The organism is Candidatus Zixiibacteriota bacterium, from assembly GCA_035574315.1.
Taxonomy (GTDB): domain Bacteria; phylum Desulfobacterota; class Binatia; order UBA9968; family UBA9968; genus DATLYW01.
Map to the genome: position 1 here is coordinate 1 of DATLYW010000023.1, position 56318 is coordinate 56318.

A 56318-nucleotide genomic window follows, 5' to 3' on the forward strand; every position below is an offset into this window, starting at 1 on the left:
AGCCGCTCGAGCGCCAATGGCTCGAGCGGCTGGCCGAAGCGCGGAGCAACCTGCCCGACCTCGACGGGCGCGGCGTCTACGACCGCCACGTGCGCCCGGCGCGGGTGGACTGGTGGCGTCTCGGCGCGCACTACGCGGTGACCTCGCTCTTCGAAAGCTACCCCGAACGCGTTCGCATCTACTGTTTCACGGCGGAGCGCGAAGATTACCGCGTGACCGAGGCGGGACGCGCCCGGCTCGCCGTGGGGCGCGTGAGGCTCACGTCGGAGGTGTCCCTGGAATCGGCCGCGCTGAGCTTCGGCGTGCTCCATTTCGGCGACCACAATGTGACCGGCGGAGCCCATCCGTTCACGGATCCGGAGCGTTACGAAGCCTTCGGGCGCGAAGTCGTCGAGCCGTTTCGGCGCGCGGACTTCGCCGAGGTCGTGCGGCTGATGGATTATCACTTCGGCGACTCCCGCTATTCGATCCGGTCGCTCTTCCGCGACGAGCAGCGAAAGATCCTCGACACGATTCTGGCGACGGCCCTCGAGGAAGCCGAGGCGCTGTACCGCCAGATTTACGAGCCCCGCGCCGCCACCATGCGTTTCCTGGCGGGGCTCGGCATTCCGCCCCCGAAGATGTTCTATGCGGCCGCCGAGCTTGTGCTCAATGGCCGCTTACGCCGCGCCCTGGAGCGGGATCCGATCGACACGGAGCGGGTGGCCGCGCTCCTGGAGAACGCCCGCGTCGAGAACGTCAGCCTCGACACGGCGACCCTGGAGTTCGCCTGCCGCCGGACCCTCGAGCGGCTGGCCGACCGTTTCGCCGCCGATCCTTCGGCCGCCGCGCTCGACGAGCTGGACCGGTCGACGGCTCTCCTCGATCTGCTGCCGTTTCGCGTGGATCTCTGGAAAATTCAAAACGCCTACTACCGGGTGCTGGAGACCGTTTACCCGGAGCGGCGGCGCGCCGCCGATGCCGGCGACCCGGCGGCACGCGCCTGGGCCGAGCGCTTTGTGGCGCTCGGGGGGAAGCTCGCGGTGAACGTGAGCTAGCCGGGAACGGCGCCGGCTTTTCGACCTGCGAGCCATGCGCATTCCCGCGGCGCCCTGTCGCGTCCGACCGCACGGGCAACCCGGCTCCGCGCGGCTCGAGGGACGCCCGGCGGCCCTCGCGATGCGCCGGAGATTAGTCCTGCCGCTTTCGGACGCCTGCGATTGGCTTACGGTGGCGCTGCCGCTCGCGGATCGGGGCTGATCTCGCCGCCGCTCGTCGGCCTCAGCCGACGAGCAACAGCTGGACGTCCATGACGTTGGTACGCGTCGGACCGGTCACGATCAGATCCCCGAGCGAGCGGAAGACGGAATAGGAATCGTTGCGTTCCAGCGCGCCCCGCGGATCGATGCCCGCCGCGGCCGCGCGCTGCGCCGTCTGGCCGTCGGCCACGGCTCCCGCGGCGTCGGTGGGGCCGTCGATGCCGTCGGTGCCGGCGCTCAGGAGCACCGTGCCTTCGAGACCGTCGATCTCCAGGGCGAAAGCCAGTGCGAACTCCTGGTTGCGCCCTCCTCGACCCGGACCGCGAACCGTCACCGTGGTCTCACCGCCGGAAATTATGCACGCCGGCGGCTGAAGCGGCATCGAGCCGGCGCGAACCGCCCTGGCGGTTCGCGCGTGGCGCGCGCCGGCTTCTCTCGCCTCGCCGGTCACCGGATCGGTGAGGATCCACGTATGGTAGCCGAGCGCTTCCGCGGCCTCCTTTGCCGCCGCCAGCGCCGTGGCGTTGTCGGCGATGACGACGTTGTGCACGCGCTCGAAGATCGCCTCTCCGGGCTTGGGGGTCTCCTCGATCTCGCCTCGAGCCCCGCTTTCGAGCCTGGAAAGGACCGCTTGCGGCGCTCGAGCCAGGAGCCCGTGTCGTTCCAGGATCGCGAGGCAATCGGCGAAGGTCGAGGGATCGGGTGCGGTGGGCCCCGAGGCGACGCCTCCGATCGGATCACCGATCACGTCCGCCAGGATCACCGCGGCCACGGTCGCGGGTTGTGCGAGCCGCGCCAGCTGCCCTCCCTTGATCCGGGAGAGATGCTTGCGCAGCGCGTTGATCTCCTCGATCGGCACGCCGTTGCGCAGAAGCAAATCGACGAGCCGCTGCTTGTCCTCCAGCGTGACGCCCGGGGCGGGGTCGACGAGCAACGCCGATCCGCCGCCCGACCAGAGGCAAAAGACGAGGTCGCGTTCTCCCGCTTGCCGCGCGACTTCGGCGACGGCACGCGCGGCTCGCACACCCTCCGGGTCGGGAATCGGATGGGCCGCTTCGCGCACCTCGATGCGCTCGAGCGGAACCGAATGGCCGTACTTGACGACGACCGTGCCGCAGACGATCCTGTCGCCGAGCAAGGCTTCGACAGCCTCAGCCATCCGGGCCGACGCCTTGCCGGCCCCGATCACGCAGACGCGCCGGTAGTTCGAAAACCGGTATTCACGCCCGCCGATCTCGAGAGCTCCGCGGTCGGTCCGAACCGAGCGCCGCAGTGCAATCGCGGGGTCCGCTCCCCGAACGGCCGCTTCGAAGATAGTTCGCGCATCCTTTCGGAGTCGGGAGACGGAAAGCATGAACGCTCCGCGGCCCAGGGCAGGGCCGAGGCGGGCGGAAACCGGAAGGGGAAGAAAGCCGTTACGGCCGGGAGACGCCGTCCTCGGCGCCGAAGAGCTTGAAACCGCCGAAGCCGTACTCCCCGATGGGCTGGCCGGTCGCGGCATCGAAGAGATCGATCAGCATGAACTTCTCCGGATGGCCGGCGAGGTAGTGGGAGAATATTTCTACGAATTGCTCTTTCTCGGCGTAGTCGGCGCGCGTGAATCCCTCGCCGACGTAGAGCCGATGCGGCCGCTTGCTGCTGTCGAGCCGAACCCAGAAACGGGCGCCGTTCGAACCGACCTGATCCAGCCACTTCCGGTACTCGCGCACCCGGGCCTCGATTTCTTTGAAGCTGACCGATTGCGCGGCGGCGGGAGCGGCAAAAAACAATGCGGATGCCAACAAAACAACCGCAGTCTTGCTCGGCATCCGCATCGTTTCCAGCCGGCTGACGAAAGCTAGTTGACTTTTATCTCCACCCGGCGGTTCTTCGCCCGACCCTCTTTGGTCCGGTTGTCGGCGATCGGCTTGCTCTCGCCGAATCCCTGGCCGGTAATGCGATCCCGCTCGATCCCGTGCTTCACGAGGTAGTCGCGCACCGAGTTCACGCGCCGCTCCGAGAGCTTCTGGTTGTAAGCCTCGGTCCCGATGCTGTCGGTGTGGCCGGAAAGCGACACGCGCTTGTCCTTGTTTTCCTTCATGAAAGCAACCAGCCGGTCGAGAATCTTCGCGGCCTCAGGCTTGATGTTGCTCTTGTCGAAGTCGAACAACACGTCGTCCAGGATGATGGTCCGCTCCACCTTGGGCGCCGGCTTCGGTTTCGGCGGCGGTGGCGGCGGTGGCGGAGGAGGCGGCGGAGGTGCCGGCTTCGGTTTCGGCGGCGGTGGCGGCGGTGGCGGAGGAGGCGGCGGCGCCGGCTTGGGCTCTTCCGCCAGCAGGTAAGCGAGACCTCCACAAAGCAACGCGCCGGTCACGGCGCCGATGGGAATGGCTTGTCCCTCGCTGAGTTTGTGTCCGGTATTGTGTGTAATGATTCCGCCTGCGGCGGCTCCAGCGGCCCCGCATATTGCCGCGCCTGTCAGTGCAGCTTTCTGTTTGTTGGTCATTCCGGCGCAACCGCTAACAGTGAAAAAAGCAAGAGCAGTAAGCGCCAGACATTTGTTTCGCTCCATCACTGCCTCCCGACAAACGGCAAATTTGTGGGTAAGGTAATACAACCTCCGTCTTATTGTCAAGCCGAACGGCATATTTTTTTTACACCTCGCATGATCGCCGAATTCACACACAATCTCCAGGAATTCGGACACTTATGCATTCGGTCCTGAGGTCGGCCTAAACGAGCGTTTTGCACCTTCGGCCCGAGGGCCGTCTAACTGAATGTCGGCGTATGATAAACTGATCGAGGAGGAATTATGAAAGGCCGCACCATGATCACGTTGTTGCTCGCAATTGCGCTCTCCCGGCTTTTTTTCCCGGAGACCGTTGCAGCGGATGAGGCCCTTTACGTCACGACGGCCAACGTGCGTGTGCGCAAGGGGCCGGGTACCCACCACCCGATCGTCGCGACGATCCCGAAGGATGTTCGAGTCCACGTGGTCGGCCGGGAAAGGGACTGGCTCAAGGTCGAATCGCGCCACGGCAACAGGCCCGGTTACATCCACTCCCGGTATGCGCGCCCGATCGCTCTTGCCCCGGCGAAGTCGGCGCGAAGCGAATCGCGGGTCGCCGGCCTGTACCGAACCGTCGTCGACGTCGACCTGCGCGAAGGACCGGGGGCTCAGCACAGGATCATCTACAAGATCCCCGCCGGCACGAGAATCAACGTGGTGCGCGCCGAAGGCGGATGGTTGCGAGTCGAATCGAAGCGCGGCAACCGCCCCGGCTATCTCGAAAAGGGATCCGTCGAACGGGTCGGTCCGTGAAGATCGCGGCGACGCCGCGAGATCACGACTCCCGTCCCAGCTCTTCGGAACGGCGGGTGGCGTGGACGACCGCGTCCATCACCGTTCCCCGAAATCCCTTGCGCTCGAGCGCGTAAAGGCCCGCGATCGTGGTTCCGCCCGGGGAAGTGACCTCGTCCTTGAGCTGACCCACGTGCCTGCCGCTTTCCAGCGCGAGCTTCGCCGCTCCATAAACCGTCTGCAGCGCGAGCTTCAGCGCCGCGTCGCGAGCCAGCCCGGCCTGCACTCCGCCGTCGGCGAGGGCTTCGATGAAAAGAAAGACGTAAGCCGGCCCGCTGCCGCTCAACCCGGTAACGGCGTCGAGGTAGCGTTCCGGGACGTTGAGCGCAATGCCGACGCTGGAAAGAATCGTCCCGACTTTTCGAAGATCCTCCGGCGTCGCCCGGCTCCCGGCGGCGTAGCAGGAAGCCGCGGCTCCGACGACGCACGGAGTGTTGGTCATCACGCGGACGACTCGCGCCGGCTTGCCCAGCCGGGCCTCGATCCTGCGGCAGGGCACTCCCGCGGCCACGGATACCACCAGCTTGGCCTCCGTGACGTGGCCGGAAATCTCGTCCAGAACCGCGTCCGCCACCTGCGGCTTGACCGCAAGAAAGACGACGTCCGCGAAGTCGCAAACCTCGCGGTTCTCCGCGGTGAGCGCGATACCGAGCTCGGCCGCCAGGGCGCGCCGCCGCTCCTCGCTCGGCGCGCTTGCGATGAGCCTTTTGGGTTCGACAAGGCGGGCGTTCAGGACGCCCCTGAGAATCGCCGAGCCGATCTTTCCCGCGCCGATGACGCCGATTTTTTCTTGCAGCATGGCCGGTTCCTCCGAAGGACCTCGGGACTTCCTAAGAATAGAGCCTCGCCCCGGCTTCTGCCAAGCGCCAAAAAGCGCGCCGCCTGGCTCGAGACCCTCGAGCCTTACGCGCCGGATCCGAACGCTGCCGCGTTGTCAGTATCTCCTGCCCAGCTCGTGGAGCCCCTTCCAGGCCTCGGTGTCGTCGGGGCTGAAAGCGAGCACCTCGCGGTACTTTTGTTCCGCCTGGTCGATTTTCCCGAGCTGGGCGTAGGCGCGGCCCAGGTTGATGCGCCAATCGTTACGCCGGCGCCGCATCCGTAGCGCCTCCGCGTAGGACTCCGCCGCCCTGTCCCACATCTGCAGCCTGAAGTAGACCTCGCCCAGCTCCGAGTGAAGCGTCGGCGACTCCTCCCCTTTGGCCTTCGAGCGTTCGAGCAGCTCCCGGGCCTCCTGGAGCATCGCCTTCATCCGCGCCGCGTCCTCCAGACGCGCCGCCCGGGCGGCGACCAGTCGTCCCCACGCCAGCAGCACCGCCGGATGCTCGGCGTCGATGGCGCGCGCCCGCGTGAACCACTTTTCCGCCTCCGCCAGCTCCCCCGAGTGGAGCGCGATGTTGCCCAGCCCCAGGTACGGCAGGATTTCCCGGGTGCCCATCTGGATGATTCTCGAGTAGACCGTCTTGGCCTCGGGCAAATAGAACTCGTCGCTCATCGCCAGAACCTCGGGGATCGTGCCCGGATCGCGCTCGAGCGCGGCCAGAGCCGCCTTGGCGGCCTCCGCGCTCTTGTCCTGCTCGAGCAGGATCTTCATCTGCAGGAGGTAAAACTTCGGATTCTTGGGGTCGCGCTGGATCGCCTGCCCGATCTCCGTCAGCGCGCGGGCGTGGTTGGAGCTCGCGGTGAAGGCCTGCGCCATGTAGAAATGATGCATCGCCTCGGGAACGGGCAGCGGCCGCGACTTGAGCCACGGAGCGTCGATGACGAACGGCGCCATCAGGCGCCGGTTGAGCTCGGTGGTGGCTCGGCGCAGGTTCTTCGGCGCCGAGAACTCGAGCTCGGCGCCGTCGTCGGTGTTGATGTCCGCCCCTTTGGCGAAAGCGACGAAGCCGTCTCGGTTCAACCGGTAGAAGCCCTGGACGGCGTAGATGTCCGACAGCCCCAGATACTCGAGATCGGAGCGCAGCTTCTCGTTGCGCTCGTAAATCTCTTTCAGCTTCCGGTAGTCGAACACCTGCTCGCGCTTGCTGCCGATCAGCAGAAAGTCGCTTTCTTTCATGCTCCACAGCGAGACGTGGGGGAAGACCTCCGAGAACGTGCGAAACACCATGCGGAAGTCATCGGGGGACATCGAATAGTTGTGGAACCACTGGCCGAAGATGCCGTCGTCCTTGATCTTGGACTTGATGACCTCGTAAAACTCCCGCGTGTAGAGGTTGGCGATGCCGGCGATCCAGGGATTGGAGGGCTCGGCGGTGATCACGTCGTAGTACTTCGGCGTCGCCAGGATGTAGTTGCGGCCGTCGGTGGGAATCACCCGCACCCGCTTGTCCTCCAGCACCCCGTCGTGGCGGGACTGACGCGCGCTGCGGAACAGCCGATCGATGGCGCCACGGAAGTCCCGATCCTCGGAGAGCTTCATCAGCCGGGAGCGCTCCTCCTCCTTCATCACACCCTTGTAGTACAGACGCTTCCCGGCCGCGTCGTACCAGATCCGGCTGTTGCTGCCGTTCGACGGAAGGCTCACGCCCTCCGGCAGCCGCTCGAACGGCACCGACACCCTGTCGAAGAACCTGCTTGCTTCGATCATCGCCGGCTCGATCTCGATGACCTCGATTTCCTTGAGCGTCGGGAAGGTCGCCAGGGCTTTCGCCGACATGCCGCTTCCCAGGCCGATGGTGAGCGCCACCTCGGCGTCGGGATGGAGCATCATCGGAATGTAGCTGGTCATCAGCTGGCTCAGGGCGTCGCCGTACGATCCGTCGATCTTGCCGTTGGACTTGAAGTAAATGTAATCGCTCCCCGGGATACGGTGCACGCTGACCGTCGTGGTCAACCCTTCGCGGTAGTAAAGGATCTCGTCGCGCCTCATCTCCTCCAGCCTGAGCGAGTTCGTCGGCAGGCTCTCGTAGCGATCGTGGTAGATGGTCACTCCGCTGGTGAGAATATGGCGGTCCCAGCGCGGCAGGCGCTCCGGCACCAGAACCGCGAGCGCGAGAACCGACCCGCCGAACGCCAGCCTCGTCGGCTTGCCCATCCGGGGATCGATGAACACCAGCGCGCAGCCGATGAGCAGATTCATCATGACCGCGAACAGAATGGTGTTCTGCACCCCGATGTTCGGGATCAGAATGAAGCCGCCCGCGAACGCGCCCGCCACCGCCCCGACCGTGTTGGCCGCGTAGGAGCTGCCCACGCCGCTCCCGACCCGGTAGAGGCTCTGCGTGAACAGGCGCGCGACCATCGGGAAGGTCATCCCCAGCAGCAGCGTGGGAACGAACATCACCAGCGAGGAGAGAAAGATCTGGAGATACAGGAAGACCGTGAAGGTGTCCCCGAATCCCTCCAGCAGGCGGACGAAGATCAGCGGCAACCGCTCGAACATCGGGATCGTCGCCAGCGCCGCCAGGCCGACCCAGACCTCCAGCAGCCCAAAGCCGCTCAAGCGCGCTTCGCGCTCGCCCATCGAGCGGGCATAGATGAAGCCGCCGAGGGCGAGACCGATCAGAAAGGTGACCAGCATGGTCGTGAAGGAATAGATCGAGCTGCCGATCACGAGCGTCAGCGCGCGCGTCCAGGCGTTCTCGTACACCAGCGATGCGAACCCCGAGAGCCCGAAAGCAACCAGCACCGCCCACCGCAACCAGGAATGGCCCGCCTCGCTCCCCGCAGGCTCCTCCGCCGCCGACGCGGCTGCGACGGCCTCGCCGGGGTCCTTGTCGCGTATCCGATCGACGGCGAGGATCAGCAGCGCGATCGCCAGGTTCACTCCCGCCGCCGTATAAACGGTGGCGCGCATGCCCATCGTCGGAATCAACAGGAAGCCGCCCGCCGCGCAGCCGATCACGGCGCCGAGCGTGTTGGTCGCGTAGAGATCGCCGACCCGGCGGCCGAAGTCCGCGAAGCTGCGGACATAGAAACGGCTGAGCACCGGGAGCGTCGCTCCCATGAGCAACGTGGGGAAGACCAGGAGCACGAACGAGAGGAAAAAAAGCACCAGATTGAAGAGGAAGGGATAGGACTCGTTCAAACCGAAAATCGGTCCGTACGCTTTTTGAGCGAGCCCGAAGAGGTATGGGACGGCGAAACCATAGATGCCGACCCCGGCTTCGAGGATGCCGTAGAGGAGGAAATCGTTCTTCCCGCGATCCGCGATCTGCCCGAAGACGTAGCTTCCGATCGCCAGCCCCGCCATGAACGCCGAGAGCACGGTGGCGATCGCGTAGGTGGTGTTGCCGAAAATCTGGGTCAACATCCGGGTCCATACCACCTGATAGATGAGCCCGGCCGCGCCCGAGAAAAAGAAGCAAAAGAGCCCGACCACGAAAAGCCAGTTCTGCCGGCCACGCACCGAAAAACCGGTCATATCCAACTCCCGCAAAGCCTACCGGAGATAATTCCAGCACAGATATCAAGCGCCGCCATGCCTGTAAAGGGTTCGCTTTTGCGGAAGCTCGGCCCCCCGGCAGGCGAGAGAGCCCGGCCGCGCCCTTCGTTGACTTTTCCCGGTTTGTCATATAAGGGTAAATCCTATTCGGGCATTTCGAATCTGAAAGCTTTCTCCCGCATCCGAAGCCTCTTGAGGCGCGACAATTTCGAGACTTCTCGACGAGTTGAATCGTTTTCTTGAGTCCAGGCAGACGCAATCACGGAAACCGGAGGAACTGAAACATGGCTAAAGCGGCTAGGGTGGAGCGCGCGGCTCCCGAAGAGATCAGGGATCTACGCAGTGCCATCGAGTGGTTGAAAAAGGAGGGAGACCTCATCGTCACCGACAAGGAGGTCGATCCCAACCTCGAAATCACGGGGATCCAAAAACAGCTCGACGGGGGCTGCCCGATCCTGTTCAACAATGTCAAGGGCAAGCCCTACCACCGCTGCATCACCAACCTGTTCGGCGACATGAACGTCATCAACAAGATGTTCGGCTGGAAGGACCACACGGACCGCACGCGCAAGCTGGCCTACGCGCTGACCCATCCGATCCCGCCGGTCGTGGTCGACTCGAAGGACGCGCCGGTGCACGAGGAAATCTACGAAAAGCCGGCCGAGGTCAACGAGTTCGTCGTCCCGATCCGCCACACCGACATCGAGCCCGAGCTGACCGTCGGTTCGGGCAACCGGCTGGTCAGCGGCGAGTACTTCAATGGCGGCACGGATCTCGGCTACAACCGAATGAATTTCCGCTGGGGCAACGTCGGCACCTTCCAGATCTCGCCCGGGTCGCACATGTGGCAGGTGGTCAGCAAGTACTACAAAGACAACAAGCTCGTCCCGATCACCATGAATTTCGGGGTGCCTCCGGCGGCCACGCTGCTTGCCGGAGCCGGCTTCGACTACGTGATCCTGCCGCAGGGCTGCGACGAGGTGGGCATCGCCGGCGCCGTGCAGGGGAGCCCCCTGCGGCTCGTCAAGGCGCGCACCGTCGACGCCTACGCGCTCGCCGACGCCGAGGTGGTGCTCGAAGGCTACGTCAACCCGCGGGACCGGCGCTTCGAGACCGCCGAGGCGGAGAAGGCCGGCATCCAGGGCCGCTTCCACTTCCACCCCGAATGGGCCGGCTACATGGGCAAGGCCTACAAGGCGCCGACCTTCCACGTGACCGCAGTGACGACGCGCCGGCGCGACTCCAAGCCGATCATTTTCCCGCTCGGAGTCCACACGCTCGACGACCACAACATCGACACCACGGTCCGCGAGGCGGCGATCTTCGAGCTGTGCGAGCGGATGCAGCCCGGCATCATCATGGACGTCAACATCCCCTACTGCATGACCGACTGGGGAGGGGCGATCATCCAGGTGAGAAAGCGCAACCGGATCGAGGAAGGGTGGCAGCGCAACTTCATGGCCGCCATCCTCGCCACCTCCCAGGGGTCCCGGCTCGTCATCGCCGTCAGCGAGGACACCGACCCCTACGACATGGACGACATCATGTGGTGCCTCACCACACGCGTCAACCCCAAGACCGACATCATCAATCCGCTGCCGGGCGGTCGCGGCCAGACCTTCATGCCGGCCGAGCGCATGACCGCCGGGGAAAAAGAATGGACCGCCTCGAACACGAGCTTCGAGGGCGGCATGGGCATCGATGCAACGGTCCCGTTCGGCTACGAGAACGACTTCATGCGGCCGGTCTACCCGGTGACGCGGGTCGATCTGAAGAAGTTCTTCAGCGAGAAGGACATCCAGAACGCGAAGTCCCGGATGCGCGGCTGGGTCCATTCGCTGGCTCGAACGGGCCGCTGAAGCGCAGCTCTTCTTCTCCCTTGCAGCTTACGCAAGCGGGCCGGGATCCCGGCCCGCTTGCGTCCGTCCAGGGGAAATTTCCGGCCTTTATCGGTCTCCTGCGGCCGCGCTCGGCGGTTTCCGCGAAAATTCCGCCTTCGCGCGTTGACATCCGCGCTCTCATTTGATTCCATGGCGGCAACAACTTCTGCGCGGGTGACCGATACATCGGACTCGAGCGCCGCAACCATGGAAGCCAACCGCCCATCGCCAGCCGAGCCTTTGCTCTCGTGGAGCGTCCTCGCCGCCCGCCTGACGCTGCTCGGGCTGCTGTTCGTTCCCGCGTTTCTCGCGCAGCGCTATCTGCCCGAGCCGCCGGAGGATCCGGAGCCGGTCGCCGAGGCGGAGCACCCCAAGGAGCTGGTGCGGATCTACTCGATCTTGAGAGCGCACCGGCCGGAGGTCGGCGAAACCCAGGCGTGGACGATCTCGGAGGCGATCTTTCACGAAAGCTCCGCTTACGGTTTCGACCCGCTGCTGGTCTCCGCCCTGATCGATGTCGAGAGCGAGTTCCAGCACCAGGCGGTCTCCCCCGCGGGAGCGCGCGGAGTCATGCAACTTTTGCCCCACGTGGCCCGCGCGCTGATGAAAAGGCTGTCCCGCCTGGGCGACGGGAGAGCTCACCGCGAGTTCAGGGCAGAACACCTCGACGACCCGGTGCTCAACATCAAGCTCGGCGTCTACTACCTGCACGATCTGAGGCGGAGCTTTCGCAGCCTCAAGCTCGCGCTCGCCGCCTACAATCTCGGCCCCACGGAAATGCGCTACCGTCTGGAGAACAGCGTCGAGTTCCCGGAGGAGTTTGCCGCTGCGGTGCTTTCACGGTATGAAAAGCTGAAGCGGATCAAGCCGCCGGAGCTCTGACCGGCGTCCGTGCCGCGAGCCGTGCTCTTCGTCACCGATCCCAGGATACTTGTCGCCGGATGCGGCGCCATCGGTTCGGTCTTCGGCTGCCTCCTGCGGGCTGCCGGGCGCCGGGTTGCGCTGCTCGGCCGGCGCCGCCACCTCGACGCGATTCGCTCGATGGGGCTGCGGATGGACGGGCTCTGGGGAGAGCGCCGGGCCGACGGCTTCGAGCTGGCAGAATCGGTGGAGGAGCTGAGCGGCCGTTACGATCTCGCGATCGTGAGCGTGAAGTCGTACGATACCGCTGCGATCGCTGCCGCCCTGCGCCCCCTCGTTGACGACAAGGGCGTGGTGCTTTCCGCCCAGAACGGCCTCGGCAACCTGCAGACGCTCGCCGACGTCTTCGGCGCGGACCGCACGCTGGGAGCGAGCATTCTCGTTGGCGCCGAGCTCCCGGAGCCAGGGCGCGTGACCGTAACCGTCCAGGCCGCGCCGATTGTGATCGGCCCCCTGGAGGTCTCCGACTGCGTCGCAATGGAGCGCGTGCACCGCTGGATTTCCCTGCTGCGGGCCGCCGACGTCCCGTGCGAGCCGACGGCGCGAATTCTCGGTTACGTGTGGGGGAAGGTTCTCTACAACGCGCCGCTCAACGCCCTGGGCGCCCTGCTGGAAGTGCCTTATGGAGCGCTCGCGGAGAATCCCGAGCTCAGGACGATCATGGACGGCGTCATCGACGAGATCTTTGCCGTGGCCCGCGCGCGCGGCGTGGAGTTGCTATGGACGTCGGCGGACGAATACCGGTCGTGGTTTTACGGCCATCTCGTACCGTCCACTTACCACCATCACGGCTCCATGCTGCAGGATTTTCGGCAGCGGCGGCGAACCGAGATCGACGCCATCAACGGGGCCGTGTGGCGCTACGGCCGGGAGACCGGCGTCCCGACTCCCTACAACGAAGCGTTGACGCGTCTGGTGCGCGAGCGCGAGAAACGATTCACGCAAGCGCGGCCCGCCGGCTCGGCGCCGCCCCAGGAGCACGCATGAAACCGACCTTTCGGCTGACCGCGCGCGCGCGCGAGGAAATCGCCCGCCACGCCCGGGAAACCTTCCCCGAAGAATGCTGCGGCGTCGTTTTGAACGACGGTGCCGCGGACCACGTCCGGCGGTTGAAGAATATCCAAAACCAGCTCCATGCCCTCGACCCGCAGACCTATCCCCGCACGGCGGCCATCGCCTACGCGGTGAACCCCCAGGAGCTCGACGCGCTCATCCGCGAGGCCGAGTCGCGCGGCGCCCGCCTGAAGGCCTTTTACCATTCCCACCCCGAGCACGAGGCCTACTTTTCGGCCGAGGACAAGGCTTTCGCCATGCCCTTCGGCGAGCCCACGTTTCCGGAAGCTGCCCAGCTGGTGGTCTCGATCTACGGGGACGAGGTCAAACGCATCGCCGCCTACCGCTGGTCCGACGAGGAGAAAGACTTTATCGAAGTCCCGCTGGAGACGGTCTGAGGGATGTCCGCCCCGCAGTCACGATTCCTCGACGCTCGCGGTCTTCCCATTCACTGTCTGGAGTGGGGCGAGCCCGGCGGCAGGCCTCTCATCCTGGTTCACGGGTGGCGCGATCACGCGCGGAGCTGGAGTTACTTCGTCGACGCGCTGCGCGCGCAATCGGACCGTCCGCTCAGGATCGTCGCGCCGGACTGCCGCGGCCACGGCGACAGCGGCTGGGCGGGGCCGGGCGGGTACTATCACTTTCCCGACTACGTCCACGATCTGGACTGCGTGATCGAGGCTCTCGGTGCGCCCGTCGTGACGCTCGTCGGGCACTCGATGGGCGGGACCATTTCCTTTCTGTATTCCGGCACGTTTCCCGAGCGCGTCGAGCGACTGGTTCTGATCGAAGGAATCGGCCCGATCGGAATGGCTTTCCGCGACGCGCCGCTGCGCATGGCGAAATTCCTCTCCGAGCTGCGGGCGATCCGTCAGCGCACGACCGTGGCGTTCGACAGCTTCGAGTATTCGTCGCTTGAAGAGGCCGCCCGGCGCTTCCAGCACGCGCATCCGCGGCTGAGCCCCGAGCGCGCCCTCGAGCTCACGCGCTGGGGGATGCGCCGAAACGGTAACGGCAAATGGGTGTGGAAATTCGACCCGCTCCACCGTACCACCTCGCCCCAGCCGTTCTACGCCGAGCAGGCGATCGAGTTCTACCGGAGAATCGCTTGCCCGGTCCTCGTCGCGACGGGGGCCGAGAGCAGGCAGGCCCCCCGACCCGATCTCCCCCAGCGGCTCGCGGCGTTTCGCGACTGCCGCTGCATAACGATCGGCCGCGCCGGCCATATGGTGCACCAGGACAATCCGGAGGAGCTGGCGGCGGCGATCCTGGATTTTCTTCGATGATCGCCTCGACCTTCGAGCCGAGCGGCGCATCGATCTTGACTGCCGCCTTCGATTCATGGATGATGGGCCAAGCGGAAAAAATCCATTGTGGTCGGAACGACGCTTCGAGACCTATGGAAAGCATGCCCGCGCGAGCGTTTTTGTGAGCCAGGACAAGACGTCCGGAAAAAGGACACGATCCCGCCCTCGAGCGGCCGTCGCCAAAGCCTCTCGGGAAATTCAAACGCGCACGCTCGCCCGACCGTCTCCCGTAGTCGATCCGGAAAATCGCCACCAACAGCATCGGTCCGATCCGCCGCAGCCCTGGAACGAGCGCAAGCGGCTGTTCCTGCGCGTCGGCGACGAGGTCACGCATCTGCGGTACGAGGAATGGGGCATCGGAGTCGTCATGGAGATCATGACCTCTTCGGTGCCGGGCGGCACGTGCCTGGCCCGCGTCCGTTTCCAGGACGGACAGCTGCGCTGCTTCAACAACGATCTCGACAACGAGAGCTGCTGTTATTATTTCGGCGTTCGCCGTTACTGGAATCCGTTCGAGGACGGAGCCGGCCGGCGCGTTAAGCCTTTCGCGATAAAAGGATGAACAAGCCGACGAAAAGATCGGCGCTGGTCTGCTTGTGGTGCATGGCCTGGCTCCTTCTGGCGCCCGGGCCGGAGGCGCGCGCCGGGGAAAAGCTCGAAAGAGCGGGTGTCGGCCTCGCCGTCACCGCCGGCAACGCTCTCTTCCTGCCGCTCAAGGCGGTCTCGATGGTCATGGGCGTTTCCGCCGCCGCCTTGTCCTATCTCGTCACCGGCGGCGACACCGAGGTTTCCCGCCAGGTCTGGGAGGACAGCACCGCCGAGCCTTACGTGATCACTCCGGCTCTCGCCCGAAAAGCGATCGGAGAACGTCCCGAGCTCCGCGCGGAAAAATAGGCGGCACGAAGCGTCTCGCCCACGTGCCGCCTGCGTTTTCCCCGGTCATCTCTCAGGTGAGGTGTTTCTTGAAAAATCCCGCGGTACGCTCCCAGGCGTCCTTGGCCGCCTCCGGGTGGTAGCGGTCCGCGTTCGTGTTGTTGTTGAAGGCGTGCTTCGCTCCGGGGTAGACCTTGATGTCGAAAACCTTCCCTGCCTTGGTCAGCGCGGCCTTCAGCGGCTCGACGCCGGGCATGATATTCGGGTCGTCCGCCGCGTAGTTCCCCATCAAGGGGCAGGGAATGTCGGCCACCGCGTCGAGCGGATCGGGGTTGCGTCCGTAATAGACGACCGCCGCGCTCAGCTCCTTGCACTTCGTGGCGAAATTGAGCGAGTTCCCCCCACCCCAGCAATAGCCGACCACGCCGAATTTACCGTTCACATAGCTCTGCTTTTTCATGTAGCCGAGCGCCGCAGCGAGGTCCTCGACCACCATGGAGGGCTTGATGTTCTTGATCGCCTCGATCGCCGCCTCCCCGCCCTTGTACTGGTCGCTGCCTCCCAGACGCGACATGCAGTCGACCGCGATCGCCGCAAAGCCTTCCTTGGCGAAGCGGCGGGCGACGTCCTTGATGTGATCCACCAGCCCCCGGTTCTCGTGGATCACGATGACCGTCCCCAGGTTCTTCCCGTCCCGCGGCCGCGAGACGTAGGCCTTGACCTGCCCCGCGTTTCCCGGAAACTCGACCATCTCGGAAATCAAGCTCGCATCGTTCGGAGCGACAAAGTAATCGACCGTCTGAGCCATCGATGCTCATCCTCCTTCCAGAAAACTCTCCCAACCTATAGCGAAATCCGTCCGACAATGCCACAGGTTCGAGGCCGCTTCGCGCGGAATCCCCAGCGCTCCCGCGCTCCGGTCGGTTTCCTCCTCTTTCGGTGCCGACTCCAGACCCTCGGTTGACAGCCGCCGCCCGTTTCGATATGCGGGAACGAGCCATGGCCGCCGAGGCGCCGCGCTCGAATCCCCGCGGCGCGGTCCCCGCCGGAAGGAGCCGCCGATGTTCGGATACCGCGCCCGCATCGGGTACATCTCGCCGTCGGTCGTCGAGCTCAACGCCTACGACTTCTACCGCATCGTTCCGGAGGGCGTCGGCCTGGTCGCCGTGAACGCTTGCGCGATCGATCCTGGCCGTACAGGCACGTTCAAGGAGGGCTGACCATGGGAATCGAGATCGTTGATTTGCTCGAGCTTGCTTACCGGGAGAAGCGCCGAAAAGTGGTGTTCAATACGCCGCGTTTCCACGCCTGGGTGCACTACTACCCCAACCCCGGCGACAAGGACGACATGCACTGCCACAATGCCGACCAGACCTTTTACGTGATCGAGGGCGAGTGCACCATGCGCTTTCCCGACGGGGGAAAGGCGGTCATGAAGCCGGGCATGGCCGCGACCATTACCGGAGGCTCGTTCTACCAGCTGGAGAACACCGGCAGCGGTCCCATGATCATGATGGGAAATCGCTCGGGACCGTCGGAAGCGATCCAGCACATCAACTACGAGCTCCGCAAGGACATCAAGAAGCTCAGCAAAGAAGAGCTGGAGCGCGCCAGGATTCCGCACGCTGCAATGCAAACGCGCAGCTGATTTCCGGCCGTGCTCGGACGGGCCGGAGAGAGGTGAGGTCGCTCTTACCGCCCTGCCCGCACCCCATGGGCTGAAGGAAGCTTTTCGGAAGTCCTGGAGGGACCCGGAGTTTCTGGCAAACTGGAAGAAGATGACCCGGGCCGACGCCTCCCCCCTCATGCCGGAAGAGCTCGAGCAGCTGGTCAGGACGATTCCCCGAGAATCGAAGGACGTAAGGCTCTACAACGCCCTCGCCGGACCGGACCACTTACCTGAGCGGTAACTGGCGCCGACCCGGGGCCGTGCCGGAGCGGCCGTGGGTGAGTCGATCAGCTGGAGCTGGCGGAGGAAGAGGAGCTTTCGCTCTTGCCGGAAGCGCTATCGGTTTTCGAACCGTCCTTTGTGGATTTGTCGCGCCCTTTCGAATCCGACTTCTCTCCGTTGGCGCCCTTGCGGGCGTAGTCGGTGATGTACCATCCCGTTCCTTTGAGCTGGAACGAGGTGTTGGAGATCAGGCGTTTTACCTTCCCCTTGCAGGTAGGACACTTGCTCAGGGCGCGTTCCGTAATTCGCTGGGTCACCTCGAAGGTGCCGCAGGCATCGCACTGGTACTCGTAGATCGGCATGAAATTCCTCAGCTGGCAAAATTTTTAGCCAAATTAATCACCGCCCTGCCGCTTGTCAATCAACCGTGGCCCCGCCTCAGCGCACGGCGTTGCGGTCGGTTCCGTCGGCCTTGATGTGCGGCCCGCCGAAAGCCTCGGCCCGGTTTCCAAAGAGGACCAGGGGTTCGGTGCCGGTGTTGGTGATCTGGTAATAGTCCTTTGCGGCCAGGAACACCACCTCGTTCTTTCGAATCGGACGCTCCCGCCCGTCGATCCCCTTGACTATACCACTGCCCTCCAGGACGAGGAAGGTTTCGGGATTGGCATGATAGTGCATATCGGTCCCGTCACCGGGGACGAAGTAAAGCATCCAGGAGCGAAAATTGCCCGCCCCGAACAGGTCGATCTTGCGCTTTTTCTGCGCCTGGGCCTCCGACCGCTTCTCGTCGAGATTGACAAAATCCATCGAAGCCCCTCCCCCTCTGCCGCTAGTTGCAGTTATCCTATTCCATTGGCCGCCTTCAAACAAGCACCCGCCCGGCGGGTTGCCTCCATGGCCGCAAGGTGATATCTCCGCCCTGCAGCGTCAGCTCGCTACGGAGGTCGTCATGGACAAGGTCCAGTTTCCTTACCGCTCGAGCAGCCACCTTGCGTTCCTCCACGTCGCGGCCCACTCCGGCTCCTGGGAAAAACACGGCTTGGAGGTCGAGTACGACCGGTGGATCAGTTCGGAAGATGCCCACAGGAACGTCGCCGACGGAAGCGTCGAGTTCGTCAGCGGAAACCATCTCTCTCCCTATATCCGGCGTTGCCACGGAGACCGGTGGGTCTATCTGGCCCAGACGGTCAGCCTGCTCCGTCACCGCCTCGCGGTCCGTCCCGACTCCGGCATTTCGCGGGTCGGCGATCTGCGCGGGAAGACGATCGCGATCAAGGGGAAGCACCCCGGCTTGAACGCCTGGCTGTTCGTCAAGCGGAACGGCTTGCTGGGGGAATGCACGCTCGAGCGCGTCCGTGGCGAGACGCCTCCCTGGACGGCGGTTGAGAAAGGGGCTGCGGATGCCGCCTTTGTAACCGCCCCGGCCGATCTGCAGGCCCGGCGGGCCGGATTGAAGATCGTCGATCTCGAAGCTCTGCCGATGGTCTGGTACACCACGGTCTCCACGGCGCTTCCATTCGTGGAGAAACACCCGGAAATCGTCGACCGCTTTCTCCGCGGCCTCTGCGAGGCGATCGCGTATTTCAAGACCCACAGAACCCAGTCGATCAAGATCCTCAAGGAGCGCTACACCGCGGAAGGGCCTCTCGACGACGAGGCGGCAGCGCATCTCTACGACGACCTGAAGCTGATCCTGCAGGCCAGGCCGTACGCCAGCCTTCCGGCCATCCGGAACGTTTACGAGGCGGCTTTGGAGCAGAGCCAGGAGGCCGAAAAGACCGACCCGATGGCGCTCTGGGATTTCCACTTCCTGCGTCGCATCGACGACAGCGGCTTCATCGACAGCCTCTACCGGAGCTGAGCGGATCGCTTATCGGTTGCAAACCAGCTCCAGGACCTCGGTCAGGTCGGTGATCACCGGCCCGCGCCATTCCCGCGACTCGCGGCGCCAGCTCTTGTCGGCCGCTTGCTGCGGCGGTCGGAACAGCACCGGCTGGAGGCCCGCGCGGGAAGCCGCCGCCAGCTCGTAGTTCTCGCCGTCCGCCACGTAAAGACAGAGCTCGGGGCTGACGCCCAGCCCTTCGCACGCGAGGCCGAAGATGCGAACGTCGGGCTTCTTCATGCCGACGCGGCTCGAGAAAACGGGCGCGTCGATCAACCCCGCGAACGAAGTTTCCGGCCAGAGCAGAGGGATCTCGATCGAGGCATTGCTGACCAGCCCGGTTCGATAGCCCTGCGCTTTCAGCCGCCCCAGGGTCTCCACGGCACCGTCCCTCGGCTGCAACGCCCGCCGGATCCGGCTCATTCGAATCTCGACTGCGGCGGCGATTTGCGCCCGCCCAGGGCGAGCCTCCAGGGACGCACAGACGTGCTCGAAATTTTCTTCCAGTGTCCGGAAGCGGCCGAGGATACGGGCCTCAAGGGTCTCGTTCCATACCCGGGCAAAAGGCTCGCACGGCACGCCCAGCGCCGAGGCGATCTCGATGTGCATCGGCCCGGCCGAGGACCCGAAATCGTCGACGAGCGTCCCGAACAGGTCGAAGACGACGGCCCGGCACCTCAATCCTGGTCTCCGGCGAGCTCTCGCCAATGATCGAAACGCGTGATGCGGGGATGGTACCCGGCGGCGCGGTTCCACGGGCGACTGAGAAGCTTGACCGGAACCCGCATGGTATCGGCCAGGAATCGTGCCATCGGCTCGGAGTCCTCGACCGCCCAGCAGAACTCGTGAGCGGCCAGCTCCGGCAGGCTGATCGCGGCGGTGTTTTCGGTCGCAAAGCGACCGTACTTGTCGACCATCAGGAATCGGTCGTGGGGCACGCGGTGCCGCTCCAGCCACTCGAGCGACGCCTCTTCGGTGCTCGGCGGACGGCCCGTGACGATGGCGATCCGGTATCCGTCGGCAGCCCAGCGGCGCAGAACCGCAATGGCGTCGCCGATCGGCTCGAGCTTGAGCAGCTCCTCGCTCCGGTGCATGATCCGGAAAAGCTCGGCGGCTTCCTCGGGCCCCAGGCCGCAGGATCGGCCGAGATCGAAACTGGTGACCCGGTCGAAGGGAATCCGCTTGCCGAACTCGCGCTCGACCACGGCCAGGCAGCCGCGCGCGGTCTCGCACAGCACGTCGTCCATGTCCACGTAAACGGTGTTCGACGGTTCTTTCACTGTCATTACTATACAGCAGAACGCGCTGTTTCCGAAACCCGCGCTCGCGCCCGGCCGGCTCGCCTCAGAAGCCGAGCGCGCAACCGCCCTTGCGGGGATCGGCCGCGCCGATCAGCGCTCCGGAATCGGGGTCGATCGCGATGGCGTGGGCGCCGCCGAAGCTCGCCGAGGAGCCGCGGATCAGGCGGTGCCCTTTTTCCGCGAGCTCGCGAGCCGCAGCGGGCGGGATCTCCGGCTCGAGCGCCACGTCGGCTCCCTCGACATGGTTGAACCTCGCGGCCGAAACAGCCTCCTGCAGGCCCATTCCGAAATCGATGAGATTGACGATGAGCTGCACCTGCACCTGCGGCTGGACGTGGCCGCCCTTGAGGCCGAGGGCCAGGCAAGGCTTTCCCTCTTTCAGCACGAGCCCCGGCATGAGCGTGTGGGCGCAGCGCTTGTGTGGCCCGATGCGATTCGGGTGGTGCTCCTCGAGAGAAAAAAGATGGCCCCGGTTCTGCAGGACGATTGCGGTTTCGGGTTCGACGACCCCTGAGCCGAAGCCCATGAAATTGCTCTGGATGAAGGAGACCAGGTTGCCCTGGGCGTCGGCGGCCGCGACGTATTCCGTGTCCGCCCCGTTGCAGGCCCCGCTCCACTGGCGCGCGGCGGCGTCCATGCGGATCCGCCCACGGAGCTCCTGGGCCCGGCCGGCGGCGATCAGGTCCCCGACCGGCACCTCCATGAAGTCGCGGTCCGCGAGGTGCCGGTCGCGGTCGGCGAAGGCGAGCTTCTTCGCTTCGATCATCAGGTGCAGCGCGCTCGGGCTGCCGTATCCCAGCGATGCGAGATCGAAGCCTTCCAGAATCTTCAGCATCTCGAGCGCCACGAACCCCTGCGTCGCAGGCGGCAGCTGGACCACGTCGTACCCGCGGTAGCGCACCGACAGCGGCTCCACCCATTCGGAGCGGTGCTCCGTGAAGTCACGGCGTGTGAAAATCCCGCCGAGCCTTTGCGAGCAGCGCACGATGCGCTCCGCGATCTCGCCCCGGTAGAAAACCTCCGCCCCGCCGTCGGCAATGCAGCGCAGCGTCTTCCCCATGCGAGGATTCCTGAAAATCTCACCGGCGCGCGGAGCCCTGCCGCCGACGAGGTAGTTCAGCGCCGCCCCTTCGTCCGCCCGCAGGAGCGCCTCGGACTCGCGCCAGGACTCCGCGGTCGGCTCGGCTACCGGGAAGCCGTTCTCCGCGTAAAAAACAGCGGGTTGCAAAAGCTCGCCCAGCGGCTTGGTCCCGTACTCCCGGACGAGCGTCTCCCACCCGTGGACCGCTCCCGGAACGGTAATCGAGTGGATGCCGCGCTCGGGCATTTTCGCGAAGCCGTTTTTACGGAAAAATTCGAGGCTGGCGCCGAAGGGCGACCTGCCGCTCGCGTCGAGGCCCTTCAGCGTCCCGTCTCGCGCGGAGTAAAGAAGACAGAAGGCGTCGCCGCCGACGCCGATCGACATCGGCTCGACGACGCCCAGGACCGCGGCCGTCGCCACCGCCGCGTCGACCGCGTTGCCGCCGCAGGCCAGGACCTGCACGCCGGCGAGCGTCGCGAGCTCGCGGCTCGACACCACCATGCCGTTGCTGGCGAAAACCGAAAATCGCCCGGCCACGAAAACCCTCCAAGGCCGCCGGCAGACCCGAAGCCCGGCTGCGGGCTAGTCGGGGATTTGCGCCATCGCCGTGGCGAGCGCGCTCCGGTAGGCGCGGTCGATCGCAAGGCTGTCCGCAGCCGCGCGGAGGACGGCCCGGGCCGCGTCCTGGTCGAGGACGTAGCGCTCGAAGATCGGCTCGAACATGTCGGAGTGGTCTTCGTCCGCCACCATGTGAACCCGCGTGTTGATGTCGAGCGTCTCGATCGTACCGCCGAGATCGGCGACCTTCTTGTGCGCGAAGCGCTGGGTGAAACCGCCGCCCTTGACGATCGCCGGGTTGTTCTTGCGCTCGGTGACGTGATTGACCATCAGCGCCTCGAGCCAGGGGCGCGTGGTCGCCAGGTACATCCACGCGAACATCGCCGCGCGCGCCCCCGGCAGCAGGTTCGTTTCGGCGGTCGCCTCGGCCATCTGCGCGTCGGTCAGGTGGGCCGAGCCCATCCGCGGATCGTAGATCAGCTCGTCCTTTTCGTGCTCCCAGATCGCCCGCTTGACGTCGAGCGGTGCCTTCACGCTCGCCGCCGCCCAGCAGTCCCGCCGGCTCTTGATGTAGTGGGGATAATGGAGGTTCAGGATCTTCTCCCGCTCGGGCGTCAGCTTCACGCCGAAAAATTGCCGGTATTCCGGCGTGTCGAAGTGACGGTTGACGAAGGCGTCGAGCTCCTTTCGCGTTTCGGACCACAGACTCATAGGCATCCTCCTTTATCGGCGCTTCGGCCAGCGCGTTGTCGAATCCAGCCTGAAATCACGCCGGCGGAATCTTCTCCTGCGCCAGCGCGATCCCTTTGCGGAACATCGCGTTGAGCGCGAGCGAATCCTTCGCGGCCTGAACGGCGAGCTTTTCTTTTTCACCGGTCGCAAACTCTTTCAGGAACGGCAGGAACATGTCGCTGTGCTTCTCGTCCGCCTGGCTGTGCGCCTGCAGGTTGGGGATCTCTTTCCACGAGAATCCCAGCTCCTCCATCCATTTCCTGGCCATGCGCGTCGACTGCCCGCCTCCGAGATCGGCGAGCAGGCGGTCGTCGTTGCACCATTCGGTCACCGTGAGCGCGGCGAGCCCTTCGATCCAGCTCTTCTCGCTCGTCATCCACGACCATGCGTACAGCACGGCGCGGGTTTCCGGAAGCGGCTCGGCCCGGAGAATATCCTCGGGCTCGAGCCCCACCGACCGCCCCTGCCGGACGATGAGATCAAGATGCCCGTACTCGGAGAACTCGTCGCGGATGATCTCCTCGTATTCGTGCTCCAGAATCTTCTGCTTGACCGCCATCACCGGGCAGTTCGCCGAGACGTGCGCCCAGCACTCGCGCCGGTGGCGCACGAACAGGCTCTGCTGCTTGACCATGACCGCCGCCCTTGCCCTGGTCATCTTCACCGCGAAATACCGCTCCAGCTCGGGCGAGCGGATGTAGTCCCGAACCAGCGCGCCGAGGCGCTGCCGCCATTCGATCTCGTTCACGACGGACCTCCCCGGTAGAGTTTGTCGACGAAGCCTTCGCGCGCGAGGCGGTCGATGATGCTGTTGTCGAAGAGAGGAACTTTCGGCGGCCCCTTGTGGCCGACCATCTCCAGCACGGTCTCGACCGCCGCGGGATCGACGCGGGGAACGGAATCGAGATACTTCGCGACGAATTGATAGTGCATCTCCGCGCTTCCTCCCCGCTGTCCCATGTATTTCGCGAGCAGCTTCAGCGCCTCCGGCTTTCGCGTCTTCAGCGCCGCGATCCCCTCGATGTAGGCCTTGACGATTCCCTCGACCGACCTGGGCGATCTCCGGTAGTAGTCGTTGCTTACCGCGAGCAGGTTCATCGAAAATGGGATTCCCAATTCCGCCGCGTCGACCATGAGCTTAGCCTGAGGACCCGGCGGCTGCGATGAGACCCGGGCGTGCGCCTGCCGGGCACGAAAACCGAGATCGGCCTCGATCACGCCTCCGAACTGGCGGATCTCCGTCTTGCCCTCGAGGTCGAGCTTTCGCAGAATCAGCCGCGTCACGAAGTCGCTGGTCGAGCCGTAGCGCGTGATCGCGAGCGTCTTGCCCTGCAGCTGCTCGGGCTTCTGAATGTCTGGGTGGACCCACAGCGCCATGCCCGGACGGCTGGTATTGCTGCCCACCGCGACGATCGGCGCGCCCTTGAGAACCGCCGTAACCACCGCGTTGCTCGCCCCCAGCGCCGCCTGCACGCTTCCTCCTACCAGCGCCTGAACGGCGACCGACCCCGAGCTGATGTAGACCAGCTCGACCGCTAGGCCGTGGCGCCCAAACGCCCCGATTTCCTTTGCCATCCAGACACCCGCCATGCTGGGGCTGACCGCAGCGTAGGCGAACGCGATTCTTTCCCTGACCGCTTCGGCGGCTCGAACGGCCGGGGAAAGAGCAAGCAGGAGAGCTACGAGCAGCGCCGGGATTTTTCCGGCCCCGGGTTTCCGACCCGGGCGACGAGATCTTTTCATGGCACCCTCGGTTGCCAGCGGCATCGCGCTCGCCAAAGCGAAGCCTCGGCGCTCACGGTAGCGCCTCCATGGCGTCCGCGATCCCCGCCTGGTAGACGCGGTACAGCTCCTCCGACTCGCGGGCCGCCTGGAGGATGAGCAGCTCGTTCTCTCCGGCGCCGAACTCCTCCCAGACCGCCAGGAACATGTCCACGTGCTCCTTGTCGGCGGCGCGATGCGCCTTCCAGTTCGGGAGATCGTCCCAGGTGAGCCCCAGAGATTCGATCCACCTCTCCCCCATCCGTGCGGCGTGCCCGCCTCCTAGATCGGCGAGCAGGCGGTCGTCCTGGTTCCACTCGGTAATCGTCATCGCCGCCAGCCCTTCGAGCCAGCTTTTCTTCTTGCAGATCCAGCCCCACGCACACAGGGTCGCCTTCGTGGAGGCGATCGGCTCGGCTCCGAGAATTTCTTCGGCATCGAGGCCGATGGATCGACCCTGGCGGATCAGCAAGTCCAGGTGGCCATGCTCCGAATGCTCATCGCGGACCGTCTCCTCGTACTCGTGCGCGAGGATCTTTCTTTTCACGGCCAGCACGGGGCAGTTTCCCGATACGTAAGCCCAGCAGTCCCGGCGATGCCGGACGTAAAGCGACAGCTGCTTGAGCAAAAGCTGCGCTCGCGGGCGGGTGATGGGAATGGAGAAATAGCGCTGCAGCTCCGGCGACGACATCGTTTCGCGGGCGATCCTGCCGAAGGCAGCGCGCCATTCGTTCGCGTTCATGAGCCGGTCTTGTCCCCTCCGCGGGAAAAACGGCCGCGCCCGGTTTTCCCCCGGGCGTCGAATCAGATCGGCCAGCCGTGCTCCGATACGTCGACCCGATTGCCCTCCACGTCCTTGATCCAGCTCTCGGCCACCGCACCGGTCGTGTTGGGCTGGGCCCGCGTTTCTGCGATCTCTTCGATCGCCTTCACGCTCTCTACCTGAAAGCCGAAATGGTGGATGCCCAACGGGTATTTGCTGGTGCTGATCAGCGCCAGATCGAGGTGGCCGTCCGAGAGGTAGATCGTTCCGCTCGGGCCGCGATATTTCTCCTCCATACGGAACACCTTCTTGTAGTACTCGGCGGCTTTTTCCCGATCCTGGACGTTGATCGCGATGTGCCGGATTCTCGGTCGTTCCATCGATTCTCCTCCCTTCTCTGCGCCCCTCTCAAAAGAGGCGACGCGGTCAGCTCACGTTCCGAAGCTCAGCCGCCAAAGGCGTCACGGCCGCCTGTAGACTTTGTCGAAAAATCCCGTTCGCGTCAGCCGATCGAGAATGGTGCTGTCCACGAAAGTCTCCAGCGGCATCCCCTTCCTGCCCATGAACTCGAGGATCGTCTGCACCGCTTCGGGCTCCGCCCGCGGAATGCGGTCCAGATAGGCGACCGAGTCGTTGTAATGGTCCTCGATGAACTTCGGATCACGCAGCCGCGCGTACCGGGCGATGATCTTCAGCGAGCGTTCCTTTTCCCTGTGCATGAACGCGATGCCCTCCGTATAGGCCTTGATCACCCCCTCCACGGCCTCGGGGTTGCGCCGCAGGTAGTCGCGCGACACCGCGATCATGTTCATCGAATAGGGAATGCCGAGGTCGATCAGGCGCACGAGGATCCTGGGCTGCGCCGGCGGGCTTACCCGCAGCTCCGAAGTGACCGCGCCCGCGATCATCCGGTTCTGAAAGGCGGCCGCGACCTCCACCGTCCCGCCCAGCTGGCGCACCTGCACGGTGTTCTCGAGGCCGGCCCGGCGCAGCAGGATGCGCGTGAGGTTGTCGGTAATCGACCCGAAGCGGGTGACACCGAGCGTCTTCCCCCGCAGGTCCTCGAGGCGCTGGACGTCCGGCTGAACGTAAAGCCGATGATACGGCCGGTTGGCGGTGGCCGCCACGCCTATGATCGGCGCGCCGTTCAAGATCGCGTTGATGACCGCGTTGCTGGCCCCGCTCCCGGCGTGAAGGTCGCCCCCGATGAGCGCCTGGACCACCACCGGTCCCGAGGAGATGAAAATGATATCGGCCTGGATGCCGTACTTCTCGAAAGCGCCGCTTTCCTTGGCCATCCACACGCCGGTCGCCATCGGACCGATCGACGAGTACGCGATCGTCATTCTTGTCGGCGCGCCGGCGGCCGGCTCGCCCCGCAATAACGCCGCCAGAAAGAGCCACGCGGCCACCTGTCCGGGAAATCCGCGCATATGACTTAGCCTCCTACCGGCCGCCGGGTGCCGCCGACCGGCCGTTGAGTGCCCGCCAGACTTTTTCCGGCGTCAGCGGCAGCTCCTTGATTCTCGCTCCAGTGCTCCAGGCGACGGCGTTCGCCACCGCGGGCGCCACCGGAATGATGCCCCCTTCGCCCAAACCTTTTGCGCCGTACGGGCCAGGCCCGTTTCCGTCCTCGATCAAGATCGAGTGAAACTCCTCCGGAACGTCATCGAACCGCGGCACCCGGTAGTCGACCATGCTGGAATTGATCACCTGCCCGGACTCGAACCGATACGACTCGTAGAACGTGTGGCCGAAGCCCATCATGGCGGCGCCCTCGTCCTGCCCCTCGCACTGCAGAGGGTGAATCGCCTTGCCGGCGTCCGCCGCGGTGACGTACTTTCTCACCCGGACCTCGCCGGTTTCCCGATCGACCTCGACCTCGGCCGCCCCGACCCCGACTTCCCAGAAAAGCGGATTGGCCGGCTCGGACGCCATGCCGCTGTGGGCGTAGCCTCTTCCCACCAGCTCCCCGCCCTGCATGGCGAAGTGACGGTGAATCAGCTCGCCGTAGGAAACTTTCCGCCCTCCGGCCTTTGCCTCGCCGTCCTTCACCGCGACCGTGTCTTGCGGCGCTTCGAAATATTCGGCGGCGAGCTCGAGGATCTGTCGCCGCGCGTCGACCGCCGCCAGCTGCACCGCTTTCCCCATCACGGTGGTCGACCGGCTCGAGCCGGTGGAACGGTCGAACGGCGTGAAGGCAGTGTCGATCGGACGGACCGTAACGCGCTCCGGCGGGACGGAAAGCTCCTCGGCGACGATCTGGCTCATCACCGTCCTGGCTCCCTGGCCGAGCTCGACCGTGCCGCACAACAGCACCACGCTTCCGTCGGAGAGCACGTGAACCGTCGCCGTGGAGGCCAGCGGGGCGCCGGGATCCGTGGTGCCGAGGCCGAATCCCCGCCCCCTTCCGTCGCGCGTCGCCGGACCATTCCATCCTATCCTCCCGGCGACGAGTCCGATCGCCTTGAACAGATCGGCGTCGAGCGGCCGGTACCCGGGGCGGATTTCCTCGCCGCGCCGGACCAGATTTTTCAAGCGAATCTCGAGCGGGTCCAGAGCCAGCTTTTGCGCGATGATGTCGAGCTGGGACTCGGTCGCCCAGGCGGTCTGGGGGCCGCCGATCGAGCGAAACGAGGCCGCGGAGACCGTGTTCGTGTAAACGCAGTACGACCTGATCTTGAAATGGGGATAGCGATAAGGGCCCAGAATGCGCGTGAGGGTCCGGCCCGTAACGATCGGCCCGGTCTCGGCATACGCGCCGGTGTTGAGGTAGATTTCCGCCTCCTTCGCAAGGAGCGTCCCGTCTCTCTTCACCCCGGTCTTGAGCCGGCATTTGACGGCGTGGCGGCGGCAGGTCGCCATCGCCTCGGAAACGCCCTGAACGACCCTGACCGGACAGCCTGCCTTGCGCGCCAGCGCGACCACCAGCGGCTCGATCTTCACCCCCGATTTGCTCCCGTAAGCGCCGCCGACGAAATCGACGTGGACGTGAACCCTGGAAAGGGGATGGCGAAAAATCTGCGCGATCTCCTGACGAACGCCGAAAGGATGGCCGGTCGAGGTCCACAGATGAATGCCTTCGTCGTCGACCCGCGCGATCACGGTGTGCGGCTCCATGGAGTAGTGATAGACCATGGGAAATTCGAAGCTGTCCTCGAAGATCGCGTCCGATTCGGCGAAACCCTTCTCCACGTCGCCCTTGACGAGCGAGGTCTGGTGGCAGATGTTTCGCTCGGCGAAACCGTGAACCAGAGGCGCGCCTTCCGCGAGCGCTTCGTCGACGTCGATGACGCCCGGCAGCTCCTCGTATTCGACGCGGATCCGCGCCACCGCCTCTTCCGCCGTTGCCGTGTCGACGGCGGCCACGGCCGCGACCGGCTGCCCCGCAAAGAGCGCCCGATCGCACGCGATCAGCGGCTGGTCCTTGTTTTTCCCTTTGCCGACGTACGCGCCGACGTCCGCGAAATCCGCGGCCGTCACCACAGCCGCCACGCCGGGCATCGCCTCGGCTTGGCGAGTATCGATAAGGAGAATGCGCGCGTGCGCATAGGGGCTGCGGAGGAATTTTCCGTGGACCAGGCCTGGAAGCGCAAGATCACCGGCGTACTTCGCGCGGCCGGTCACCTTGGCGATGCCGTCCACGCGAGGGATCGAAGTGCCGACGATCGAGAGTTGATGGGCTTCCGCGCTCATAGCGGCCCGTACCGCCCCTCATATCGCCACTTGCCCTCGCGTGCAACCGTTTTTCAGCGGCTCGCGGCCTCGCGCGTCCCGGTATCCTTCCGCTCGCGAGTCCGGCCAGCGGCCAATCTCGATTTTGCGGCCGGCCCCGGGCCCGGCGGCACAAGACTACGGCGGGGACTCGGACCCTGTCCCAGTGACGGACCCGGATCACGTGCGGCGGTCGCCCAGCCCTCCCGAAGAACCAACCGTTTCCGTACCGCTACCGCGCCGAAGCGGATGGCCTCCAACGGAAATGAGGGCCGCTTCTTAAAGGCAAGAGTTTTTCAGGTCTTTAGAGTGCAGGGATCGGCGGTGAATTGACCGGCGGAGAAGGAATCCTCTGAAAGCGAGGATCAGGCCAAGAGCTAAACCGTGCTGCCCGTGCCCTCGGGGCGGCGGCGACGATCAAGCTTTCTCGGTCTCCTGATCCCCGCCCTTTTCGGCTTCGACCGGACCGGCCTGCTTGGGTGAGTTCCCGCCCTTCCGCCTGGCTTCGTTTTCCCGAGCCTTGACGGCGTTCAAGCGCTCCTGAAACCAGGTCTTCTGAGGCCAGGCCCAGTTTTGGCCTTCGTACGGATTGATGTCCAAGCGTTTCATGGGGCCGGCGAATTTTCCGAGCAAGTGGTATGCCAGATTCAACCGCCTGTCTTTTCTGCCGTTTCAGCTTCTAAGCCGGGCTCCACGATCGACAAAAATCGTCCGGGATGACGGTAAATTGCACCGCGCCGGTTTCGGGCAACGCAGCACGGGCCGCGGCGCCGCGCCTTGCGACCCCCAACCGCGCCGGAAAATCGTGTCGCGATCGTGCCATTTTAGTCAGAGATGTCAATAAAGACGCCATCGGGATCCGAGAACGAATAACGTGCGTGACGGCACGTCGCGATGAGAGCCAGGCGCCGCTCCCCCTCTTCGGGTACCGCGACCGGCGGCTCGCGCATCTCGGGAAGACGGTCGCGCAATTCCCCCAGCTCGCGCTTTACGCTCTCCACGTCCTCGACCTTGAACCCCAGGTGCTCCAGCCCGGGCCGGTCGATCCCGGCACCCTCGTAGTCGGTCATCTTCCACGGCGCGATCACCAGGGTCACGCGGCCGTCGGAGAGATAGTGATTGGGGTCCTCGAGCGCCTTTTCCTCCTCGCGGAGGTCGAACAGGTCCCGGTAAAACGCCGCGATCCCCGCGGGGTTCATGACCCGCAGCTTGAAATGGCTCACCCGCCGCGGCTGCTCCCGCCCCGCCTCGGCATAGACGTCGCGGCGATTGGCCATCCCCTCCTGCGTCAGGTCGAAATAGTTGCCTTCGGGGTCGTGAGCGCCCAGGGTTGCAAACGGCCGGTTGGAGGGCCGCTTCAAGATCGCGACCTGCGGGTAATGCTCGCGGATCCGCGCGCACGCTTCCTCGATATCGTCCACGTCGACCCCGAAGTGGTGCAGCCCGGGGGCGTACCCGGGCTTGCGACCGATGATGGTCATCCCCACGTAGCCGTCGCTCACGCTCAGCGCGTAGTTGCTCTTGATCGCCCGCTCCTCCTCCGCCGACCCCGGCCTGGAGCGCCTCATCCCCAGCACCGCTTCGTAGAATCTCGCCTCGCGCGCGAAGTTTTCACTGACGATCGCCACGTGCTGGATCCGCGTGAGCATATGGCCTCCCCGCCGCCTGTGCCGCGCGGGCTCACTTGCCCCTGACACGCCTGAAAAATCCTTCCCGCTCCAGCTCGTCGAGCGTGCTCTCGTCGAGGTAGCGGTTGAGGTTCGTCTCCGGCTTGGTCCCGGCTCGCTGCGCCAGCAGCTCCAACGTGTTGCGCAACCCGTCGCGCGAAACGCGCGTGGGAAAAGCGAAGCTCGATCCGACGTACTGGTAGGTCTCTTCCAGAGCCTTCGGGTTTTTCTGCTGGAGCCGCTTGGAAAGGACCGCCATCGCCTTTTCGCGGTGATTCAGGAGCTGATAGGTGGCTTCCGCGTAGGCCTGCTGGAAGCGCTTGACCGCATCCCGGTTCTTCTCGAGGAACGAGCGGCGGACGACGATCGCGTTCATGGGAAATGCCGCAGTTCTCATGTCGCGCATGTGAGCCAGCACGTTCATTCCCATCCGCACCGCCTCGCCCAGCTCGGGATACGCGAGCACGGTGGCGTCGAGCGCGCCGGCGGAAAGCGCGATCAACCGCTGCGCGGCGCCGCCGCTCTGCACGATGGTGACCGCGGAGCGCGGAACGTTCCACTCCTTGAGCGCGAGAACGATCGCCAGCTCGTTGGCGCCGCCGAACCCCACCACGCCGATCTTCTTGCCGGCGAGGTCCTCGGGCCTTCGGATCTCCTTCTGCGCGACGAAGCTGAACGGAAAGGTGTTCAGGGACCCCGAGATCATCACGAGGTCGGCCCCTTTGTGGATCGCGTTGATCGTGGTGACCGCGTCGACCTGGGCGAAATGCACGCTGTTGCCGATCAAGGCCTGGATCTCCCGCGTCGATCCCGGCACCATCACCACCTCTGCGCCGAGGCCGTACTTGGCTATCAGGCCGAGGTCCTTCGCGGCCCAGACGGGGGCTTGAAAGCCGGCGAATCCGCCGTAGGCGATCATGTACGGCTCCTGGGCCGGCGCCGAAACGACGCCGAGCGTGAGAAGGAAAAGCAGCGACAGGGTTCTCTGGACCATTGTCTACCCTCCGGAAAGCGGCTGACCGGAAGTCTCGCGGGCGGCGCCGATCAGCGTTCGCGCGTACTGTTTCCAGTCGGTTTGCGGCGGCAGGAGTTCGGAGATGACCACCAGATCTGGGAAGCGGTTCGTCTCCGGGCTGCGGACCACGTGCAGCGGGTCGCGTCCTTCCGCGACGGCGCGAATCCCGCTCAGCAACAGCTTGCGCGCGGCGACGATCGCCTTGTCCGACGAAACGAGGTGCTCCACGGTTCGATCCTGGATCGCGCCCTGGCTCTCGGTTGCGAACGCGTCGTGCGCCTGGAAGTTGAATCCCATGCCGGTGAAGCTCCTGTTTTTCATCGACTCCCGATCCTGGCCGTAGCGATTGAGCTCGTGGCGCTCGAGACGGTAGTCCGCGGTGAGCTCGAAGCGGCTCTTGCCGTGCAGCGCGGGATCGAGCGGCCGCTCGCGGCTGAAGGCGAAAACATATTTCCAGTGGCTGACGTCGTCGATCGGCACGTGCCAGTGAACCGCGTAGCCTTCCCCCACCGTCGAGCCTCCGAACGCCGCCAGATTGGGAAAGACGAAGTTGGTGATCCTGAGATAGCGCCCGCCCTGGGCCTCTCGGACCGTATGGATGCGCAGGCCGAATCGGGTCGGCTCGACCTCGATGATCGGCGCCGGGTCCGCGCTCAACAGGGTGTTGTCGGTGGCGCCGCTCCCCGCAACCACCCTCGGGCGCTCGATCTCCGCCTCACCCAGGTAACGGTGGAGAAAGGAGAGGTGAACCGGATCGATGTTGCCTTCGTTCGCCTGCAGGAAGTTGCACCGATAGAGAATCTTGGTGACCGTCCGCCGCTCTTCGGGCGCCGCGAGGAATTCGTAGTTCGGGAGCAGCGGCGGCTCGCCCGGTCCGAGATAGGCGAAAATCACCCCGCCGGCCTCGCGGCACGGATAGGCCAGATGGCGGAGCCGGTGCCGGTCGGCTCCGCCGCCCGGCTCGCCCGGCTGTTCGAGAACCGCGCCGTGAATGTCGTAGAGCCAGCCGTGATAGAGGCAGCGCAACCCGCCTCGCTCGACCCGTCCGTAGCTCAGGTCGGTTCCCCGGTGAGCGCAATGCAGGCCCAGCAGGCCGGGCCGGCCGCGATCGTCCCGGAAGAGGACAAGCTCCTCGCCGAGGATCGTGACCCTCAAGGGAGCGCCCCCCGGAGGCAGCTCCTCGGCGAGCGCGGCTGGCTGCCAGTAGCGCCGGAGCAATTCCCCGCAGGGAGTGCCCCGCTCCGTCCTGGTCAACAGCTCGTTTTCTTCCCGACTGATCATACCGGCGCGCCGGGAGCTCGCGCGAAACCGCCTCTTCGACGGGCCCCTGGAGCCGGCCCCTTATTACTATTTAAAGCCACGGCTCGGCAAGACCGGCGATCGCCGCGCGGTTGTTGCCGACCCGGCTTCCGTAGTAGATTCGAGCGGCGCCAAAAAGCGCCCGGGGATCATGGCAAACCTGGTCGGCTGCATGGCCATGTCTCATGGCCCGCAATTGATGCTCTCTCCCGATCACTGGGGGCTCCTTCGCCTGCGGGAATCGGAAGGGCTGCCGGAGAAGCCGGGACCAGCCGCCGAAACCGATGCGGTCAAATGGAGCAAATGGCAGGGATGTATGGAGGCGATCGCAAGGCTCCGGAGCGAGCTGGAGGCCCTGCGACCCGACGTGCTGGTGGTGGTGGGCGACGACCAGCACGAAAACCTGACCGACGACAACATGCCGCCTTTCTCGATCTACCTCGGCGGCGAGGTCGAAGCCAGCACGAGCCTGCGCTATCTGAATCAACCCTTGTCCGAAAATCGAGTCAGATACCGCGTCGACGCCGGGGTGGCGCGGGCTCTTCTCGACGGGCTGATGGACGCCGGCTTCGACCCCGCCTACTCGCGTCAAACCCGTTACGCCGGCGGCCTCGGCCACGCCTTCGGGCGCGTGCTCAGGTTTCTGCTCCCGAAAGCGGATTGCGCGATCGTTCCTGTCATGGTCAACACCTATTACCCGCCGGCGCCGTCGGCCAGGCGTTGCCTGCAGTTCGGCCGGACGTTGGGCTCGCTGCTCCGGCGGCTCCCGGGAAAAGAGCGCGTGGTCGTCGTGGGATCGGGCGGCTTGAGCCACACCCTGATCGACGAGGATCTCGACCGCCGTTTCCTGCGCGCGGTGGAGCGGCATGACCTCGATCACATGGCCGCCATTCCGGACTCGGCCCTGGTCGACGGCACCTCCGAGATCCGCAACTGGATCGTTACCGCCGGGGCCGCCGGGCAGGGCGGTACCGTGGTGGACTACCTTCCGCTCTACCGCACCCGGACCGGAGTCGGTTGCGCCATGGGCTTCGCCGTCTGGAAGTCGCGCTGACGGATTGTCTTTGCGCGATCGCCGCGAACGCGTCCGGATCGGCTCTCAGGCTTTCCCGCCCGGCGGCGAGCCGGCCGTCGGCTTTTCCGTGCAACCGGGGTGATAGTCTCCCATACGGCAAACCGCGCCGGCTTTGCGCACCGCGGCCTCGAAATCCCGGTGGATGGCCGGATCCTCGTCCTCGAACTCGATCTGGCCCCCGCCCTGCTTTACGCTCGTGTACGTGCCGCCTTCGCCGTCCTGCATGCGCATGAAGCGATAGCGCCAGTTGTTCCAGCGCAGGGCCAGGTAGCGCGCCGGGCTCGCCCCCGAGTTGAAATGCTGGTGAAACCATTGGTCCGGCGGCACCACGACGCTCCCGGGCTTCCACTCGACCCGGTGCCTGTCTTTTCCCTCCGGCCACAGGATCGAATAGCCCTGCCCGCTGAGAATGACGACGTGGGCGCCGGGGCCGTGGCGGTGCGCCTTCTTGTAGGTCCCGACGGGAAACTCCGAGATATGGGCGCCCATGGTCTGGCGGGCGAGGTTGAACTTCATGTTGGTGCTGCCCCTGCCCCGCTCGCTGTAATCGGCGAGAGCCAGCGTGCGGGCGTCGGCAACGAAGTTGGTGGTCATGAAGAACCGTCCGATGACTTCGCCCTTGCCGCTGAAATAGTTCTCCGTCGAGGGATCGAAGCGGTCGAGAAACGCGTAGTCGTTCTCGAAGATGAAGTCGACGTTGTGAAACAGGTTCATCATGAAGCAGCAATTGGTGACCGCGAAGTAACGCGCCGGCTCGCTCCCGCTGGCGTTGAAGTGCTGGTAGGACGCGTTCAGCGGAATCGCGAAAAGACTCCCCGGTCCCCACTCGAACGTGTGCTTCTTCCCGCTCTTCTGCCAGACCGTCGTCGCCCCGCAGCCCCGGGTCACGTATACCATCTCCTCGTAGAGGTGCTTTTGCGGCTTGAGCTTGCCGCCGGGCGGGATCTCGCAAATGTAGGCGTCGTTCACTCCCCCGGTGCCGTCGAGCACCACGAAGGCGGCCGAAGCGCCCTTCAGATCCCAGGGCGCCAGCTCGACCGCGTTGATGTCCTCGACGAAAAACCCCCGGACGACCGGGATCTTCTGCGCCTCCTGCCACTGCCGATAGGTGTCGATGCGCTCCGGCTTCAACTCCGCCGGCTGTGCAACCTCCGCCATTGTTTTCCTCCTTCGTCTCTACTCGGCCGGATCATTCCGTACGGCATCCGCAATGTCAACGGAACTCTCCGGGGTGGAAATTTTACGCGATTCGCCCGTGCGGCGGGCTGTACGGGATCGTCGCCGCGCCGCGCGGGATATGGTATTCGTAGAGTCATGATGCTCGGGAGCGGCCGGCGCCGCGTCGGCGAAACGGATCGAAAGCGACCTTTCCCCGGAGGCGCTTCGGTCCGGGGAAGGCTCGAAGCAACAACCGGAAGGAGCGCGCACCGATGTTTCCTTATCGAGACGAGAACGAGACGCAGCGCACGCCGATCGTCACCGGGACGCTGATCGCCCTGAACGTCGTCAGCTGGATCGTGTTGCAGGGTGCCGGCGCCACGCTTCCGCTCGCCTGGTCGGTTTGCGAGCTCGGGTTGATCCCCGGCGAGCTGACCGCTTCCCTTCCCGTCGGGACCACCTTCCCCATGGGCGACGGGCTGGTTTGCGGCACCGACCCCGGACGCCAGCCCCAGCATCTCTTCACCTCGATGTTCCTCCACGGCTCCTGGATGCACCTCCTGGGAAACATGTGGTTCCTCTGGCTCTTCGGCAACAACGTCGAAGACTCCATGGGCAGGCTGCGCTTCCTGGTTTTCTATCTCGTCTGCGGCCTGGCCGCGGCGCTCGGCCAGGTCTTCGCCGATCCCCGGTCGGTGATCCCGATGGTGGGCGCGTCCGGGGCGATCAGCGGGGTGATGGGAGCCTATCTCGTTCTCTATCCCAACGTGCGCGTCTACGCGCTCGTGCCGCTCGGCTTCTTCCTGACGTCGGTGGCCCTTCCCGCCTGGGTGATGCTCGGATACTGGTTCCTCATTCAATTCCTGAGCGGCCTGGCGACCTTCGGAGACCAGATCGGAGGCGTGGCCTTCTGGGCCCACGTCGGCGGCTTCGTGGCGGGGGTGGCGCTCGTCAAGCTGTTCGCTCGCCCGGAATACATCGCGTCGCACCGCTCGCGCCACTGGCGGCCGCGCAGGGTGATCGGCACCTGGGATTGAGGCTACGGAAGCTCCGCAAGGAGACGGCCGGCGCCGCGAAGCGGCTGGCGGACGCGGAGCGTTTTCTGGACGTACCACACCCGCGCCGCGACCGGGTGCAGAACCGGCACCCCGAGATCCTCCTCGGCAGCGATCACGTCGGCGACGCGCCAGGCGCCCGAACCCAGGAGGTAGACCGCCTGCGCGTTCGGGTGCCCGAGAAACGACCGCTTGATGTGGCGATAGATCTCTTCGGTCGAAAGGTTTTTCGCCTCTCCCGGGGAGGTGTCCATGCCCTCCATTCCGAGCACCTCGAACCCGGCGTCGGTGAAATAGCGGGCGAAGATGTCGTTGAGCCGGTTGTCCCGGTAATAGGTGCAACCGACGAACCGCTCGACGCCGAGCGCCCGCAGCGCCGCCGTCTGGGTCATCCCGGAGGTGAACACCGGCAACCGGTACTTCTCCTCCCATTCTCCGACGATCTTCCGCTCCTCGGCGTGCCCCCGCACCATGAACGGCGGACCGCCTTCCGGATGGATGAGCTGCACGCCGACTGACGCCAGCGTTTCCACGCACCGCTGGTAGGTCTCCATCACCGCCAGGTAGCCTCGTTCGGTGTGTTCCTTGATTCCCGCATACACCGGGATGACGCCGACGCCTTCCGGGAGCATCCGGATGAACTCGACGAGCGATCCCGAGTCGTAGGTCGGCTTGACGACCCCGACGGTTCCCCGCCAATTGGCCGACGCCATGTCCGCTGGCTCCTTTCAGCCGGAAATTTCCCGCGAGTCCCGGCGCCCAACCCTACCTATTCCATCGTCGCTCTGCGAGTCAAGCGGGCGGCTGGACTTGCGGAGCGCCGTTTGATCTGATGAGCGCGTCCGGCGGACTTTTTGCTCCCGTCGGCAGGAGCCCGGAATGATCGCAGAGCAACTGAGTGAATACATTGCGGCATGCCCGCAAAGCGAGCTTCCGCCCGGGGTGCTGCTCAAGGCGAAACAGCACGTTCTCGACGCGCTCGCGGCGATGGCGTCGGGCTCCCGTCTCGAGCCGGGGCGCCTTGCGATCCGCTACGCGCGCGGCCGCGGCGGCAACCCGGAGTGCAGCGTGGCGGCGGGTGGCCTCAAGGTCCCCGCGGAGCTGGCCGCGCTCGCCAACGGCATGCTGGCCCACGCCGACGAAACCGACGACACCCACTGGGAGTCGAAGACTCACCCCGGCTGCGCCATCGTGCCGGCCGCCTTGGCGCTGGCCGAGAAAGAGGGCCGGACGGGCCTGGACCTCCTGCGGGCCGTGGTCGCCGGCTACGACGTCGCCTGCCGCCTCACGCGGGCGCTCGGCAAGGAACACTGGGGGCTTCACAGCACCTACAGCATCGGCGGCACCTTCGGCGCCGCGGCAGCCGCCTGCTGCCTGTGCGGCTTCGACGCCCGCCGAATCCGCTGGGCGCTCTCCTACGCCGCGCAGCAGGCCTCGGGCGTGCTGTCGTGGGTACGCGATTCCGGCCATGTGGAAAAAGCCTTCGATTTCGGCGGCATGCCCGCGCGCAACGGGGTGACGGCCGCGCTCTTCGTTCAATCCGGCTTCACCGCCGTCGACGACGTTTTCGAGGGCGAAAACAATTTCCTCGCCGCCTACTCGCCGGCGCCCCGGCCGCAGGAGCTGATCGAGGGGCTCGGATCGCGTTACGAGATCCTGGCGACCTCGATCAAACGCTTTCCCGTCGGCGCGCCCATCCAGGCCGCCGCGGACGCCGCGCTGCTGATCCTGAAGCGCGATCCGATCTCGCCCGCGGCGATCGAGCAGGTCACGGTCCGGCTTCCCGCCGACCGCGCCGGCGTCGTGAACGACCGCGAGATGCCGGACGTCAATGTCCAGTACATCCTCGCCGTGCTCCTGCTCGACCGGCGGCTCACCTTCGAGTCGGCGCACAGCGCCGAGCGCATGCGCGATCCCGAAGTCCTCGCGTTGAAGGCGCGGGTGCGCCTCGTTCCGGACGAAGAGCTGATGCGCTCGCCGATCCCGCGCCAGGCGATCGTCGAAATCGCGACGCGCGACGGCCGGCTGCTGCGCGAGCACGTGGTCAGCGTTCGCGGCACGCCGCAAAATCCCATGAGCAACGAGGAGGTGGAGGAAAAGGCGCTCGATCTCATGGGCCCTGTCTACGGGGCCGAACGGGCGCGGGAAATCGTCGAGCGCGCGCAACGCCTCGACGAGGCGGGCTCCGTCCTCGATTTCGTCTCGCTCGTCCGGGCCGCGTGACGGCCGCCCGGGCTTGCGGCTCACCGCGTTGCGAGGACGGCCTTGATGAAGCCGCTCTGCTCCAGCTCTTTTACCAGACGGCTGTCGTAGAACTCCTCGGGTTTCGCGCCTTTCGCCTTCGGGAACTGCTTTTCCAGCTCCTGGAGCAGGTTCGCGATCCCCGCCGGATACGGCGGGATGCTGAAGCCGTTGCGAAGGATCAGCTCGTAGGTCTCTTCCAGGACCTCGCGGTCGCTCGTGCGGAAGTACTTGGCCATCGTCTTGAGGGCGAAGGCCTTGTCCCGCCGACCGCGAGCCGCGCCTTCGATGTACGCCCGGAGAAAGCGCCTCACGACGTCCTCGTGGGTTCTCAGGAAACGGCGCGTGGTCACGACGCCGTTGACGTGGTACTCGACGTCGAGCTTGGAGAGATCGAGCAGCTCCTTCAACCTCACCCTCTTCGCCTGCAGCGTCGCCGGCGGGCTGATCGCCGCGGCGTGCACCTTGCCGCTCAGCATGGCGCCGACGGTTTCCGCCGGCCCCCCTGTCTGCACCATGACGATGTCGCGCTCGGGATCGATGCCGTGGAGGCGCAGGGCGATGCGCGAGGCGAGGTCCGACTGCGTGCCGAAGCGCGTCGTGCCGAAGACCCTCCCCCTGAGATCCTCCATCCGCTGGATGTTCGGCTGGCTGAAGATCCACCAGGTGAATTTTTTCGCGATCGTAGCGACGATCACCGTGTCGGTTCCGGACAGAGCCGCCTGGATCGGGCCGGCGCCCCCCGCCTGGATCACGGGCACCTCTCCCGACAGCATCGCCTGGAGCGCGAGCGAGCTTCCGGGAATGCTGATCACCTCCACGTTGAGGCCGTTCTTTTCGTAGTAGCCGCCTTCCTTGGCGAGCCAGAGCGACATTTGCGTGGCCGACGCCGAGCCGCCGCCGACGCGCAGCCGTTCGGCCGCCTTTTCCTGCGCCGCGGCGATCGCGGCCAGAGAGGCCATCCAGGCCAACGCCCAACCGATCGTCGACCAGAACGCGGTCATCACGGTCCTCCTTCGCGCCCGGGCACGAACGCAGTCTCGGCCTTCCGGTTCTCGCCCTGAAGCTTTGCCCGGCACCGGACGCTGTTCCTGTCTACACTCCCGGCTTCTGCGTGCAGCGCGGATGCAGGGCCCCCATCGCGCAGCGCGCGCCCGCCCTCGCCAGCTCCTCCTCGAACTCGCGGTGAATGCGCGGGTCCTCGTCTTCGTATTCGAGCTGAGATCCGCCCTTTTTCACGTCCTCGTCGACGCCGTAGACCTTCCGCAGCCCCTTGAATTTCTTGCCGCTCGCCCGCAGGGCCAGATAGCGCGCCGGCGTGTTCCCGGCGTTGAAATGCTGGTGAAACCAGAAATCCGGCGGAACCACGATCGCACCCGGCTGCCAGTCGAATCTCCGGATCTCCTCGCCCTGAGGCCAGAGCAGGGAGTAGCCTTTTCCGGCGATGATGACCACGTGGGCGCCGGGGCCGTGGCGGTGCGCTTTCTTGTAGGTGCCGACGGGAAACTCCGAGATGTGGGCGCCCATCGTGTTCTCGGAGAGCTCCAGCATGATGTTTTTTCCGCCCGCCCCGCGCTCGCGCCACTCCTGGAGCGCCATCGTGTGGACGTCCGGGACGAAGTTGGTGTCCCAGATCCTCCCGGGAAAGGAGTGGCCGCGGCCCGAGAAGTACTCTTCTTCCGCGGCGAAACGGTCCTCGAACACGTAGGGGTTGTCGAAAACGAAATCCACGTTGTGAAAGAGGTTGAGGACCACCGGGGCGTTCGTGACCGCCAGCATCCGGGCCGGCTCCGAGCCGCTGCCGTTGAAGTGCTGGTAGCAGCAGTTGAGCGGCGGCGAGAACAGGCTCCCGGTCTGCCATTCGAAGGTCTGCTTCTTGCCGCCCGGCTGCCAGACGCTGGTCGCGCCGCGCCCCGAGATCACGTAGATCATCTCCTCGAAAAGATGCCGTTGCTCCTTGCTTTTCCCCCCCGGCGGGATCTCGTAGATGTAGGCGTCGTTGGCCTCGCCGGTGCCGATCAGGTTCAGATAGACTCCGAGCCCTCCCATCCGCTTCCACGGCTCGAGCGGAACCTTCTTGATGTCCTGGATGAAGAACTCGCGTATGACCGGAATTCCCTCGGTCTTGACCCACTGCTGGTAAGTCGATTCGTCGGTGAGCGTCGCCTGTTTGCTGGGAATCATCGCTCCGTTCTGGTCTCCTCTTCTCGATTTTCTCGGCGGTAGAGCCGGTCGATATAGCCGCTGTCGTCGATCTCCCGGAGATAGTGCAGATCCCACAGGATCAGCGGGTTGAAGTCCTTGATCTCCGGATCGCGCTTCACCGCCAGGGCAAAGACGTTCTGAATCGCTTCGAACGACGGGTACGGCGCCGGCTCCAGGGTTGCGGCCTGGGTTTCGTAGAAGCAGTCCCACTCTTCGTCGTTCTCGATCCGGAGCATCCGGCCGCAATGCCGTTTGACGATCTCCAGCGTCTCCGCCCTGCGGGTCTTGAAGAAATGGATGGCGTCGATCAGCGCCAGAATCAACGCGCGGACCTCCTCCTCGTGGCTCTTCACGTAGGTCGTGGTCGTCGTGAGCGTGACGCCTTCGATCATCGCCATCGGCGGCACTTCCATCACCCGTGCGCCCGAGCGAAGCACCCGCAGGCGCTCCACCGCCCGGATGAACGTCGCGTCGTACTTGCCCTCCGCGACTCCGCGCGCCCGCTCGACGCCCTTCACCGGATCCGTGACCAGCTCTACGTCCCGACCTTCCTCGAGCCCGGCCCGCTTGAGGTAGAGCCAGACGTTGAGCCCGGTATGGCCGTCGTAATCATCCATCGCCACCCTCTTGCCCCTGAGGTCCTGAAGGCCGTCAATCCCGTCGCGCGCGACGAGAAAGTTTTCCCGCCAGCGGTTGTTGGTCTGAGCGAGATGGACGTATGGGTCGCCGTGGCGCGCCTTGCGGGCGTAGAGGTTGTGATGGTTACCGGAAACGATGTCGAGGTCTCCCGCCTTGAGACCCTCCGCTGCCCGCCTGCGCTGTCCTTCGAGGGAGCCGAGCTCCATCGCCAATCCGTGCTTCTCGAGAAAGCCGCCTTCCTCCATGACCTTCCAGAGCGGCACATGGCTCGGCGCTCTGTAGTAAACCCTGATCTTCCTGGCCATCGTTCACCGCCTTTCCGCCTCTGCCGCCGGGCTCGAACCGTCGAAGTGGCGCCACGTCTTTCCGTTCACGAAGTCCGCCTCGGGCGAGGGCCGCGTCTTCAATGCCTTGCACGGGACGGTCAGCGCCCTTTCAACAGCTTCCACACTTTCGTGCGGTGCTCCCGGCGGCCAGTCACCACCCATTTCCACTCGGTGTCGTCGAAATACTTGACCCCGGGCTTCGGAATGTTCTCGGGCTTGAGGAAGGATTCGTCGACATCGGTCCGGAGCGTCGCGGAACCGTAACCGCGGGCGTAAATCTCCAGGCCCTCTCGCGAAAGCATCCAGTTTGCAAATACCTGCGCCGCCCTAGGGTGCGGCGCCCGGTTCGCCACCGTCAGCAACCAGGGTGAGCCGTTGACCGTGGGCCTCATCCCCGAAAGCTCGAAAACCTCGAGCGCTCTCAAGCCGTCCTTGATCAGCGGCCGTACGTCGTCTTCCCGGCAGTTGAGGCAGACCGGCTGCGTCCCGCGAGCGAGCCAGTCCGTCATCTGGCGCCGATCCCGCGTGCGGACCGGCTTCTGATCGATGTAGAAGCTCTTCACGAACTCCTCGCCGAGCTCGCTGTAGAAACGCGCCGCCGCGTTCGCGCCCGCCCCCGTCGTCGTGGGATCCTCGACCGAAATCTTCCCGCGCCACTTCGGGTTGAGCAGATCCTTGACCGAGCGCATCTCCTCCGGCTTCACGTGATCGGTGTTGATGAAAAGCAACGTCGCCACGCTGCTGAACGGACGCACCACGAACTTCTGTTCCGGGTCGACCAGCCACACCTTTCCGGTTTTCCATTTCGAACCGTCCGCCACTTCCGGCATGACAAGCAGCGGCCCAACCGGATCGATCAGCTTTCCCCCGTACAGCGTCACCGCGGTCGTATCTGGTCCCGATAGATAGACGTCGACGCTGTAGATCCCCGCCGACCGCTCGGCCTGCACGCGCGCCGCAATCTGGCTCGAACGACCGGCGATGAATTCCACCGGAATCCCGAAGCGCGCCGAGAACCTGGGGATGACCTCGTTACGCATCACGGGGTCCGGAGATCCCGCAACGACCACTTTTCCTTCCTTCTTTGCCCCGGCGATCGCCTCCTGCCATTCCTTTTCTGCCGCCCAAGGCTGGGCAAGAGCCGGCGCCAAGCAGCAGCCGACCAGCCAAAGGAACGCCCGTGTTCTCCCCATCGACTTCCTCCCCGGTTTTCGCCCGGCTAATCGGCCCCCGAGAGCTGCAGTCCCAGGCGCCGCCCGGCTATCATCATTACGCCTATGAGCAACGTGATCAGCAGACCCAGTGCCGCCGCCCGTTCCAGCTCACCGGCGAAACTGTACTCCAGGAGCAGAATCGCCAGCGGCCGCGACGGGTGGCTGTACAGTAGCACGGGAATGCCGATGCTGGTCAAGGCGCTGCCGAAGTTCATCAGGCCGACGGCGCCGGCAATCGGGGCGACCAGCGGCAAAAGGATTCGACGGTAGGTGTAGAGCCAGGAAGCCCCGCTGACGCGCGCGGCCTCTTCGAGGTCGGCGCCGAGCTGGATGAGACCGGCCTTGAACGCCTGCGTGGTCACCGGGCTGTCGCTTAGGATCAAGGCGAGGGCGATCCCCCATACGGTTCCGTAGAGCACGCTGCGCAGCGGCGTGACGAGAAAAAGCCAGAGCAGCCCGAGGCCGAGCAGGATGCCGGGTAGAACGTGCGGCACCCAGCAAAGCGCCTCGAGCACGGGTCCCGCAACGGTTCGACGCGACACCACCAGATACGCCACCGTGGAGTAGAGGAGGATGCCGCCTGCGGCCGTGACCGCGCCGATCACGAGGCTGTTCTTCAACGCCAGCCAGAAAACCGGATCACCCAGCAGGCCGCGCCAGTGCGCCATGGTGAAGGGCGAATCGATCTGAAAGAAGCCGTAACGCCGCATGAACGAGCCCAGAACGAGAAAGCACAGGGGCAAGATCATCATCACGCCGACGTAAAGCAGACAGGCGGCCAGAGCCGCGTAGCGCCACGTCCCCAGTCTGACGCGTAACGTCGAGTACCCCTGGCCGCTCACGACCGCAAACCGTCTCGTGCCGCTCAGAAAGCGCCAGTAGCCAGCCAGGAGCAGCGCCAGGATCAGGAGGAAAACCGATCCCAGCGCCGTTGCCTCGCCGTAGGCGCGTGGCTCGTCCTGCAGGTAATCATAGATGCGGGTGGAATAGACGAAGATGCCGGCCGGCGTCCCCAGGAGAAGCTCCGTGTTGAACGACTGGAGGCCGCGGATGAAGCTCAGTACCGAGACGGCGAGAATCATGGGCGCCAGTACGGGCAAAGTCACGCGCCGGAGCATCGCCGCCGGCCCGGCTCCCGATACTCGTGCCGCCTCTTCCAGCGAGGCGCCGAGCCGGCGGAACACCGGAGTCAGAAGCATCACCTTGAACCAGACGCCTCCGGTCGAGGTGTGGACCCAGACGATTCCCCAGAAGCTGTACGGGTTGAAGATCGGCCCGTCGACGAACGGCAGCGCTCGGGCAAGGCCGTTCAGGAAACCGAAATTCGGGTCGAGCAGGAGAATCCAGGCGAGGACGAGGGGAAAATCGGGGATGAAGTAGGCGAACCAGCAGAACGCCTCGATCGCCTTGCCTCCGGGCATATCGGTGCGTGCGATCAGCCAGGCGATCAGCACCGACAGGATCATTGCCGGGATCAAGCGCGCGGTGGACAGGAGAAAGCTCATCCACAGCGCGCCGAGCATTCCCTCGTCGCTGAAGGCCCGTGCCCAGTTATCGAGCGCGTAAGCCGCGGGCTCCCCCGGCGGCGTGAGCCGGAAGCTGCCGGCGAGAAGGTAGAGCAGCGGCAATCCCATCGCCACCGCCAGGAACGCCAGCATGACGATTTCGGCCAGCCGAACGGGCCGGATGCGAAAGTGCGGCGCGGAGAGGAGCCGAACACCGGAAATCATGAACGCTCAGAGCGGCCGCAAATGCACCGAGGCAGGATCGAACCGCAGGCGGATTTCCGATCCCGTGAAATAGCGCCGCCGCTTCGGCGCCGGAAGCACGAATACGGAGCCGGAAGCATTGACGCGATACTCGAAACGGTCGCCGAGATAGGTCGCGTCGTCCACCACCGCGGGAATCCCGTCGTCGGCAGGCCCGCCGGGGGGACGTACCTCCACGTCCTCGGGGCGCGCCAGGAGCCGCACCGCCTGGCCCGCCCGGAGACCATCGCCCTTGCCGTTCCCCACCGCCACGCGGCCGCCGCCGTTTGCAAGCTCGAACCAGCAGGTCCCCGCTTCCTTGACCAGCATTCCTTCCAGGATGATGGTCCGCCCCAGGAACTCGGCGACGAAGGTCGTTGCGGGCGCCTCGTAAAGCTCGGCCGGGGTCCCAATCTGCTCGAAGCGACCTTGGCGCACCACGGCGATGCGGTCCGACAGGGTCATCGCCTCGGCCTGATCGTGCGTCACGTAGAGCACCGCGAGGTCCAGCCGTCGCTGCAGGTCTCGAATCTCACGCCGCATCTGCTCGCGCAGCCTGGCATCGAGGTTGGAGAGAGGCTCGTCGAGCAGCAGGATCGCGGGAGCATATACCAGGGCGCGCGCCAGCGCGACCCTTTGCTGCTGCCCTCCCGAAAGAGCCGTCGCGCCCCGTTCCGCCAGGCCAGCCAGCCCGACGCTCTCCAGCGCCTCCTCCACGCGGCGGCGGATGGTCGCGGCCGGCTGGCGTCGCACGCGCAAGGGAAACGCGACGTTTTCGAACACGGTGAGATGCGGCCAGACCGCGTAGGACTGAAAGACCATTCCCAGCTGCCGCTTCTCGGGAGGAGTGAAGAGCCCGCGCTCGGGTGCCGCCACCGTCCTGCCTCCAAGGAGGATTTCGCCGCCGTCGGGCTCCTCGAGGCCGGCAACGAGCCTCAGCGTCGTGGTCTTGCCGCAGCCCGAGGGTCCCAGCAGAGTAAAGAACTCACCCGGGCCGACGGTGAAGCTCATCCGGTCGACGGCCTGCACGGAGCCGAAGCGCTTCGTGACGTTGCGGAACTCGAGTACCGGTGGCGCCATTGCCTGAAATGGGCGCAGCGAAGCATGCTCGCCGATCAATCGGCGGCGCGGGCGCGCCGCCGTCGAACGGCCGTCCATCCCGTGGCTGCGACAGCGCCCGTGCCGGAGCCGAATCAGCCACGGATGTTATTCCCGGCCGCTCGTTTAGGCAAGGGGAGAAGAGGCGGGCGTGAGTTTGACGTTAAGGACGCTATCGTCGGAGGATCCGTTGGCGTTTTTGCCCGCCGAAAGTGGCGCGCTCGACCGGCACCAACGGGAGGCGGGTTGCAACTGCCTCCTGCCTTCGAGCGGCTGCCGCTCATTTCTTCGGCAGCAGGACCTCCTTGAGCTTTCCCACCGTTTGCGGATTCAGGTTGTAGAGGCTCGCGAGCTTTTTCGCCACCGTCGGGCCGTCGACCACCTCTATGTCGAGCTTCGACTTCCTGGCTTCCGCCAGGAACTCCGGGTCCTTGAGCGTATTGACGAACGCCTTTTGCAGGATCTGGAGCCGGTCCTTGGGCACGCCCGGCGGAAGCGAATAGGGAAACTGGGCGCCGTGGGCGCTGTCAGCCACCGTGATCAGCTGGCGCGCGAGGTCGGATTTCGCGTACTTGATCGCCAGGGGCACATGCCTGTATTTCGGATGGGATTCCAGCGTCGCCTGCAGCACCGCCCGGATCTTGCCGCTTTCATACGCGCTGCGCCACACGGTCTCGACCGTCTGCCAGGAACCGCAGTAACCGTCGACCTCTCCGGATTCCACCGCGAGGCGCGCGTTGGCGCCTCCCTTGTACCCATCGAGGACCTCCAGCGGCAAATTGAGCGCGGCCTTCAAGAGCTTCGGGATGTCGGACGTGCTCGTCCCCGGTCCGATCGACGATATCTTCATCGGCCGCTTCGCCGCGAACCAGTCCTCCACGCTGCCGATGCCGCTCTGGCTGTTGAACGTGCAGACGGTGTCGTAAGGGCTCGGGACGCCGAGGTAGTCGAACTTGCGCCCGTCGAACTTCACCGCTTCGTTTCCCATGATGTGCTGCAGGACCAGCGGCGCGGCCCAGGCGCCGATCGTCAGCCCGTCCGGCTTGGCGCGGTTGAACAGGTGGTTCGCGGCGATGATGCCGCCCGCGCCGGTCATGTTCTCCACTACGGTCGTCGGATTTCCCGGGACGTGCTTCGAAAAGTGCCGGGCGATCACCCGGGTATAGAGGTCGAACGATCCCCCGGGCGAATAGCCGACGATGAAATGAATGACCTTGTCCTTGAAGAACTCCTGCGCAACTGCCCCACCCGGATTTCCCGCGACCAAACCGGCCACCGCCAGAATCCGAATCGCCGACCGCACGCTTCCGACCATGAACGACCCTCCCGGGCTTCAGCCCTGTCTCTAACCCCGTCCGACAAAACGAACAGGCTTGTTTTCCGTTCTCTCCAGGTACCTCACGAACGTGTACTTGTTTTCCGCGAGATCGGTCACCGGCCGCGGTATTTCCCGATGGATCAGGCTCTCCTGCACCTTGCACACGAGAAACGCGGTCTCCCGCCGGTCGAGAGCGGCGAGCCCTTCCCGCCTGAACTGCTCGACCTCGCGAATCGTGGTTGCGTTGGGCACGCCCGCGCCGCGCGCGATCGCCTCGAGGTCCGTATGACCGGCGGTTGCCGTGGGATAGCTGATCCGGCTGCCGCTGTAGACGCCGTTGTCGAAGACGTAAACGACAAGATTCGCGGGCCTCAGGTTACCGAGCGTCGCGAGGTTGAAAAGGGAAAGGAGCACGCTGCCGTCCGACTCGAGAACGATCACCTTGCGGTGCGGCAGCGCAAGCGCGAGCCCCATTCCCACTCCGAGCGCGCAACCCATCATTCCGACGAGGAGATTGCCCTCGTGCCGCGAGAGGTGCGCCCATTCGATTCGCTGGCCGCTTTGCGACGTCACGACCAGCTGATCGGTGATGCGCGCGGCCAGGAGCTCCAGACATTCCTTGCGGATCATACGGTGAAATCGCCCCCGAACAGCAGCGCGACCGGGCTGCGAAGCGCGTTGGCCGCGCGGACCGCGTCCGCCACCTTGATCTCCAGGCGCACGTCATCTTCGATCAGCAGGTGCTCGATCCCCAGGCTCTCGAGCAGCGGGACCGTCCGGTTGCCGATGGTCGCGTAGAGAAAGCTGTTGCGCTGATCGGGCACCCCTCCGAGGTAGGCCACCACGAGCAGGAGCGGCACGCCGAGCTGCTTTCCGAGCGTGAGGAGCGGATAGCTTGACACGTACAGCCCGGTATTCTCCAGGTAGACCGCGGCTTGTTTTCCGCCGAGGACGGCCCCCGCGGCGATCGTCACCCCCTCCGCCTCGCTCGCCACCGGCACCAGCGTGATGCCTTGCTCGGCCCGAAGCAGCGGGAGGATCTGGCTCAGCCGCGTCTCGGGCAGGTACGTGACGAAATCGATTCCGGCGCCTTTCAGGGCGCCCACGAGTCTACGCGCAAGCTCTTCCTTCATGGGCGAAACGTCAATATCAAGCGGCTCCCGACGCCGCAACCATGCGGCGCCCGTCGGCGTCGGCGGGCCGGCCCTCTCTCTCGGGCCCGTGAGAAGACCGGCGCGCCTCCGCGAGGGCGTTGAATATCTTCTCCGCCGTGATCGGCAGGTCGCGGATGCGCACGCCGACGGCGTCGTGCACGGCGTTGGCGATCGCCGCCGCTCCGGGGATCACCGGCGGCTCGCCGATGCTCATGCCGCCGTACGGGCCGTTGCCCACGGGAATTTCATCGACCACGGTTCGAAGCTCCGGAATGTCGCGGACCGACGGGATCTTGTTCTCCGCGAAGCTCCGGCCCACGACCCTGCCTTCCTCGATCGGCAGTTCTTCCATGACCGCATAGCCTATGCCCATCACCACGCCGCCGTCGATCTGCCCTTGATGGGCGAGCGGGTTGATCACCGTGCCCGTGCTGTGGGCCGTGGTGAACCTTCGGACCTCCAGCTTCCCCGTTTCCACGTCGATCTCCACCTCCGCCACCTGGACGCAAACCGCCGCCTCGGGCCCCGAAGCGAAGTTCCGGTAAGATCCGTCTCCGCGGATCGCGCCTCCGGCGCTTTTCACGACGTCGCCGTAGGAGAGCCTCCGCCCCGAAGGTGCCACGACCGCGCCGCCCGCCAGACGCAGCCGCTCCGGGGAGACGCCGAGCATCTTCGCCGCCGCCTCGCGGAGCCTGCGCCCCGCGTCTTGCGCCGCGGCCAGGGTGGCGTTCCCGAAGATCCGCGTGGCCCGGCTCGCGCCCACGCCGGTATCCGGTGCGGTGCGGCTGGTGTCCAGAATCTCGAAACGGACGTGCCCGACGTCGAGCCCGAGCTCCTCCGCGGCGATCTGCCGCATCGCCGTATACGTGCCGGCGCCCTGGTCGACCATGGCGGTGGCGACGCTCGCGCCCCCGTCCTCGTCGATCGTGACGACCGCGCGGCACTCGCCTCCGAGGGGAATCCACTGCGCGACCGCGACGCCGCGCCCCACGTGCCTCCCCTTCGGCCCGCGGTACCCCGCGGCCGCCAGGGCGCGATCCAGGGTCTGCGTCGCCCTGATGTGCGGCACGACGTGGCCGATCGGCGAAACGTCGCCGTCGCGCATGAGGTTGCGCTTCCGGAATTCGATAGGGTCCAGGCCCAGACGCCTGGCGACGAGATCCATCTGCGACTCGTTGGCGAAAAATCCCTGCGGATCGCCCGGTGCCCGCATATGCCCGCAGGGAACCTTGTTCGTGTAGACGATCCTCTCGCGGACCAGGACGTTGGGGATCCGGTACGGCCCGGCCGCTTCCCTGGGCCCGACCAGGTAACCCTGCGGCTTGAACGCCGCGTAGGCCCCGCTGTCGTAGAGGAAGTCCAGACGATGGGCGACGAGCCGCCCGTCACGCTTGACGCCGGTCCTGACCGTCACGATGGCGCCGTGGCGCGGGTTGCCGGCGACGAACTCCTCCGCGTAGTCCATCACCATCTTCACCGGGAGGCCACCGCTCTTGAGCGACAGCAGGTAGCAAACCGGAACGTCCATGAAGTCCCCTTTACCGCCGAAGCAGCCGCCGATGTAACAGGGATGGACGACGAAATCGTCCGGACTTTTGCGGAAGGCCGCGGCTACCTGCTCGCGGAGCGCGAATGGCACCTTCGAGCACGCCCAGATGTCCGCCGGGCCGGAGGGGTTCGCCCGCACGACGCAGGCGTGAGGCTCGATGTAGGCCTGGTGCACCGGCGGCGCGCGAAACGTGTTCTCGACGACGAGGTCCGCCTCGCGGAAGCCTGCGTCGACGTCCCCTTTTCCCCAGCTCATGTCGAAGAAGACGTTGCTCGGCGCCTCGATCGGGTGGAGCAACCCCCGATAGCCGGCGACGCCCGGATGGAGCAGCGGCGCCGACGGCTTCAGCGCTTCCAGCGGATCGAGCACGGGATCCAGCTCCTCGTACTCGACCTCGATCAGGCCGAGCGCCTCCTCCGCGATCTCTTCGGTTTCCGCCGCGACCGCGGCGACCTTCTCTCCGACGAAGCGAACCACTCCGTCGGCGAGAACGGGCATGTCGTAGATTTTTCGCCCGATCAGAAGGCCGCGCACGTCGTCCCCCGCGGCCACCGCCCTCACGCCGGGAAGCGCGGCGGCCCGGGACACATCGATACGCTTGATACGGCCATAAGGGATCGGGCTGCGAAGAACCCTGCACCACAGCATGCCCGGGAGCGTCACGTCGGTCGCGTAGACCGCCCTCCCGGAAACCTTTTCCGGTCCCTCGGAGCGGGGCGTCGGAACCCCGATCACCCGGCCGGGCTTACGGTGCCGCCTCGCTCCCCCCGTCTTCGCGCTCGACTCCTTCATCTATCTTCTGCACTTTTCTTGCGGGTGGTCCGCCGCACTCCCGCTATTTGGGATTCTCGCCCATCTCCTTCAAGATTTCGCGCACGAGACCAAAGTCGAAGACCTCCTCGACGGCCACTTTCCGTTTCGTCTCCACGTTCAAGCGAGTGCTCTCGATGACCCGCTCCAGCGTCGCCGTCGATACCAGCAGATTGCGGCTGTAGTTCCTCGCGTTGACGTGGTAGGCCTCCTCGGCCACCTCCGGTCTGGTCCGGCCCCAGGTGGCGAGGATCTTGATCGCCCCTTTCGGGTTGTCCAGGATGTAGCGGTTCGCCCTGAGAAGCGCCCGAGTTACTTTTTTCACTTCGGCCCGATGATTCTTCAGCTTCTGCTCGTGCACCCCGATGCCGTTCACGGGGAAAAGGAACAGATCACGGACGCTCAAAAGGCTCTTGAACCCCGCCGCTTCCGCCCGGAGGTTCCCCGGCGGCGTGACGAAGCTCGCCTGCACGAGGCCGGCCTGCAGCTGAGCCACGCGCGCCGAGCTGCTGCCCGCGGCCACGAGCTCAATGTCCGACCTCGGATCGAGATTGAAGTGCGCCGCCGTTAGCCGAGCGAGAATGTCCACCAGCGAGCCGAAGGAGCTGATGCCGATCTTCTTGCCTTTGAGGTCGGCGAACTTCCGGATGCCGGGGTGGACCACGACGACATGGTTGGGACGCTCGATCAGGATGCCCGCTACCTTGAGCGGCAGTCCGCGGAGGTTGGCGGTAACGACCGACTGCAGAATCAGATTGTAGTCGATGTTTCCGGCGGCGAGGGCGGCGACCGACACGTTGGCGTTCATTTGCAGGATTTCGACGTCCAGCCCTTCGTCCTGGAAGTACCCCTGGAACTTGGCGACGCCTCCGCTGAGAAAAGACATATCGGGGTTGGACACCCCGATATAAATGGTTTTCGCGCGAGCCGCCGGACCGGCGATGACCGCCAGGCCGCCGGCGAGAAGAACAGCCGCGACGCGCAATCGAACGCTCATGGAGCCAACCCTCGCTTTCCCGTGAACCTCGCTATTCAGTGAATTCCCCCGTGAACAGCAGCGCCACCGGCAGCTTTGAGGCGTGCATCGCTCGAACGGCGTCCCTGATCCTCGGCGCCACGGTCCGGCCCGAATCGACCACCCGGTACTGAATGCCGAGCGTGTCGAGCAGCCCGGCGGTCCTGGTCCCGTAATGGGAGAAGAGAAACGTGTTTCGGCGGTCCTCGAAATCGCCCACGTATGCCACCAGAAGAAGCATCGGCACGCCGTAGCGTTCACCGACTGTGAGCAGGCTGTAACAGGAGACGAAAAGGCCGGTTCCTTCCATGTAGACTGCCGCGTCCTTGCCGGCCAAAGCCGCGCCCGCGGCGATGCCGACGGCCTCGGCTTCGCTGGCCACGGGCGCCAGCATGAACGAGGAGTCGGCCTGGAGCAGAGGCACCATCTCGCTCAATCGGGTCTCCGGCAGGTAACTGACGAAGCTGATCCCCGCTTCCTTCAGCGCCGAAACCGTTTGACTTGCGAGCTCCGAGTTCACGACGATCGGATGCCTCCAGCGATCGGCGCCTAGCCGCGCCCGCGAAAGATGGCCATGCCTTCGGTGCGCTCCAGATAACGCACGAAGCGGTACTTGGTTTCCAAGAGGTCCACGTTGCTGCGGGGGATTGCGCGGTGCCCAGTGGTCTCTTGGACCTTGCAGACGACGAACTTCAACCCGCTCTCCCTCAGCGCCGCGGCCGCCTCCCTCTTGAACTCGTCGAGAGCAAAGACCGTGACCGCGTGCTCGATGCCCGCTGCCCGCGCCATCGCCGCCAGGTCGGTTTTACCCGCGGTCGCGGTCGGGTGGCTGATCCTCGTGCCGCTGTAAGCCTCGTTGTCGAAAACGAAGACGGCGAGGTTCGGCGGATTGAGATTGGCCAGCGTGGGAAGGTTGAACAGCGCCAACAACACGCTTCCGTCGGATTCGAAAACGAACACCTTCCGGTGTCGCAGCGCCAGCGCGAGACCGATGCCCACGGCGAGCGCGTTCCCCATCGAGCCGAGGTTCAGATCCGCGTCGCGCCGGGAAAGATGTCCCCATTCCACCCGCTGTCCGCTGAGCGACGTCACCACCAGCTCGTCGGTCATCAGCGGTGCCAGCCACTCGAAGCATTCGTAGCGGATCATAGCGTGAAATCCCCCGTGAACAGCAGCGCCACCGGCTGCTCAAACGCGTGCATCATCCGGACGGCGTCCTGGACGTCGCGCTCGAGCCGGTCCCTGTTTTCGATCCGCGGTACTGCAAGCCCGGCGCCTCGAGTTGCGGAATCAATCGCAGGCCTCGCTGGACGTAGAGACAACTGTTCCGGTGGCCCTTTCCCGACAAGAATCGAGGGATCGGTCGCTCCAGTGCCCTCGACCACAACTCTTCGCCTTCGCTTTCCTTGCACATCAGGCCCAACGCGTAGATCCGCTGCGAGGCCGCGAGCCCGCCGATGAGGAGCGGCATGTCGTACCGCTCGCCTTTCGAGTCGTGGACTTTCTCGAAGAGGAACGCCCGGCGCGGGTCCTCGCCGAGGCCCCGGAACTGGCAGCGAACCAGCGGGTGCATCTCGGTGTCCTTGTTGACGGGCCGGGAAACCAGGAACAGCAACCCTTCCCGTTCCAGGGCCGCGATGTATTCCGCGAGATCTTGGTAGTAAGCCAACAGGGATCCCCTCGCTAGCGGGCGAGCTCGGCGATCCGGCGCGCCGTCGGAAAATTAGGCAACGCCCCGGCTCCGGCTTCACGCCGCGGCTCTTCTCTCGCTTCCTTCGCTCTCACGGATCGAACCCCCGCCCGGCCGCAACGCCGAGCGGGCTAGACCAGGATCTGCTTCCCCCACTTCCGGCGGACCTGCTCCGCGAGATCCGGCGGAACCTTGACCGCTTCGGGAAACTCGTTCATCCATTCGTACGGCCGGCAGGCATCGATGACGGCCCTCGAGTTGCAGCTCGCGTCCCGGTCCTTGCGTTCCTTTGGCAGAATCGGGTCGAGCGGACTGCTCCAGCAGCGCCTGAGAATCTCGATGTCCTCCGCAGGGTCGCAGCGCGTGGTCATCGCCCACCAGACATCCTTCATGTCGGTCGGATCGATATCGTCGTCGACGACCACGGTGAACCGGCCCAGATACGCGGCGGCGTGACACTGCGACGCGATGATCCCCGCCTGGCGCGCGTGGCCCGGGTAACGCTGCCGGATGGCGACCACCGTCAGGAGTCGGGTGTTCCCCTCCGGCGGGCACCAGACGCCGCGAACGTCCGGTACGCCGGCCCGCTCCAGCTCTTCCCAAACCATCGCCGAACGCCAAAAGCTCTTGTAGAACGTCGCCTCGGTCGGAGGCCGGCTCGGCGGCGCGCCGGTCATGATTGGATCGTTGCGAAAGCAAACACGCTGCACCCGGATCACCGGCTCGTCCCGCACGTGGCTGGCATAGTATCCCGTCCATTCCCCGAGCGGACCTTCGGCCATCCGCTCCGAGGGAAGGCATTCGCCCTCGATCACCATCTCCGCGTCCGCCGGCACCGGAAGGCCGGAGCGATCTAGGCGAACCACCTTTACGGGTTCACCTTTCAGGCCACCCGCAAAATCGTACTCGGAGAGGCCGTACGGCACCTCGAACGCCGAGGCCATGAAGATCAGCGGATCGTACCCGATGGCGAGCGCGACGGGGAACGAGCGACCGCGCTCGAACTCCTTTTCCATCTGGATCCGCCCGTGTCGGCCCGGCGACATATACAGCCCCAGCCGCTTCGCGTCGTGAACCATGACGCGATAGGTTCCGATGTTAACCCATCCTTCGTCGGGGTCCCGCGTGATCGTCAGGTGGCCGGTGCCGATGTAGCGCCCCCCGTCGCCGATATTGTAATGTGGGGTGGGGAAACGGAGCAGATCGATATTCGCGCCCTCCCAGACGTTCTCCATGAAAGCCGCGTCTTTGACGTACATTGGAGGCACGGGTTTCATTTCCCTGATTCGCCCCCGCCACGTCTGCACGAACTCCATCGGCGGCAGGTCCAGCGGCATGTTCGTGGTCAAGGCGACCCGCTTGATCGAATTGAGCAGCCCCGCGGCCAGGCGGTACCCCTTGGGGTAGCCTTTTATGGAATCGAAGAGAATGCACGGAGGCGTCCGGGCCTCCTTGCGCGCCATCTCGATGATCGCCCCGATCTCCAGGTTCCAATCGGCTCCCTCGATCGTTCGAAGCTCGCCGAAGGTCTCGACCCGGCTCAGCCATTCTCGGAGATCGCCGTAGCCCATACTACCTCCGCGGGGTCGCGCTGTTGAAAAACCCTTCCCGATCCAGTTCGGCCAGGAGGCTGTTGTCGATGAAATCTTCGGCCCTGGCGCCGCCGGTCTTCAGCTCGGACCGGAGCACTTCCTCGACGGCTTCCGGCCTGACATAGGGAACCGCTTCGAGGTGCTTGACGCCGTAAATCCGGTAAAGCTCGGCCAGAATCTGCGGGTCCTTCACCTTCGTGTACCTGGAAAACGCCCTCAGGGCGGCTTCGCGATCTTTCTGCACTCTTTGAATGCCCTCGCAGTAGGCCCGCAAGAACCGCAGCGCCTGATCGCGCCTCGTCCTGACGTAGGACCGGGTGGTCGCCAGGGGCGAGTTCGGGTAGGCGATGTCGAGGTCGCTGAAATCTACGAGCTCTCTCAGGCCCAGCTTCGCAGCCTGGAGATTGGTCGGCGGCGAAATCACGCCGGCGTCGACGCTGGCGGCCTGGATGGCGCCGAGCAGCTGCGGCATCCCGCCGGTTTGGAGAACCGCCACGTCGGCACCGCGGCGCAAGCCCCATTTCCGAAGGGCCAGCTCCAACGCGAAGTCCGTCGATCCGCCAAGGCGGGTCACGCCGATCTTTTTTCCCTTGAGGTCTGCCGGGGATCGGATTTCCGGCCGTGCCATCAACGAAAAGATGAGGCGGTTGATCGTATTGGCCACCATCTTGAGATCAGCCCCTCGAGTGGAAGCCTGGATGACCGCGTTCGCCCCCAAGCGCACGAATTGAACGTCGCCCCCGAGAAGAGCCTGGGTCACCACCGAGCCGCCGCCTATATAGAGCAACTGGACATCGACGCCGTGGCGCTTGAAGAACCCGAGATCGTGGGCAACCCACAACGGTCCCATCGCGCCGCTGATCGCGCTGTAAGCGACCCGGACGGGCTCGGCCCGCGCGGGCGCGACCGTCGCGAGAAAGCCTATCAGCGCGACCGCGCCGACAGCTCGAATGAAAACGTCAAGTCTTAATGGCTTCATGCCGATCTCCGTCGATAGCCGGTCGCCCCTGGACGCTGCGTTCCCGCAACGTGATCCAGATCGCGCGGAACAATTCGCTGCCGAACGTTCCAGCTCACCGATCGAGAATGCCCTCTTCGTGGAGCTCGCGCTCCAGCGCCGCCACTTCCGCCCGCGGCATCGGCTCGGTCTCCCACTTGGGGAACCGCTTGACGTCGAAGCCGCGCATCCGAAAGACCTCGCGCAGCGGTATGCGCCCGAATTTCCTCAGCCGCGCCGCCACCAGGCGCGCCGCGGTGTCCACCCTCTTCTGCAGCTCCACCGCCCGCGGGTAGTCCTTCGCGTCCAGCGCTTCGAACAGGGCGACGCAGAGCTCCGGGACGAAGCTCGTCGGCGGATTGATCATGCCGGCCACGCCGAACGGAACGAGCCCGAAAAGGTCCGCGTTGCCCGTGAACACCGACACGTCGGGCAGCAACCGGACGTATTCGAGGAGCGCGCCCTGTCCGTACGCGACCTTGATGCCCTTCAGCGCCGGCACCTGCGCCTTCAGGCGGACGGCCACGCCCGGCGGAATCGAGATGCCGGAGTACTTCGGGTTCTCGTAGATGAAGATCGGGAGCGGGACGGCGCGCGCGACCGCGCGGTAGTGGGCGATGATCTCGAACTCGCTGTGATCGCTGTAGTAGTAGGGCGGGACGATCGCGATGGCGTCGGCCTTGTGCGCCGCCGCATGCTCCGCGAGCTCCACGGTGCTCAGCGTGTCCGCCGTCCCGACGTGGATGACCACCGGCACGCGTCCGCGGGCCTGAT

General features: G+C 65.2%; 57 protein-coding genes (1 of these 57 running past the window's edge). 16 read left to right on the plus strand and 41 right to left on the minus strand.

Annotated features, from left to right (window positions below):
• Positions 1-1037: DUF3536 domain-containing protein (locus VNN77_06970; protein HXG51126.1), on the plus strand; the 1037-nt coding region annotated here is incomplete at its 5' end.
• 223 nt (positions 1038-1260) lie between these two features.
• On the opposite strand, the gene VNN77_06975 is transcribed toward VNN77_06970, so the two are convergent.
• The 3 genes from VNN77_06975 to VNN77_06985 form a co-directional block, all read right to left on the minus strand.
• Positions 1261-2592 carry a glycerate kinase gene (locus tag VNN77_06975; protein ID HXG51127.1) on the minus strand — a complete coding sequence of 444 codons (1332 nt, stop codon included), beginning with the start codon at positions 2590-2592 and terminating at the stop codon, positions 1261-1263.
• Positions 2593-2653: 61 nt separating this feature from the next.
• A complete protein-coding gene (locus VNN77_06980; protein ID HXG51128.1) occupies positions 2654-3046 on the minus strand; it encodes a hypothetical protein in 393 nt (130 codons plus the stop codon).
• A gap of 29 nt (positions 3047-3075) precedes the next feature.
• A complete protein-coding gene (locus tag VNN77_06985) occupies positions 3076-3417 on the minus strand; it encodes an OmpA family protein (protein ID HXG51129.1) in 342 nt (113 codons plus the stop codon).
• A 612-nt stretch (positions 3418-4029) separates the two neighbouring features.
• Here VNN77_06985 and VNN77_06990 point away from each other — a divergent pair.
• Complete coding sequence (locus VNN77_06990) at positions 4030-4539, plus strand: SH3 domain-containing protein (protein HXG51130.1); 510 nt, start codon at positions 4030-4032, stop codon at positions 4537-4539.
• A 22-nt stretch (positions 4540-4561) separates the two neighbouring features.
• Here VNN77_06990 and proC read toward each other — a convergent pair whose 3' ends face one another.
• Entirely contained in the window at positions 4562-5377 is an 816-nt protein-coding gene (gene proC, locus VNN77_06995) for a pyrroline-5-carboxylate reductase (protein ID HXG51131.1), read from the minus strand.
• A 135-nt stretch (positions 5378-5512) separates the two neighbouring features.
• Positions 5513-8941: a fused MFS/spermidine synthase gene (locus VNN77_07000; protein HXG51132.1), complete on the minus strand. Its 3429-nt coding sequence runs from the start codon at positions 8939-8941 to the stop codon at positions 5513-5515.
• Positions 8942-9246: 305 nt separating this feature from the next.
• Here VNN77_07000 and VNN77_07005 point away from each other — a divergent pair, with 305 nt between their 5' ends.
• The 7 genes from VNN77_07005 (at position 9247) to VNN77_07035 (ending at position 15017) form a co-directional block, all read left to right on the plus strand.
• Positions 9247-10821: a UbiD family decarboxylase gene (locus VNN77_07005; GenBank protein ID HXG51133.1), complete on the plus strand. Its 1575-nt coding sequence runs from the start codon at positions 9247-9249 to the stop codon at positions 10819-10821.
• A 228-nt stretch (positions 10822-11049) separates the two neighbouring features.
• Positions 11050-11724, plus strand: coding sequence for a lytic transglycosylase domain-containing protein (locus tag VNN77_07010; GenBank protein ID HXG51134.1), 675 nt, complete (start codon positions 11050-11052; stop codon positions 11722-11724).
• Positions 11725-11733: 9 nt separating this feature from the next.
• Complete coding sequence (locus tag VNN77_07015; protein HXG51135.1) at positions 11734-12750, plus strand: 2-dehydropantoate 2-reductase; 1017 nt, start codon at positions 11734-11736, stop codon at positions 12748-12750.
• Positions 12747-13214 (plus strand): M67 family metallopeptidase, encoded by a 468-nt coding sequence (locus tag VNN77_07020; GenBank protein ID HXG51136.1) that lies wholly within the window; start codon positions 12747-12749, stop codon positions 13212-13214. The genes VNN77_07015 and VNN77_07020 overlap by 4 nt, the downstream gene beginning before the upstream one ends.
• Positions 13215-13217: 3 nt before the next feature.
• Positions 13218-14102 (plus strand): alpha/beta hydrolase, encoded by an 885-nt coding sequence (locus VNN77_07025; GenBank protein ID HXG51137.1) that lies wholly within the window; start codon positions 13218-13220, stop codon positions 14100-14102.
• Between the two features lie 142 nt (positions 14103-14244).
• A complete protein-coding gene (locus VNN77_07030) occupies positions 14245-14685 on the plus strand; it encodes a hypothetical protein (protein ID HXG51138.1) in 441 nt (146 codons plus the stop codon).
• Entirely contained in the window at positions 14682-15017 is a 336-nt protein-coding gene (locus VNN77_07035) for a hypothetical protein (protein HXG51139.1), read from the plus strand. The genes VNN77_07030 and VNN77_07035 overlap by 4 nt, the downstream gene beginning before the upstream one ends.
• A gap of 52 nt (positions 15018-15069) precedes the next feature.
• Here the strand turns inward: VNN77_07035 and VNN77_07040 are convergent, their stop codons facing one another.
• Positions 15070-15804, minus strand: a complete 735-nt coding sequence (locus tag VNN77_07040) for a dienelactone hydrolase family protein (GenBank protein ID HXG51140.1) — start codon at positions 15802-15804, stop codon at positions 15070-15072.
• A gap of 253 nt (positions 15805-16057) precedes the next feature.
• On the opposite strand from VNN77_07040, the gene VNN77_07045 reads away from it, so the two are divergent.
• The 3 genes from VNN77_07045 to VNN77_07055 all read left to right on the plus strand — a co-directional run bounded on the left by VNN77_07045 (position 16058) and on the right by VNN77_07055 (position 16906).
• The gene (locus tag VNN77_07045; GenBank protein HXG51141.1) at positions 16058-16216 is read left to right on the plus strand and encodes a hypothetical protein; all 159 of its coding nucleotides are present in this window, start codon (positions 16058-16060) and stop codon (positions 16214-16216) included.
• A 2-nt stretch (positions 16217-16218) separates the two neighbouring features.
• The gene (locus VNN77_07050) at positions 16219-16644 is read left to right on the plus strand and encodes a cupin domain-containing protein (protein ID HXG51142.1); all 426 of its coding nucleotides are present in this window, start codon (positions 16219-16221) and stop codon (positions 16642-16644) included.
• A gap of 130 nt (positions 16645-16774) precedes the next feature.
• A complete protein-coding gene (locus VNN77_07055; GenBank protein HXG51143.1) occupies positions 16775-16906 on the plus strand; it encodes a hypothetical protein in 132 nt (43 codons plus the stop codon).
• 46 nt (positions 16907-16952) lie between these two features.
• Here VNN77_07055 and VNN77_07060 read toward each other — a convergent pair whose 3' ends face one another.
• Both VNN77_07060 and VNN77_07065 read right to left on the minus strand, forming a co-directional pair.
• Entirely contained in the window at positions 16953-17249 is a 297-nt protein-coding gene (locus tag VNN77_07060) for a zinc ribbon domain-containing protein (GenBank protein HXG51144.1), read from the minus strand.
• Positions 17250-17325: 76 nt separating this feature from the next.
• Positions 17326-17694 (minus strand): cupin domain-containing protein, encoded by a 369-nt coding sequence (locus tag VNN77_07065; GenBank protein HXG51145.1) that lies wholly within the window; start codon positions 17692-17694, stop codon positions 17326-17328.
• Positions 17695-17836: 142 nt separating this feature from the next.
• Here VNN77_07065 and VNN77_07070 point away from each other — a divergent pair, with 142 nt between their 5' ends.
• Positions 17837-18748, plus strand: coding sequence for an ABC transporter substrate-binding protein (locus tag VNN77_07070; protein HXG51146.1), 912 nt, complete (start codon positions 17837-17839; stop codon positions 18746-18748).
• A 9-nt stretch (positions 18749-18757) separates the two neighbouring features.
• Here VNN77_07070 and VNN77_07075 read toward each other — a convergent pair whose 3' ends face one another.
• The 14 genes from VNN77_07075 to VNN77_07140 all read right to left on the minus strand — a co-directional run bounded on the left by VNN77_07075 (position 18758) and on the right by VNN77_07140 (position 32642).
• Entirely contained in the window at positions 18758-19450 is a 693-nt protein-coding gene (locus VNN77_07075) for an HAD-IA family hydrolase (GenBank protein ID HXG51147.1), read from the minus strand.
• Positions 19447-20055, minus strand: a complete 609-nt coding sequence (locus VNN77_07080) for a bifunctional metallophosphatase/5'-nucleotidase (protein HXG51148.1) — start codon at positions 20053-20055, stop codon at positions 19447-19449. The genes VNN77_07075 and VNN77_07080 overlap by 4 nt, the downstream gene beginning before the upstream one ends.
• 58 nt (positions 20056-20113) lie before the next feature.
• Positions 20114-21688: a gamma-glutamyltransferase gene (gene ggt / locus VNN77_07085; GenBank protein ID HXG51149.1), complete on the minus strand. Its 1575-nt coding sequence runs from the start codon at positions 21686-21688 to the stop codon at positions 20114-20116.
• A gap of 45 nt (positions 21689-21733) precedes the next feature.
• The gene (locus VNN77_07090; protein ID HXG51150.1) at positions 21734-22420 is read right to left on the minus strand and encodes a hypothetical protein; all 687 of its coding nucleotides are present in this window, start codon (positions 22418-22420) and stop codon (positions 21734-21736) included.
• Between the two features lie 55 nt (positions 22421-22475).
• Positions 22476-23189, minus strand: coding sequence for an iron-containing redox enzyme family protein (locus VNN77_07095; GenBank protein HXG51151.1), 714 nt, complete (start codon positions 23187-23189; stop codon positions 22476-22478).
• Complete coding sequence (locus tag VNN77_07100) at positions 23186-24184, minus strand: ABC transporter substrate-binding protein (protein ID HXG51152.1); 999 nt, start codon at positions 24182-24184, stop codon at positions 23186-23188. The genes VNN77_07095 and VNN77_07100 overlap by 4 nt, the downstream gene beginning before the upstream one ends.
• Before the next feature lie 52 nt (positions 24185-24236).
• On the minus strand, positions 24237-24944 hold the full coding sequence (locus VNN77_07105; GenBank protein ID HXG51153.1) for an iron-containing redox enzyme family protein: 708 nt from the start codon (positions 24942-24944) through the stop codon (positions 24237-24239).
• Between the two features lie 62 nt (positions 24945-25006).
• Entirely contained in the window at positions 25007-25345 is a 339-nt protein-coding gene (locus VNN77_07110) for a VOC family protein (GenBank protein ID HXG51154.1), read from the minus strand.
• A gap of 81 nt (positions 25346-25426) precedes the next feature.
• The gene (locus VNN77_07115) at positions 25427-26398 is read right to left on the minus strand and encodes an ABC transporter substrate-binding protein (GenBank protein ID HXG51155.1); all 972 of its coding nucleotides are present in this window, start codon (positions 26396-26398) and stop codon (positions 25427-25429) included.
• Between the two features lie 13 nt (positions 26399-26411).
• Complete coding sequence (locus VNN77_07120; protein HXG51156.1) at positions 26412-28661, minus strand: xanthine dehydrogenase family protein molybdopterin-binding subunit; 2250 nt, start codon at positions 28659-28661, stop codon at positions 26412-26414.
• A gap of 435 nt (positions 28662-29096) precedes the next feature.
• Positions 29097-29288: a hypothetical protein gene (locus tag VNN77_07125; GenBank protein ID HXG51157.1), complete on the minus strand. Its 192-nt coding sequence runs from the start codon at positions 29286-29288 to the stop codon at positions 29097-29099.
• Positions 29289-29503: 215 nt separating this feature from the next.
• Entirely contained in the window at positions 29504-30328 is an 825-nt protein-coding gene (locus VNN77_07130) for a VOC family protein (GenBank protein HXG51158.1), read from the minus strand.
• A 31-nt stretch (positions 30329-30359) separates the two neighbouring features.
• Positions 30360-31340, minus strand: coding sequence for an ABC transporter substrate-binding protein (locus VNN77_07135; GenBank protein ID HXG51159.1), 981 nt, complete (start codon positions 31338-31340; stop codon positions 30360-30362).
• Between the two features lie 3 nt (positions 31341-31343).
• On the minus strand, positions 31344-32642 hold the full coding sequence (locus VNN77_07140; GenBank protein HXG51160.1) for a Rieske 2Fe-2S domain-containing protein: 1299 nt from the start codon (positions 32640-32642) through the stop codon (positions 31344-31346).
• Positions 32643-32811: 169 nt separating this feature from the next.
• On the opposite strand from VNN77_07140, the gene VNN77_07145 reads away from it, so the two are divergent.
• The gene (locus VNN77_07145; GenBank protein HXG51161.1) at positions 32812-33714 is read left to right on the plus strand and encodes an extradiol ring-cleavage dioxygenase; all 903 of its coding nucleotides are present in this window, start codon (positions 32812-32814) and stop codon (positions 33712-33714) included.
• Positions 33715-33759: 45 nt separating this feature from the next.
• Here VNN77_07145 and VNN77_07150 read toward each other — a convergent pair whose 3' ends face one another.
• Positions 33760-34893 (minus strand): ethanolamine ammonia lyase-activating protein, encoded by a 1134-nt coding sequence (locus VNN77_07150; protein HXG51162.1) that lies wholly within the window; start codon positions 34891-34893, stop codon positions 33760-33762.
• Between the two features lie 272 nt (positions 34894-35165).
• Between VNN77_07150 and VNN77_07155 the strand changes: the two genes are divergently transcribed.
• Positions 35166-35930 (plus strand): rhomboid family intramembrane serine protease, encoded by a 765-nt coding sequence (locus VNN77_07155; GenBank protein ID HXG51163.1) that lies wholly within the window; start codon positions 35166-35168, stop codon positions 35928-35930.
• Positions 35931-35932: 2 nt separating this feature from the next.
• Here VNN77_07155 and VNN77_07160 read toward each other — a convergent pair whose 3' ends face one another.
• Entirely contained in the window at positions 35933-36661 is a 729-nt protein-coding gene (locus VNN77_07160) for a hypothetical protein (GenBank protein ID HXG51164.1), read from the minus strand.
• Positions 36662-36827: 166 nt separating this feature from the next.
• Between VNN77_07160 and VNN77_07165 the strand changes: the two genes are divergently transcribed.
• The gene (locus tag VNN77_07165) at positions 36828-38171 is read left to right on the plus strand and encodes an MmgE/PrpD family protein (GenBank protein HXG51165.1); all 1344 of its coding nucleotides are present in this window, start codon (positions 36828-36830) and stop codon (positions 38169-38171) included.
• A 20-nt stretch (positions 38172-38191) separates the two neighbouring features.
• On the opposite strand, the gene VNN77_07170 is transcribed toward VNN77_07165, so the two are convergent.
• From VNN77_07170 to VNN77_07250, 17 genes are all read right to left on the minus strand, one after another.
• Positions 38192-39193: an ABC transporter substrate-binding protein gene (locus tag VNN77_07170; protein HXG51166.1), complete on the minus strand. Its 1002-nt coding sequence runs from the start codon at positions 39191-39193 to the stop codon at positions 38192-38194.
• Positions 39194-39284: 91 nt separating this feature from the next.
• On the minus strand, positions 39285-40373 hold the full coding sequence (locus VNN77_07175; protein ID HXG51167.1) for an ethanolamine ammonia lyase-activating protein: 1089 nt from the start codon (positions 40371-40373) through the stop codon (positions 39285-39287).
• Positions 40370-41338, minus strand: a complete 969-nt coding sequence (locus VNN77_07180; protein ID HXG51168.1) for an ABC transporter substrate-binding protein — start codon at positions 41336-41338, stop codon at positions 40370-40372. Before VNN77_07180 ends, VNN77_07175 begins: the two co-directional genes overlap by 4 nt.
• Positions 41339-41457: 119 nt before the next feature.
• Complete coding sequence (locus VNN77_07185; GenBank protein HXG51169.1) at positions 41458-42552, minus strand: extracellular solute-binding protein; 1095 nt, start codon at positions 42550-42552, stop codon at positions 41458-41460.
• Between the two features lie 26 nt (positions 42553-42578).
• Positions 42579-44303 carry an ABC transporter permease subunit gene (locus VNN77_07190; GenBank protein ID HXG51170.1) on the minus strand — a complete coding sequence of 575 codons (1725 nt, stop codon included), beginning with the start codon at positions 44301-44303 and terminating at the stop codon, positions 42579-42581.
• A gap of 6 nt (positions 44304-44309) precedes the next feature.
• Positions 44310-45401: an ABC transporter ATP-binding protein gene (locus VNN77_07195; GenBank protein ID HXG51171.1), complete on the minus strand. Its 1092-nt coding sequence runs from the start codon at positions 45399-45401 to the stop codon at positions 44310-44312.
• 298 nt (positions 45402-45699) lie between these two features.
• Positions 45700-46734: a tripartite tricarboxylate transporter substrate-binding protein gene (locus VNN77_07200; GenBank protein HXG51172.1), complete on the minus strand. Its 1035-nt coding sequence runs from the start codon at positions 46732-46734 to the stop codon at positions 45700-45702.
• A gap of 30 nt (positions 46735-46764) precedes the next feature.
• Positions 46765-47367 carry a thiamine pyrophosphate-dependent enzyme gene (locus tag VNN77_07205; GenBank protein HXG51173.1) on the minus strand — a complete coding sequence of 201 codons (603 nt, stop codon included), beginning with the start codon at positions 47365-47367 and terminating at the stop codon, positions 46765-46767.
• On the minus strand, positions 47364-47870 hold the full coding sequence (locus tag VNN77_07210; protein ID HXG51174.1) for a thiamine pyrophosphate-binding protein: 507 nt from the start codon (positions 47868-47870) through the stop codon (positions 47364-47366). Before VNN77_07210 ends, VNN77_07205 begins: the two co-directional genes overlap by 4 nt.
• 16 nt (positions 47871-47886) lie before the next feature.
• A complete protein-coding gene (locus VNN77_07215; GenBank protein ID HXG51175.1) occupies positions 47887-50232 on the minus strand; it encodes a xanthine dehydrogenase family protein molybdopterin-binding subunit in 2346 nt (781 codons plus the stop codon).
• 43 nt (positions 50233-50275) lie between these two features.
• Complete coding sequence (locus tag VNN77_07220; protein ID HXG51176.1) at positions 50276-51247, minus strand: ABC transporter substrate-binding protein; 972 nt, start codon at positions 51245-51247, stop codon at positions 50276-50278.
• Positions 51248-51278: 31 nt separating this feature from the next.
• Positions 51279-51785, minus strand: a complete 507-nt coding sequence (locus tag VNN77_07225; protein HXG51177.1) for a hypothetical protein — start codon at positions 51783-51785, stop codon at positions 51279-51281.
• 29 nt (positions 51786-51814) lie between these two features.
• Positions 51815-52414 (minus strand): thiamine pyrophosphate-dependent enzyme, encoded by a 600-nt coding sequence (locus VNN77_07230; protein ID HXG51178.1) that lies wholly within the window; start codon positions 52412-52414, stop codon positions 51815-51817.
• Between the two features lie 52 nt (positions 52415-52466).
• Positions 52467-52934, minus strand: coding sequence for a hypothetical protein (locus VNN77_07235; protein HXG51179.1), 468 nt, complete (start codon positions 52932-52934; stop codon positions 52467-52469).
• Positions 52935-53086: 152 nt separating this feature from the next.
• A complete protein-coding gene (locus VNN77_07240; GenBank protein ID HXG51180.1) occupies positions 53087-54526 on the minus strand; it encodes a UbiD family decarboxylase in 1440 nt (479 codons plus the stop codon).
• Position 54527: 1 nt separating this feature from the next.
• Positions 54528-55526: an ABC transporter substrate-binding protein gene (locus tag VNN77_07245; GenBank protein ID HXG51181.1), complete on the minus strand. Its 999-nt coding sequence runs from the start codon at positions 55524-55526 to the stop codon at positions 54528-54530.
• Positions 55527-55620: 94 nt separating this feature from the next.
• Positions 55621-56318 carry the 3' portion of a dihydrodipicolinate synthase family protein gene (locus tag VNN77_07250; protein HXG51182.1) on the minus strand. Its footprint extends 193 nt past the window's final position, so 698 of the gene's 891 nt are visible here — the last part of the coding sequence; its start codon lies beyond the right edge, outside the window; it ends in the stop codon at positions 55621-55623.

Excerpts from the sequence above, each read along its gene's own strand:
- VNN77_07005 (HXG51133.1), top strand. The coding sequence starts at position 9,247 with ATGGCTAAAGCGGCTAGGGTGGAGCGCGCGGCTCCCGAAGAGATCAGG.
- VNN77_07215 (HXG51175.1), bottom strand. The coding sequence starts at position 50,232 with ATGAAGGAGTCGAGCGCGAAGACGGGGGGAGCGAGGCGGCACCGTAAG.
- VNN77_07045 (HXG51141.1), top strand. The coding sequence starts at position 16,058 with ATGTTCGGATACCGCGCCCGCATCGGGTACATCTCGCCGTCGGTCGTC.
- VNN77_07195 (HXG51171.1), bottom strand. The coding sequence starts at position 45,401 with ATGGCGCCACCGGTACTCGAGTTCCGCAACGTCACGAAGCGCTTCGGC.
- VNN77_06980 (HXG51128.1), bottom strand. The coding sequence starts at position 3,046 with ATGCCGAGCAAGACTGCGGTTGTTTTGTTGGCATCCGCATTGTTTTTT.
- VNN77_07210 (HXG51174.1), bottom strand. The coding sequence starts at position 47,870 with ATGAAGGAAGAGCTTGCGCGTAGACTCGTGGGCGCCCTGAAAGGCGCC.
- VNN77_07230 (HXG51178.1), bottom strand. The coding sequence starts at position 52,414 with ATGATCCGCTACGAATGCTTCGAGTGGCTGGCACCGCTGATGACCGAC.
- VNN77_07160 (HXG51164.1), bottom strand. The coding sequence starts at position 36,661 with ATGGCGTCGGCCAATTGGCGGGGAACCGTCGGGGTCGTCAAGCCGACC.
- VNN77_07110 (HXG51154.1), bottom strand. The coding sequence starts at position 25,345 with ATGGAACGACCGAGAATCCGGCACATCGCGATCAACGTCCAGGATCGG.
- VNN77_07240 (HXG51180.1), bottom strand. The coding sequence starts at position 54,526 with ATGGGCTACGGCGATCTCCGAGAATGGCTGAGCCGGGTCGAGACCTTC.
- VNN77_07080 (HXG51148.1), bottom strand. The coding sequence starts at position 20,055 with ATGACAGTGAAAGAACCGTCGAACACCGTTTACGTGGACATGGACGAC.
- proC (HXG51131.1), bottom strand. The coding sequence starts at position 5,377 with ATGCTGCAAGAAAAAATCGGCGTCATCGGCGCGGGAAAGATCGGCTCG.
- VNN77_07065 (HXG51145.1), bottom strand. The coding sequence starts at position 17,694 with ATGGATTTTGTCAATCTCGACGAGAAGCGGTCGGAGGCCCAGGCGCAG.
- VNN77_07180 (HXG51168.1), bottom strand. The coding sequence starts at position 41,338 with ATGGCCAGGAAGATCAGGGTTTACTACAGAGCGCCGAGCCATGTGCCG.
- VNN77_07010 (HXG51134.1), top strand. The coding sequence starts at position 11,050 with ATGGAAGCCAACCGCCCATCGCCAGCCGAGCCTTTGCTCTCGTGGAGC.
- VNN77_07205 (HXG51173.1), bottom strand. The coding sequence starts at position 47,367 with ATGATCCGCAAGGAATGTCTGGAGCTCCTGGCCGCGCGCATCACCGAT.
- VNN77_07130 (HXG51158.1), bottom strand. The coding sequence starts at position 30,328 with ATGCTCACGCGGATCCAGCACGTGGCGATCGTCAGTGAAAACTTCGCG.
- VNN77_07200 (HXG51172.1), bottom strand. The coding sequence starts at position 46,734 with ATGGTCGGAAGCGTGCGGTCGGCGATTCGGATTCTGGCGGTGGCCGGT.
- VNN77_07000 (HXG51132.1), bottom strand. The coding sequence starts at position 8,941 with ATGACCGGTTTTTCGGTGCGTGGCCGGCAGAACTGGCTTTTCGTGGTC.
- VNN77_07025 (HXG51137.1), top strand. The coding sequence starts at position 13,218 with ATGTCCGCCCCGCAGTCACGATTCCTCGACGCTCGCGGTCTTCCCATT.
- VNN77_07175 (HXG51167.1), bottom strand. The coding sequence starts at position 40,373 with ATGATTCCCAGCAAACAGGCGACGCTCACCGACGAATCGACTTACCAG.
- VNN77_07145 (HXG51161.1), top strand. The coding sequence starts at position 32,812 with ATGGCAAACCTGGTCGGCTGCATGGCCATGTCTCATGGCCCGCAATTG.
- VNN77_07135 (HXG51159.1), bottom strand. The coding sequence starts at position 31,340 with ATGGTCCAGAGAACCCTGTCGCTGCTTTTCCTTCTCACGCTCGGCGTC.
- VNN77_07020 (HXG51136.1), top strand. The coding sequence starts at position 12,747 with ATGAAACCGACCTTTCGGCTGACCGCGCGCGCGCGCGAGGAAATCGCC.
- VNN77_07100 (HXG51152.1), bottom strand. The coding sequence starts at position 24,184 with ATGAAAAGATCTCGTCGCCCGGGTCGGAAACCCGGGGCCGGAAAAATC.
- VNN77_07120 (HXG51156.1), bottom strand. The coding sequence starts at position 28,661 with ATGAGCGCGGAAGCCCATCAACTCTCGATCGTCGGCACTTCGATCCCT.
- VNN77_07050 (HXG51142.1), top strand. The coding sequence starts at position 16,219 with ATGGGAATCGAGATCGTTGATTTGCTCGAGCTTGCTTACCGGGAGAAG.
- VNN77_07245 (HXG51181.1), bottom strand. The coding sequence starts at position 55,526 with ATGAAGCCATTAAGACTTGACGTTTTCATTCGAGCTGTCGGCGCGGTC.
- VNN77_07170 (HXG51166.1), bottom strand. The coding sequence starts at position 39,193 with ATGACCGCGTTCTGGTCGACGATCGGTTGGGCGTTGGCCTGGATGGCC.
- VNN77_07040 (HXG51140.1), bottom strand. The coding sequence starts at position 15,804 with ATGGCTCAGACGGTCGATTACTTTGTCGCTCCGAACGATGCGAGCTTG.
- VNN77_07115 (HXG51155.1), bottom strand. The coding sequence starts at position 26,398 with ATGCGCGGATTTCCCGGACAGGTGGCCGCGTGGCTCTTTCTGGCGGCG.
- VNN77_07125 (HXG51157.1), bottom strand. The coding sequence starts at position 29,288 with ATGAAACGCTTGGACATCAATCCGTACGAAGGCCAAAACTGGGCCTGG.
- VNN77_07150 (HXG51162.1), bottom strand. The coding sequence starts at position 34,893 with ATGGCGGAGGTTGCACAGCCGGCGGAGTTGAAGCCGGAGCGCATCGAC.
- VNN77_07185 (HXG51169.1), bottom strand. The coding sequence starts at position 42,552 with ATGGGGAGAACACGGGCGTTCCTTTGGCTGGTCGGCTGCTGCTTGGCG.
- VNN77_07070 (HXG51146.1), top strand. The coding sequence starts at position 17,837 with ATGGACAAGGTCCAGTTTCCTTACCGCTCGAGCAGCCACCTTGCGTTC.
- VNN77_07090 (HXG51150.1), bottom strand. The coding sequence starts at position 22,420 with ATGAGTCTGTGGTCCGAAACGCGAAAGGAGCTCGACGCCTTCGTCAAC.
- VNN77_07220 (HXG51176.1), bottom strand. The coding sequence starts at position 51,247 with ATGAGCGTTCGATTGCGCGTCGCGGCTGTTCTTCTCGCCGGCGGCCTG.
- VNN77_07165 (HXG51165.1), top strand. The coding sequence starts at position 36,828 with ATGATCGCAGAGCAACTGAGTGAATACATTGCGGCATGCCCGCAAAGC.
- VNN77_06990 (HXG51130.1), top strand. The coding sequence starts at position 4,030 with ATGAAAGGCCGCACCATGATCACGTTGTTGCTCGCAATTGCGCTCTCC.
- VNN77_07140 (HXG51160.1), bottom strand. The coding sequence starts at position 32,642 with ATGATCAGTCGGGAAGAAAACGAGCTGTTGACCAGGACGGAGCGGGGC.
- VNN77_07035 (HXG51139.1), top strand. The coding sequence starts at position 14,682 with ATGAACAAGCCGACGAAAAGATCGGCGCTGGTCTGCTTGTGGTGCATG.
- VNN77_07060 (HXG51144.1), bottom strand. The coding sequence starts at position 17,249 with ATGCCGATCTACGAGTACCAGTGCGATGCCTGCGGCACCTTCGAGGTG.
- VNN77_06975 (HXG51127.1), bottom strand. The coding sequence starts at position 2,592 with ATGCTTTCCGTCTCCCGACTCCGAAAGGATGCGCGAACTATCTTCGAA.
- VNN77_07190 (HXG51170.1), bottom strand. The coding sequence starts at position 44,303 with ATGATTTCCGGTGTTCGGCTCCTCTCCGCGCCGCACTTTCGCATCCGG.
- VNN77_07055 (HXG51143.1), top strand. The coding sequence starts at position 16,775 with ATGACCCGGGCCGACGCCTCCCCCCTCATGCCGGAAGAGCTCGAGCAG.
- VNN77_07155 (HXG51163.1), top strand. The coding sequence starts at position 35,166 with ATGTTTCCTTATCGAGACGAGAACGAGACGCAGCGCACGCCGATCGTC.
- VNN77_07105 (HXG51153.1), bottom strand. The coding sequence starts at position 24,944 with ATGAACGCGAACGAATGGCGCGCTGCCTTCGGCAGGATCGCCCGCGAA.